The 54,685-nt window shown below is 63.6% G+C and carries 52 protein-coding genes, 1 other RNA gene, 9 pseudogenes and 1 riboswitch (2 of these 63 only partly in view); of the genes and pseudogenes, 22 read left to right on the forward strand and 40 right to left on the reverse strand.

All coding sequences use genetic code 11. The annotated features are described in order from the left end of the window. Positions 1-527, reverse strand: a pseudogene (locus HK436_RS26200) (YebC/PmpR family DNA-binding transcriptional regulator); it reaches 221 nt to the left of the window's first position. Positions 528-711: 184 nt separating this feature from the next. Here HK436_RS26200 and HK436_RS26205 point away from each other — a divergent pair. Both HK436_RS26205 and HK436_RS26210 read left to right on the forward strand, forming a co-directional pair. Continuing rightward, complete coding sequence (locus HK436_RS26205; protein ID WP_173194618.1) at positions 712-1,332, forward strand: hypothetical protein; 621 nt, start codon at positions 712-714, stop codon at positions 1,330-1,332. An 85-nt stretch (positions 1,333-1,417) separates the two neighbouring features. Further along, positions 1,418-2,233: an MBL fold metallo-hydrolase gene (locus HK436_RS26210; protein WP_173194619.1), complete on the forward strand. Its 816-nt coding sequence runs from the start codon at positions 1,418-1,420 to the stop codon at positions 2,231-2,233. A gap of 7 nt (positions 2,234-2,240) precedes the next feature. On the opposite strand, the gene HK436_RS26215 is transcribed toward HK436_RS26210, so the two are convergent. The 3 genes and pseudogenes from HK436_RS26215 to HK436_RS31910 form a co-directional block, all read right to left on the reverse strand. After that, positions 2,241-3,014, reverse strand: a complete 774-nt coding sequence (locus tag HK436_RS26215; RefSeq protein ID WP_173194620.1) for a TerC family protein — start codon at positions 3,012-3,014, stop codon at positions 2,241-2,243. Between the two features lie 119 nt (positions 3,015-3,133). Beyond that, positions 3,134-3,953: pseudogene (locus tag HK436_RS31905) on the reverse strand (TIGR00282 family metallophosphoesterase). A 13-nt stretch (positions 3,954-3,966) separates the two neighbouring features. Then, positions 3,967-4,593, reverse strand: a pseudogene (locus HK436_RS31910) (5-formyltetrahydrofolate cyclo-ligase); the annotation flags it as partial. A 68-nt stretch (positions 4,594-4,661) separates the two neighbouring features. Here HK436_RS31910 and HK436_RS26230 point away from each other — a divergent pair. Then, positions 4,662-5,141, forward strand: coding sequence for a GNAT family N-acetyltransferase (locus tag HK436_RS26230; protein ID WP_173194623.1), 480 nt, complete (start codon positions 4,662-4,664; stop codon positions 5,139-5,141). Position 5,142: 1 nt separating this feature from the next. Here the strand turns inward: HK436_RS26230 and ssrS are convergent. Next, positions 5,143-5,299, reverse strand: a non-coding RNA gene (gene ssrS, locus HK436_RS26235) — 6S RNA. A gap of 167 nt (positions 5,300-5,466) precedes the next feature. On the opposite strand from ssrS, the gene HK436_RS26240 reads away from it, so the two are divergent. From HK436_RS26240 to msrB, 5 genes are all read left to right on the forward strand, one after another. Continuing rightward, on the forward strand, positions 5,467-6,306 hold the full coding sequence (locus HK436_RS26240; RefSeq protein ID WP_173194624.1) for an AAA family ATPase: 840 nt from the start codon (positions 5,467-5,469) through the stop codon (positions 6,304-6,306). A gap of 92 nt (positions 6,307-6,398) precedes the next feature. Next, positions 6,399-6,881, forward strand: coding sequence for an imm11 family protein (locus tag HK436_RS26245; protein WP_173194625.1), 483 nt, complete (start codon positions 6,399-6,401; stop codon positions 6,879-6,881). 90 nt (positions 6,882-6,971) lie between these two features. Further along, the gene (locus HK436_RS26250) at positions 6,972-7,418 is read left to right on the forward strand and encodes a GNAT family N-acetyltransferase (protein ID WP_173194626.1); all 447 of its coding nucleotides are present in this window, start codon (positions 6,972-6,974) and stop codon (positions 7,416-7,418) included. Positions 7,419-7,423: 5 nt separating this feature from the next. After that, positions 7,424-8,614 (forward strand): vWA domain-containing protein, encoded by a 1,191-nt coding sequence (locus tag HK436_RS26255; RefSeq protein WP_173194627.1) that lies wholly within the window; start codon positions 7,424-7,426, stop codon positions 8,612-8,614. Between the two features lie 56 nt (positions 8,615-8,670). Beyond that, on the forward strand, positions 8,671-9,072 hold the full coding sequence (gene msrB, locus HK436_RS26260; protein ID WP_173194628.1) for a peptide-methionine (R)-S-oxide reductase MsrB: 402 nt from the start codon (positions 8,671-8,673) through the stop codon (positions 9,070-9,072). 197 nt (positions 9,073-9,269) lie between these two features. Here the strand turns inward: msrB and HK436_RS26265 are convergent, their stop codons facing one another. The 4 genes from HK436_RS26265 to HK436_RS26280 all read right to left on the reverse strand — a co-directional run bounded on the left by HK436_RS26265 (position 9,270) and on the right by HK436_RS26280 (position 11,976). Next, positions 9,270-10,430: a M20 aminoacylase family protein gene (locus HK436_RS26265; RefSeq protein ID WP_173194629.1), complete on the reverse strand. Its 1,161-nt coding sequence runs from the start codon at positions 10,428-10,430 to the stop codon at positions 9,270-9,272. A 75-nt stretch (positions 10,431-10,505) separates the two neighbouring features. Further along, complete coding sequence (locus HK436_RS26270; protein WP_173194630.1) at positions 10,506-10,769, reverse strand: DUF2312 domain-containing protein; 264 nt, start codon at positions 10,767-10,769, stop codon at positions 10,506-10,508. A gap of 79 nt (positions 10,770-10,848) precedes the next feature. Beyond that, the gene (locus HK436_RS26275) at positions 10,849-11,157 is read right to left on the reverse strand and encodes a DUF1244 domain-containing protein (RefSeq protein WP_173194631.1); all 309 of its coding nucleotides are present in this window, start codon (positions 11,155-11,157) and stop codon (positions 10,849-10,851) included. Positions 11,158-11,178: 21 nt separating this feature from the next. Continuing rightward, entirely contained in the window at positions 11,179-11,976 is a 798-nt protein-coding gene (locus tag HK436_RS26280) for an N-formylglutamate amidohydrolase (protein ID WP_173194632.1), read from the reverse strand. 224 nt (positions 11,977-12,200) lie between these two features. Here HK436_RS26280 and HK436_RS26285 point away from each other — a divergent pair, with 224 nt between their 5' ends. Together HK436_RS26285 and pyk are read left to right on the forward strand one after the other, a co-directional pair. Continuing rightward, on the forward strand, positions 12,201-12,686 hold the full coding sequence (locus tag HK436_RS26285) for a DUF1036 domain-containing protein (protein ID WP_173194833.1): 486 nt from the start codon (positions 12,201-12,203) through the stop codon (positions 12,684-12,686). Continuing rightward, complete coding sequence (gene pyk, locus HK436_RS26290) at positions 12,683-14,119, forward strand: pyruvate kinase (RefSeq protein ID WP_173194633.1); 1,437 nt, start codon at positions 12,683-12,685, stop codon at positions 14,117-14,119. The genes HK436_RS26285 and pyk overlap by 4 nt, the downstream gene beginning before the upstream one ends. A 7-nt stretch (positions 14,120-14,126) precedes the next feature. Here the strand turns inward: pyk and HK436_RS26295 are convergent, their stop codons facing one another. From HK436_RS26295 to HK436_RS26325, 7 genes are all read right to left on the reverse strand, one after another. Next, positions 14,127-15,188: an alpha/beta fold hydrolase gene (locus HK436_RS26295; RefSeq protein WP_173194634.1), complete on the reverse strand. Its 1,062-nt coding sequence runs from the start codon at positions 15,186-15,188 to the stop codon at positions 14,127-14,129. Positions 15,189-15,242: 54 nt separating this feature from the next. Then, complete coding sequence (locus HK436_RS26300; RefSeq protein WP_173194635.1) at positions 15,243-15,833, reverse strand: tetratricopeptide repeat protein; 591 nt, start codon at positions 15,831-15,833, stop codon at positions 15,243-15,245. A gap of 65 nt (positions 15,834-15,898) precedes the next feature. Then, the gene (gene ykgO / locus HK436_RS26305) at positions 15,899-16,024 is read right to left on the reverse strand and encodes a type B 50S ribosomal protein L36 (protein WP_148913503.1); all 126 of its coding nucleotides are present in this window, start codon (positions 16,022-16,024) and stop codon (positions 15,899-15,901) included. Between the two features lie 180 nt (positions 16,025-16,204). Next, positions 16,205-16,708, reverse strand: coding sequence for a BA14K family protein (locus HK436_RS26310; RefSeq protein ID WP_312860780.1), 504 nt, complete (start codon positions 16,706-16,708; stop codon positions 16,205-16,207). Positions 16,709-16,812: 104 nt separating this feature from the next. Continuing rightward, positions 16,813-17,889 carry a 5-(carboxyamino)imidazole ribonucleotide synthase gene (locus HK436_RS26315; RefSeq protein WP_173194637.1) on the reverse strand — a complete coding sequence of 359 codons (1,077 nt, stop codon included), beginning with the start codon at positions 17,887-17,889 and terminating at the stop codon, positions 16,813-16,815. After that, complete coding sequence (purE, locus tag HK436_RS26320) at positions 17,886-18,383, reverse strand: 5-(carboxyamino)imidazole ribonucleotide mutase (protein ID WP_173194638.1); 498 nt, start codon at positions 18,381-18,383, stop codon at positions 17,886-17,888. Before purE ends, HK436_RS26315 begins: the two co-directional genes overlap by 4 nt. A gap of 9 nt (positions 18,384-18,392) precedes the next feature. Next, complete coding sequence (locus HK436_RS26325; protein WP_173194639.1) at positions 18,393-18,596, reverse strand: YdcH family protein; 204 nt, start codon at positions 18,594-18,596, stop codon at positions 18,393-18,395. A 229-nt stretch (positions 18,597-18,825) separates the two neighbouring features. Here HK436_RS26325 and HK436_RS26330 point away from each other — a divergent pair, with 229 nt between their 5' ends. Then, positions 18,826-19,002 (forward strand): YdcH family protein, encoded by a 177-nt coding sequence (locus HK436_RS26330; protein WP_173194640.1) that lies wholly within the window; start codon positions 18,826-18,828, stop codon positions 19,000-19,002. Between the two features lie 176 nt (positions 19,003-19,178). Here HK436_RS26330 and HK436_RS26335 read toward each other — a convergent pair whose 3' ends face one another. From HK436_RS26335 to HK436_RS26345, 3 genes are all read right to left on the reverse strand, one after another. Then, on the reverse strand, positions 19,179-19,442 hold the full coding sequence (locus tag HK436_RS26335) for an ArsR/SmtB family transcription factor (RefSeq protein WP_173194641.1): 264 nt from the start codon (positions 19,440-19,442) through the stop codon (positions 19,179-19,181). A gap of 29 nt (positions 19,443-19,471) precedes the next feature. Continuing rightward, complete coding sequence (locus tag HK436_RS26340) at positions 19,472-20,767, reverse strand: MFS transporter (protein ID WP_173194642.1); 1,296 nt, start codon at positions 20,765-20,767, stop codon at positions 19,472-19,474. A gap of 100 nt (positions 20,768-20,867) precedes the next feature. Beyond that, positions 20,868-21,062: a DUF1192 domain-containing protein gene (locus HK436_RS26345; RefSeq protein ID WP_173194643.1), complete on the reverse strand. Its 195-nt coding sequence runs from the start codon at positions 21,060-21,062 to the stop codon at positions 20,868-20,870. Positions 21,063-21,168: 106 nt separating this feature from the next. Between HK436_RS26345 and HK436_RS26350 the strand changes: the two are divergent. From HK436_RS26350 to HK436_RS26360, 3 genes and pseudogenes are all read left to right on the forward strand, one after another. Next, positions 21,169-22,169: pseudogene (locus HK436_RS26350) on the forward strand (NAD(P)H-quinone oxidoreductase). Positions 22,170-22,196: 27 nt separating this feature from the next. Continuing rightward, on the forward strand, positions 22,197-22,628 hold the full coding sequence (locus HK436_RS26355; protein ID WP_173194834.1) for an SAM-dependent methyltransferase: 432 nt from the start codon (positions 22,197-22,199) through the stop codon (positions 22,626-22,628). Between the two features lie 142 nt (positions 22,629-22,770). After that, a pseudogene (locus HK436_RS26360) lies at positions 22,771-23,468 on the forward strand (DUF1013 domain-containing protein). Positions 23,469-23,528: 60 nt separating this feature from the next. On the opposite strand, the gene HK436_RS26365 reads toward HK436_RS26360, so the two are convergent. The 4 genes and pseudogenes from HK436_RS26365 to HK436_RS26380 all read right to left on the reverse strand — a co-directional run bounded on the left by HK436_RS26365 (position 23,529) and on the right by HK436_RS26380 (position 27,906). After that, positions 23,529-24,218 carry a helix-turn-helix transcriptional regulator gene (locus HK436_RS26365; RefSeq protein ID WP_173194644.1) on the reverse strand — a complete coding sequence of 230 codons (690 nt, stop codon included), beginning with the start codon at positions 24,216-24,218 and terminating at the stop codon, positions 23,529-23,531. 118 nt (positions 24,219-24,336) lie between these two features. After that, positions 24,337-24,519 (reverse strand): YjiS-like domain-containing protein, encoded by a 183-nt coding sequence (locus tag HK436_RS26370; RefSeq protein WP_244649457.1) that lies wholly within the window; start codon positions 24,517-24,519, stop codon positions 24,337-24,339. 87 nt (positions 24,520-24,606) lie between these two features. Then, positions 24,607-25,866 (reverse strand): Hsp70 family protein, encoded by a 1,260-nt coding sequence (locus tag HK436_RS26375; RefSeq protein WP_173194645.1) that lies wholly within the window; start codon positions 25,864-25,866, stop codon positions 24,607-24,609. A gap of 131 nt (positions 25,867-25,997) precedes the next feature. Beyond that, positions 25,998-27,906 (reverse strand): annotated as a pseudogene (locus HK436_RS26380) (propionyl-CoA synthetase). Positions 27,907-28,060: 154 nt separating this feature from the next. Here HK436_RS26380 and HK436_RS26385 point away from each other — a divergent pair. Further along, positions 28,061-28,222: a hypothetical protein gene (locus tag HK436_RS26385; protein WP_173194646.1), complete on the forward strand. Its 162-nt coding sequence runs from the start codon at positions 28,061-28,063 to the stop codon at positions 28,220-28,222. 8 nt (positions 28,223-28,230) lie between these two features. On the opposite strand, the gene HK436_RS26390 is transcribed toward HK436_RS26385, so the two are convergent. The 4 genes and pseudogenes from HK436_RS26390 to tkt form a co-directional block, all read right to left on the reverse strand. After that, a complete protein-coding gene (locus tag HK436_RS26390; protein ID WP_244649458.1) occupies positions 28,231-29,139 on the reverse strand; it encodes a fructose bisphosphate aldolase in 909 nt (302 codons plus the stop codon). Between the two features lie 330 nt (positions 29,140-29,469). Beyond that, positions 29,470-30,662 (reverse strand): annotated as a pseudogene (locus HK436_RS26395) (phosphoglycerate kinase). 20 nt (positions 30,663-30,682) lie between these two features. Then, entirely contained in the window at positions 30,683-31,690 is a 1,008-nt protein-coding gene (gene gap / locus HK436_RS26400; RefSeq protein ID WP_173194647.1) for a type I glyceraldehyde-3-phosphate dehydrogenase, read from the reverse strand. 159 nt (positions 31,691-31,849) lie between these two features. Next, positions 31,850-33,841, reverse strand: coding sequence for a transketolase (gene tkt, locus HK436_RS26405; protein ID WP_173194648.1), 1,992 nt, complete (start codon positions 33,839-33,841; stop codon positions 31,850-31,852). A gap of 268 nt (positions 33,842-34,109) precedes the next feature. Between tkt and HK436_RS26410 the strand changes: the two genes are divergently transcribed. Together HK436_RS26410 and HK436_RS26415 are read left to right on the forward strand one after the other, a co-directional pair. Next, positions 34,110-34,382, forward strand: coding sequence for a DUF4164 domain-containing protein (locus tag HK436_RS26410; protein WP_173194649.1), 273 nt, complete (start codon positions 34,110-34,112; stop codon positions 34,380-34,382). An 11-nt stretch (positions 34,383-34,393) separates the two neighbouring features. Further along, a complete protein-coding gene (locus tag HK436_RS26415; protein ID WP_173194650.1) occupies positions 34,394-34,765 on the forward strand; it encodes a cell division protein ZapA in 372 nt (123 codons plus the stop codon). A 72-nt stretch (positions 34,766-34,837) separates the two neighbouring features. Here HK436_RS26415 and HK436_RS26420 read toward each other — a convergent pair whose 3' ends face one another. From HK436_RS26420 to HK436_RS26435, 4 genes are read right to left on the reverse strand one after another with little or no spacing between them, the layout of a single operon-like run. After that, complete coding sequence (locus HK436_RS26420; RefSeq protein WP_173194651.1) at positions 34,838-35,140, reverse strand: CcdB family protein; 303 nt, start codon at positions 35,138-35,140, stop codon at positions 34,838-34,840. Further along, positions 35,140-35,376, reverse strand: coding sequence for a type II toxin-antitoxin system CcdA family antitoxin (locus tag HK436_RS26425; protein WP_173194652.1), 237 nt, complete (start codon positions 35,374-35,376; stop codon positions 35,140-35,142). The genes HK436_RS26420 and HK436_RS26425 overlap by 1 nt, the downstream gene beginning before the upstream one ends. 48 nt (positions 35,377-35,424) lie before the next feature. Further along, positions 35,425-37,233, reverse strand: a complete 1,809-nt coding sequence (locus HK436_RS26430) for an ABC-F family ATP-binding cassette domain-containing protein (protein ID WP_173194653.1) — start codon at positions 37,231-37,233, stop codon at positions 35,425-35,427. 2 nt (positions 37,234-37,235) lie between these two features. Further along, positions 37,236-37,883, reverse strand: coding sequence for a thiamine diphosphokinase (locus HK436_RS26435; RefSeq protein ID WP_173194654.1), 648 nt, complete (start codon positions 37,881-37,883; stop codon positions 37,236-37,238). 102 nt (positions 37,884-37,985) lie between these two features. Beyond that, a riboswitch (TPP riboswitch) is annotated at positions 37,986-38,110 on the forward strand. A gap of 41 nt (positions 38,111-38,151) precedes the next feature. On the opposite strand from HK436_RS26435, the gene thiB reads away from it, so the two are divergent. From thiB to HK436_RS26455, 4 genes and pseudogenes are all read left to right on the forward strand, one after another. After that, on the forward strand, positions 38,152-39,153 hold the full coding sequence (gene thiB / locus HK436_RS26440; protein ID WP_173194655.1) for a thiamine ABC transporter substrate binding subunit: 1,002 nt from the start codon (positions 38,152-38,154) through the stop codon (positions 39,151-39,153). Positions 39,154-39,160: 7 nt separating this feature from the next. Then, positions 39,161-40,764 (forward strand): annotated as a pseudogene (gene thiP, locus HK436_RS26445) (thiamine/thiamine pyrophosphate ABC transporter permease). 53 nt (positions 40,765-40,817) lie between these two features. Next, positions 40,818-41,471 carry a thiamine ABC transporter ATP-binding protein gene (thiQ, locus tag HK436_RS26450; protein WP_173194837.1) on the forward strand — a complete coding sequence of 218 codons (654 nt, stop codon included), beginning with the start codon at positions 40,818-40,820 and terminating at the stop codon, positions 41,469-41,471. 241 nt (positions 41,472-41,712) lie between these two features. After that, entirely contained in the window at positions 41,713-43,161 is a 1,449-nt protein-coding gene (locus HK436_RS26455; RefSeq protein WP_173194656.1) for a M48 family metalloprotease, read from the forward strand. Positions 43,162-43,176: 15 nt separating this feature from the next. Here HK436_RS26455 and HK436_RS26460 read toward each other — a convergent pair whose 3' ends face one another. From HK436_RS26460 to HK436_RS26490, 7 genes and pseudogenes are all read right to left on the reverse strand, one after another. Continuing rightward, entirely contained in the window at positions 43,177-44,040 is an 864-nt protein-coding gene (locus tag HK436_RS26460; RefSeq protein WP_173194657.1) for an RNA polymerase factor sigma-32, read from the reverse strand. A gap of 224 nt (positions 44,041-44,264) precedes the next feature. After that, complete coding sequence (locus HK436_RS26465) at positions 44,265-44,837, reverse strand: CarD family transcriptional regulator (RefSeq protein WP_173194658.1); 573 nt, start codon at positions 44,835-44,837, stop codon at positions 44,265-44,267. Positions 44,838-45,207: 370 nt separating this feature from the next. Beyond that, on the reverse strand, positions 45,208-45,546 hold the full coding sequence (gene fdxA, locus HK436_RS26470; protein WP_173194659.1) for a ferredoxin FdxA: 339 nt from the start codon (positions 45,544-45,546) through the stop codon (positions 45,208-45,210). A 127-nt stretch (positions 45,547-45,673) separates the two neighbouring features. After that, positions 45,674-46,060 carry an Hsp15 family ribosome-associated heat shock protein gene (hslR, locus tag HK436_RS26475; protein ID WP_173194660.1) on the reverse strand — a complete coding sequence of 129 codons (387 nt, stop codon included), beginning with the start codon at positions 46,058-46,060 and terminating at the stop codon, positions 45,674-45,676. After that, positions 46,061-49,170, reverse strand: a pseudogene (locus tag HK436_RS26480) (helicase-related protein). Between the two features lie 709 nt (positions 49,171-49,879). Then, positions 49,880-50,605, reverse strand: coding sequence for an acetoacetyl-CoA reductase (phbB, locus tag HK436_RS26485; protein WP_173194661.1), 726 nt, complete (start codon positions 50,603-50,605; stop codon positions 49,880-49,882). A gap of 122 nt (positions 50,606-50,727) precedes the next feature. Next, complete coding sequence (locus tag HK436_RS26490; protein WP_173194838.1) at positions 50,728-51,912, reverse strand: acetyl-CoA C-acetyltransferase; 1,185 nt, start codon at positions 51,910-51,912, stop codon at positions 50,728-50,730. Between the two features lie 207 nt (positions 51,913-52,119). Here HK436_RS26490 and phaR point away from each other — a divergent pair, with 207 nt between their 5' ends. Beyond that, positions 52,120-52,719, forward strand: a complete 600-nt coding sequence (gene phaR / locus HK436_RS26495) for a polyhydroxyalkanoate synthesis repressor PhaR (RefSeq protein WP_173194662.1) — start codon at positions 52,120-52,122, stop codon at positions 52,717-52,719. 18 nt (positions 52,720-52,737) lie between these two features. Here phaR and HK436_RS26500 read toward each other — a convergent pair whose 3' ends face one another. After that, positions 52,738-53,100, reverse strand: a complete 363-nt coding sequence (locus HK436_RS26500; RefSeq protein WP_173194663.1) for an ASCH domain-containing protein — start codon at positions 53,098-53,100, stop codon at positions 52,738-52,740. Positions 53,101-53,131: 31 nt separating this feature from the next. Continuing rightward, positions 53,132-54,685, reverse strand: partial view of a gamma-glutamyltransferase family protein gene (locus HK436_RS26505; protein ID WP_173194664.1) — the 3' portion only. Its footprint extends 33 nt past the window's final position; the window shows 1,554 of its 1,587 coding nt (coding positions 34-1,587); its start codon lies beyond the right edge, outside the window; the stop codon is at positions 53,132-53,134.

Genomic DNA, 54,685 nt, shown 5'->3' on the forward strand with positions numbered 1-54,685 from the left:
CGAAGGCGCAGATGATGACGTGGCCGTTCTCGTCGGACTGCACGTCGTCCGCACCGGCCTCGATCGCAGCTTCCATCACGGTGTCCGCATCGCCGGCAGCCGCGCCATAGACGATCTCACCGACCCGATCGAACATGAAGGAGACCGAGCCCGTCTCGCCCATCGCCCCGCCAGCCTTGGTGAAGGCGGCACGCACGTTGGATGCGGAACGATTGCGGTTGTCGGTCAGGGCTTCGACGATCACGGCAACGCCGCCGGGGCCGTAGCCCTCGTAGCGCACTTCGTCATAACTCTCCGCATCGCCGCCCGACGCCTTGTTGATGGCGCTGGATGTTGTCCTTCGGCATCGACTGAGCCTTGGCATTCTGCACGGCAAGGCGCAGTCGCGGGTTCATGTCGGGGTCGGGCGCGCCCATCTTGGCTGCGACGGTGATTTCGCGCGCGAGCTTGGAAAACATCTTCGAGCGGACCGCATCCTGCCGGCCCTTGCGATGCATGATGTTCTTGAACTGTGAATGACCTGCCATAACACCCCTATGCGGACTTCTTCGCAATGTCGTTGAATGGCGCGCCTTATAGTGAAAAGCCCGCCGAACGTCCAGAAAAAGCCGGCTGCCGGATAAGCGCAGCAACCGTATGTCGACGCAGATTCCCCTTGCCGCGCGCAGTTTCGAGCCCGAAACTGCTTGTCGGGGCACGTGGAGGCTTGTGATGACGACCGAGCAAGGGGACAGCTACTTCAATCCGGTGAACAACACGCGGCTCGTGTTCACGGAGCTGCCAAAGGACAATGGCGGCGTCAGGCTGGTCATGGACTGGTTTGCAGGCCCGGGAGAAACGCTGCCGAACACGCGCCATTATCACGCCGGTCCGGCGGACTTCGCTTCGGAACGCTTCGACCTAATTGCCGGCAGCGCCGTATACTGGATCGGCGATAGCAAACTCCGCGCCGACGCTCCCCACAGTTTCGATGTCCCTTGCAACACGATTCACGTTCATCCGCGCAATGTGGGGAGCGGCGAAATGCATGTGCGCCAGACGGTGACGACACCCCAGCCTGACCTTCACAATCTGCAGCGCGCACAGCATTTTTTCGAAACGCTGGTGGCGCTCGGGCAGCAGGGCAGGAGCGATCGAGAATGCAACTTCACCGACCGTCTGCAATCGGCGCTAACGATGAGGGAGACGCTGCTGGACCCGACCTGGCTTGCGGGGCAGTCGCAAGCCCTGCAGCGCGCGACGATTGGACTTGGCGCAACCCTTGCACTCACGCTCGGCTACAAGGCCCGCCACCAGCCGGTGAAGGAGCAGGCTGCGGCGCAGACCCCGTAGCGTAGCGGGCTCGCACAAACGTGAAGCCGGGGATCGGCAGTTTCGCTTAACCTGCCGGGCGACGCTCGAAGCCCGGAGAACCGCCATGAGCCTGGTCCGCCGCCTCGCCCTTGCCGCCACCATCCTTGCCACCGTTCCTGCGGGCGCCATGGCCCAGGATCAGGCGGAGCCACCGCCGAGCAGATGCGTCGCGATCGCAGAAACGCTCCCCCATGTCACCTACGCAAACTTTACACCTGCGCAGACCTTCGTCGATGGAGACTTGACGATCACTTATGCTGGCCACTCGACCTACGTGATCGAGACGCCGGGCGGCGTGCGCATCGCCACCGATTTCTCCGGTTACTACGGCGCCGAGCCTCTGCCGCGCATCGTCACGATGAACAAGGCACACCGCACCCATTTCACGGAAAGTCCGGATCCGGGCATCGAATACGTCCTGCGCGGCTGGAACCCGGAAGGCGGCCCGGCCCGCCACGCCGTCGTCGTGGACGATGTCTACATCCGCAACGTGCCAACCGACATACGCTCATGGGGCGGCATGGAGGAAGGTGGCAATTCGATCTTCATCTTCGAGGTTGCCGGGCTTTGCATCGGCCATCTCGGCCACCTGCACCACCGGCTGGAGGACGCACATTACGGCGCCATCGGGCGTCTCGATATTCTGATGGTACCGATCGACGGCGGCATGACGCTCTCGGTCGGAGCGATGAGCGAGATCGCCACCCGGCTTTTCTCCTCGCTCATCCTGCCGATGCACCGCCATGCAACGCCGATGGCCGAGTTCACCGGCCGCATGGGCGAAACCTTCGATGTCCGCTACGCCGAAGGGCCGTCCTTCAGCGTATCTCTGCGCACCCTGCCCTCGCGCCCCACCATTCTGGTGCTCAAGGGCGTTTGACGCGGCATCAATGTGCCGCGTCGATGCCCGCAGCCTTGTCTCGTGCACGCTTGCGCCGCGCCAGCATGTTCAGGCCCTCCACCAGCGCCGAGAAGCCCATGGCGGCGTAGATGTAGCCCTTCGGCACATGGAAGCCCATGCCGTCGGCGATCAGCGTCATGCCAATCATCAGCAGGAAGGCCAGCGCCAGCATCACGATGGTCGGATTCTTCTCGATGAACTGCGAAAGCGGATTGACGGCCACCAGCATAACCGTCACCGCGAAGATGACGGCGATGTACATGATGGCGATCTCGTCGGTCATGCCGACCGCGGTGATGATCGAGTCGATCGAGAACACAAGGTCCAGCAGCAGGATCTGGAAGATCGCGCCCGCGAGCGAGATCTGGATCGTCTGTCCGATCATGTTCTCCTTGCCGTCGTCGTGATCGACGGAATGATGGATTTCCTTGGTGGCCTTCCACACCAGGAACAGACCACCCGCGATCAGGATCAGGTCGCGCCAGGAGAACGGGTGATCGAACAGCACGAACAGCGGAGTGGTGAGCTGCACGATCCACGCAACGGTGGCGAGCAGCAGGAGCCGCATGATGAGCGCGCCGCCAATGCCGATCCGCCTTGCCCTTACCCGGTGTTCTTCCGGCAGCTTGTTGGTCAGGATCGAGATGAAAATCAGATTGTCGATGCCAAGAACGACCTCGAGCACGACCAGCGTGACCAGCGCAACCCAGGCTGTCGGGTCGGAAAGCCAGTCGAAATGTCCGGCGAAGAACTCGATCATTGGTGCCCCCGGCTGTGGATCGATGGGAAGATTAAGAGAATTAGGCGCCCCTGCGCCCCGGCGTCAACCGCCGCGGCGCCTGCCGGAAATCCGCGAGCGCCACTTTGGTTCCCGCTCACCTACCAGAACGCGGGCACCGTCTCTTCGAGCCGCGGGCCCAGCCGCAGCGGCGCGATCCGCTCTGCAAGGCCCGTCCGGTCGGAGATGTCGAGGCCGACGCCGCAGATCGTTGCCGGCCCGCTCGCCGCCTCGAAGCGGCCCTTCGGCACCTTGGAAAGGAAGCGGTTCAGCGGCTCTTCCTTGTCCATGCCGAGCGACGAATCGTAGTCGCCGCACATACCCGCATCCGTCAGGTAGCCCGTGCCGCCATTGAGGATCTGGTGGTCGGCCGTTGGCTGGTGCGTATGGGTCCCCACCACAAGGCTTGCACGACCGTCCACGAAATGTGCGAAGCACATCTTCCGAGGTCGCCTCCGCGTGGAAGTCGATCACCACCGCATCCGCCTGCTCGCCCAGCGGGCAGGCCGCGAGTTCGCGTTCGCCCGCCTGGAACGGATCGTCGAGTTCCGGATGCATGAAGACCCGGCCCATGATGTTGGTTACGAACACGCGCGCGCCATTGCGGGCCTCGTAGAGCCCGGTTCCCCTGCCGGGCGTGCCGATCGGAAAATTGGCCGGCCGCAGGAAGCGATCGGAGCGCGACGCGAATTCCAGTGCCTCGCGCTGGTCCCAGACATGGTTGCCGGTGGTCACCACGTCGGCGCCTGCTTCCAGCGTCGCCAGATAGATGTCCTCGGTGATGCCGAAGCCGCCGGCCGCGTTCTCGCCATTGACGATGACGAAGTCGAGCCGGAAATCGGAGATCAGGCCCGGAAGCCTTTCCCACACCGCCGTGCGGCCGGATCGCCCGACCATGTCGCCCAGAAAAAGAAGTCTCATGACAGGTGTCTATAAGGCTAGGGGGAAACCCGCGCAAGCCGCTTTCGGTGAGGATTTCTTCGAGCTGCACATCGTGGTCCTGGTTCGGCACCTCTGGAACGAGCTGGCAGTCGAAGGCGATGCCGATCAGCCGCGGCGTCAAATTCCTGCGATGCAGGCGGTCGATCGCCCGGTCGTAATAGCCCGCGCCATAGCCGATGCGGTGGCCACGCGCATCGAACGCCGCCAGCGGCATCAGCATCAGCGCAGGTTCGAGCACCTCCGCCTCCTCGCCCGGTCCGGCTGTCCCGAAGCCCATGTCGATCAACGGCGCACCCCGAACGAGCTCGCGAAACACGATGGTCGTTTTGTCGAGGATCGCGGGCAGGCAGAGCCGCGCGCCCTTTTCGCGCAGCGCGAACATCAGCGGCCGCACGTCGACCTCCGAACGCATCGGCCAGAAACCGGAAACGACCGTGCCCGGCTCGATGTCGATGATCGACGCCGTCTCGGTCATGGCAAGCGAGGCCTCGATCCGCCATACGGCGTCGAGCGCATCACGCCGGGCCAGCGCTTCCTCGCGCAACTGCTTCTTCAACTGGGCGTGCAAGGCCACCTCCACCGGTTTGCGCCGGGCGCGCGAGTTTCTCTCTCCGGTCATAGAACTTCGACGGACCCCGCTCTATCCTGAAATCGACGTCACGAAATTCGAGCGATTCTGATTAGGTCATGATCGAGGAAAATTCAGCGCGCCCTGCGCGGCCCGACGAGCAGCCGGCGCTTGAAGGCATCTTGCGCCGGGCGTCACTTGCAGAATCCAGATACCGCGAACAGCTTCTGGCGCATCCGGAGGTGCTGGAGCTGCCGGTCGAGCAGATCGTGGCAGGCCGCGTGTTCGTGTCAGACATGGATCGGAAGCCTGCCGGTTTCTGCGTGGTCGTGCCGGCATCGGCTGGTGAACACGAACTGGAAGGGCTTTTCGTCGATCCGCCTTTCTGGGGCCGCGGGATAGGCAGGCTCTTGGTGGGCCACGCGGCGGCTATCGCCGCGGGCATGGGTGCCAAGCGGATGAGCGTCATCGCCGGTCATGAGGCCAGGGGATTCTACGAGAAATGCGGATTCGCGGTGACAGGCGAAACGCACACGCAGTTCGCTCCGGCCCTTGTCATGCATCTGATGCTGGATGCCGCAGCCGGCGGACAGGAATAAGAGACGTTCCACGACGACCGATGGAGCGGTTGATCCCGGGAGCCTACAAAGTAGGTGGGCGCCGTATGTCCAAGCCCACGGGCCTGGCCAGGGACAGCTCCCTAAGGATCAATAAGGCCCCGGGGAATAGTTGCTCCTGTCGGGAAGCGCAGAACGCCAAAGCCAATATAGGGCTCACCGAACGGTCTCGCCAGCGAAATGAATGACTTCTGTTTCCATGCGGCTCTTTTTCGCGGCGGCGACGATTTCGCCGCCTGCCCCTGCGTCTTCTTGCCCTGTTCCGCGCCCACCTCTACTGTCCGCCCCGACGAACAGGAGAGCATGAATGCGTTTTGAAGGAACGGCGGCCTATGTCGCCGACAAGGACCTTATGGTGGCGGTCAATGCGGCGATCGCGCTGGAGCGGCCGTTGCTGGTCAAGGGTGAGCCCGGCACTGGCAAGACCGAGCTTGCCAAGCAGATCGCAGCCGCGCTCGGCCTCGACCTCATCGAATGGCACGTCAAGTCCACCACGCGCGCGCAGCAGGGTCTCTACGAATACGACGCCGTCTCGCGCCTGCGCGACAGCCAGCTCGGCGACGAACGCTTCAACGACATCCACAACTACATCCGCCACGGCAAGCTGTGGGAGGCCTTTGCCGCCGACCGCAAGGTGGTGCTGCTGATCGACGAGATCGACAAGGCCGACATCGAGTTCCCGAACGACCTGCTGCAGGAACTCGACAAGATGGAGTTCCATGTCTACGAGACCGGCGAGACCGTGCGCGCGCGGCAACGCCCGATCGTCATCATCACGTCCAACAACGAGAAGGAACTGCCGGACGCCTTCCTGCGCCGCTGTTTCTTCCACTATATCCGCTTCCCCGACATGGACACGCTCCAGCGCATCGTCGACGTGCACTATCCGGGCATCAAGCAGAACCTCGTGCGCGCGGCGCTTACCCAGTTCTACGAGGTGCGGGAGGTGCCAGGCCTGAAGAAGAAGCCCTCAACCTCGGAAGCGCTCGACTGGATCAGGTTGCTGGTCGCAGATGACGTCGACCCCGCCGACCTGCGCGCCGACCCGAAGAACGCCCTGCCCAAGCTGCACGGTGCGCTTTTGAAGAACGAGCAGGACGTGCACCTCTTCGAACGGCTGGCCTTCATGGCCCGGCGGCAGGGATAGCGCGAGCGCTCGCCCGCTATGGAAATCTTCGTCCCGATCCCACCTGAAGGCGGCGAATGGGTGGTGACCGACACCCCCGGGAACTGGAGAAGATGCTGGGCGCAGGCGCCAGCCGCATACCGTGGTGGAAACGGCCGATCAGGGCAGTCCACGTGGCACATGGCGACGAACCGCGCAGGCGGCCTTTGCGCAGCGTCGATGCACCGTGGATGGGAAGTCACGGACTGGTGGTGAAACCCGCTGCCCGCGCCCTGCTCGAACCGCTTTTCGGTTCTGCGGCACAGTATGTGCCGGTGCGGGGAACGCCCTACCCGAAGCTCGACTACGTCCATGTCCACAAACTCGCCGATGTGCTGGACGAGAATGCGTCGGACATTCACTATTTCACGCCGGGGCGCGATATTATGGATGTTGCCCGCTACATGTTCAGGCGGGAAGTTGCCAACGCCGGACCCGTCTTCAAGCTTGAGCGTATGCCGCGAGGCAGCATCTTCCTGCGCGACGACGCAGTGGACGCGATACATGCGTCCGGCCTCACCGGGTTCGCATTCGAAAAGGTCTGGAGCAGCACATGACGGCAGGGTTAACCTTCGGCGGTTTCGTGGCTCTTGCCCTCGCGTGGGCCGGCGGCAAATCTGGACCGATACTGAAACAGGGAGTGTAGCGTGTCCGACGTCACCATCCGCCCGCTGACCGAGGCCGATCACGCCGACTGGCGCAGGCTCTGGACCGAATATCTGAAATTCTACGAGGCGACGGTGCCCGAGGAGGTCTACGCCTCGACATGGGCGCGCCTCTTCGACGACGGCGAATACGAGCCGCGCGGCTTCATCGCCACCGTCGACGGCAAGGCGGTCGGCCTCGTCCACTATATCCTCCACCGCACCTGCTGGTCGGTGAAGAACAATTGCTACCTGCAGGACCTCTATGCCGACCCCGAAGTGCGCGGAAGTGGCATCGGGCGCGCGCTGATTGAGGCCGTCTATACCGAGGGCGAGCGGCTCGACACCAACGGCGTCTACTGGATGACCCAGCATTTCAACGAGACGGCGCGCAAGCTCTACGACCGCATCGGCACGCTGACGCCGTTCATCAAGTACCAGGGAGGCTGAGCCGGGTGTTCCTGCCATTTTTCCTCGAGCTGAAAGCGGCAAAAGTTCCCGTGTCGCTGCGGGAATATCTGACCCTGCTCGAAGGCATGGAGGCCGATCTCGTCACCTACGACGTGGAGGGGTTCTACTATCTCTCCCGCGCCGCGCTGGTGAAGGACGAGCGGCATATCGACCGCTTCGACCAGGTTTTCGGCCATGTCTTCAAGGGTGTCGAGGCGGTGTCGGGCGAAGGGGCGGTCGACGTTGCCAACCTGCCCGAGGAATGGCTGCGCCGGCTCGCTGAAAAGCACCTGAGCGAAGAGGAAAAGAAGCTGGTCGAGGCGCTTGGCGGCTTCGAGAAGCTGATGGAAACGCTGAAGCAGCGGCTGGAGGAACAGAAGGGCCGTCATCAGGGCGGCTCGAAATGGATCGGGACAGCCGGCACCTCGCCCTTCGGCGCCTATGGCTACAATCCCGAAGGCGTGCGCATCGGCCAGCACGAAAGCCGTCATCGCCGCGCGGTGAAGGTGTGGGACAAGCGCGAATTCAAGAATTTCGACGATTCCGTCGAGCTCGGCACGCGTAACATCAAGGTCGCACTCAAGCGCCTGCGCCGCTGGGTGCGCGAGGGTGCCGAAGAGGAGCTCGACCTGCCGGGCACCATCCACGCCACGGCAGAGCACGGCTATCTCGACGTGCAGACGCGGCCCGAGCGGCGCAACGCGGTGAAGCTGCTGATGTTCTTCGATGTCGGCGGGTCGATGGACGACCACATCCGCGTCGTCGAGGAGCTGTTTTCGGCTGCCCGCGTCGAGTTCAAGCACATGGAGTATTTCTACTTCCACAACTGCCTTTACGAAGGCGTGTGGAAGGACAATCGCCGCCGCCACGCCGAGGTCATCCCGACCATGGACGTGCTGCACAAATACGGCAGCGACTACAAGGTCATCTTTGTCGGCGACGCCTCGATGAGCCCGTACGAGATCGCCTATACCGGCGGTTCGGTCGAGCACTGGAACGAGGAACCGGGCCACGCCTGGCTGTCGCGCGTCACCGCGCAATGGCCCAACGCCGTCTGGCTCAACCCCGTCCGCGAGAAGCACTGGGGATACACCCATTCGATCGGCATGATCTCCGAACTCTTCTCGCAGCGCATGTACCCGTTGACGCTGACTGGGCTGGAGCAGGCGACGCGCGAGCTGTCGCGCAGGCATTGAGGCCGGGACGCGGCCGCATTACATATCTGGCGATCCACCTTTCAGGAGCCACCGCCATGGACGCCAAGACCTATCCCGTCACCCGCACCGACGCCGAGTGGCGCGCGCTGCTGACGCCCGAGCAGTATCAGGTCATGCGCCAGCACGGTACCGAAAGGCCGGGAAGCTGCGCCCTGCTGCACGAAAAGCGCGCCGGCACCTTCACATGCGCCGGCTGCGACCAGCCGCTGTTCGAATCGACGCTGAAGTTCGAGAGCGGCACCGGCTGGCCGAGTTTCAACGACCCCGTGCCCGGTTCAGTCGAGGTGACCGAGGACCGCAGCTACGGCATGGTGCGCACCGAGGTGCATTGCGCCAATTGCGGCAGCCATCTCGGCCATGTATTCCCTGACGGCCCGCCGCCAACCGGCCTGCGCTACTGCATCAACGGTGTGGCGCTGGAGTTCGAGCCGGCGTAAGGCCTGTTCGTGCGTCCTTCGAGGCTCGCTCCGCTCGCACCTCAGGATGAGGGAGGTGGGCGACTGGTCTCGCGAGATAGCAAGCTTGATGCATGTGCAACGATAGGACTTTCGAGCCCCGAGCCCGCGGGAGCGATGCACAACCGTCCTCATCCTGAGGTGAGAGCGGAGCGAGCCTCGAAGGACGCACCCAAACGCTATCGCGAAGCCAGCGCCGTTTCCACAAGTCTTACCCAATAGCTGACGCCGGCGGGGATCGCCTCGTCGTCGAAATCGTATGCAGGGTGGTGCAAACCGGCGGAATCGCCGTTGCCGATGAAGATGAACGCGCCCGGACGCACCGTCAGCATGTGCGAGAAATCCTCGCCGGCCATCACCGGCCGCACGGCGCGGTCGACCGTTCCGGCCACCTCTTGCGCGACCTGCGCCACGAAGTCCGCCTCCTCCGGGCGGTTGAACGTCACCGGATGCGCCTGGCTGTAGTCGATCTCGATCTCGGCCCCCGTCGCCTTGGCGATACCGGCGCAGACCTCCCCGATCCGGCGCTCGGCCATGGCGGCGTTGTCCATGTCGAGTGCGCGCGTGGTGCCCCAGATCTCGATCGTTTCGGGAATGATGTTGTAGGCCGTGCCCGCGATCACCCGCGTAATGGTGACCACCAGGGAAGCGACCGGATCGGCGTTGCGCGCCACGATCGACTGTAACGCATCGATGAGCTGCGTCCCGGTGACGATCGGATCGATCGTCGTGTGCGGTCGGGCCGCGTGCCCGCCCCGCCCCTTGATGCGGATGGTGAACTTGGCGACGGCGCCCATGATCGGCCCGGCGCAGACCGCGAACTGCCCGGTCGGGATTCCCGGCATGTTGTGCATGCCGTAGACGCGCTCGATGCCGAAACGCTCCATCAGCCCATCGTCGAGCATGGCCCTGGCGCCGCTGCCGATCTCCTCGGCCGGCTGGAAGATCAGCGCGACGGAACCCGCGAAATTGCGGGTCTCGGCCAGATATTGCGCCGCGCCGAGCAGCATCGTGGTGTGCCCGTCATGGCCGCAGGCATGCATATGGGCCGGCGACTTCGACGCATGAGGCTTGCCGGTCTCCTCGGCGATGGGCAGCGCGTCCATGTCGGCGCGCAACCCGATGACCGGTCCCTCGCCCAGCCTGCCGCGGATGACCGCGACAATACCCGTGCGGCCGACGCCGGTCACGACATCGTCGCAACCGAATGCGCGCAGCTTTTCGGCAACGAAAGCGGTGGTGTGGGGAAGGTCGAAGCCGATCTCGGGCTGCTCGTGCAGCAGCCGGCGCCAGCCGGCGGCATCCTGCTGCATCTCGCTCGCGCGGTTGAGGATCGGCATGTCGGCTCCTTCGGCGATTGTGCGTTGCCCAACCTTAGGAGCGGATTGCCGGAACCGCCAGAGCCAGCCTGCGAACTATTCCATGCCGAGCGCGGCCTTGTAGAGGTCGAGGATCGCCTCTTCCTCCTGGCGCTCGTTCGCGTCCTTCTTGCGAAGCCGAATGATAACGCGCATCGCCTTGGTGTCGAAGCCGGTACCCTTGGCCTCGGCGAAGACTTCCTTGATGTCGTCCGCGATGGTCTGCTTTTCCTCCTCGAGCCGCTCGACGCGCTCGATGAAGGCGCGGAGCTGGCCCGCGGCTACGGTCTGGGCGGATTCGGCTGTGATGTCATCGGCCATGCTTGGATCTCCGGATTGGTCGGGCCGCGACTCGGGCGGCAAAAGGTCGGCGTTTGGTTGCCCGACACGGAGCCAAGAATCAATGGTCTTTCGGCCTGTTTTCCTCGAATGCCGTCTGCTTTTCGGCCGGGGCCTCGGTCTGGTATTTCGTGCGCCACTCGGCATAGGGCATGCCGTAGACGATCTCCCGCGCCTCTTCCTTGTCGAGCGCGACGCCAGCCTCTCCGGCCGCGTCGCGATACCAGTTGGACAGGCAGTTGCGGCAGAATCCAGCGAGATTCATCAGGTCGATATTCTGCACATCGGTGCGCGTGCGCAAATGCTCCACGAGGGTGCGGAAGGCAGCCGCCTCGAAATCGCGCTTCTGGTCCTCGGTCAGGTCGGGCATGGTCATTGCTCCTTCGCCAGCTCAGATCGGCCCGGTCCGCGAGCCATGCTGCTGTACCTCGTGAATATCGGGCAGCGCGTTGATCGCTTCAAGGATGGGCACCAGCCGATCTGCCCATTCCTCCGCGTCTCGCGCCTCTGCGATCAGGTCCTGCCGCAACTCGATCAGCGCATGGGCGTAGCCATTGACGATGGCGTGGCGGAACATGGTGTCGCCGCGCAGCGCGCCGTCATAGGGCTCGTTGTCGCCCACCGTCAGTGCGGGATCGGCGGAAAGCATGTCGAGCAGCGGCCGCACCGCGCGAGCGTCGGAATCCCACAGCACCCCGACATGCCACGGCCGGGCGCGGCCCTGCATGGAAGGCGTGAACGAATGGATCGAGAAGATGAAGGGTGCAGCGCCGGTTGCCGACGCAACCGAGGCAACCATCGAACCGACGGCGTCGTGGTAGGGGCGATAATAGCGTTCCAGCCGCCGCTCCCGCTCCTCGTCGCTCATCGGATAATTCGCGGGCACGATCGTGCCGTCATAGAGCTGGCGGATCAGAGTCGGATCGTCCTCGCCGCGGTTGGGGTCGATCAGCAGGCGCGAAAAGCGCGCCATGACCGCCGGCACGCCGAGCCGCGCGGCCAGCCGGCGCGTCACGGTCTCGACGCCGATGTCGTAGGCTATGTGCCGGTCGAATTCCGCGGCAGGCAGGCCGAGATCGCCATACTCCTCGGGAAGCGCGCGCCCGGCATGGTCGGCGAGCAGGACCAGGCCCCGGGTCCGGTCGCCTTCGATGGCTTCGAAAGGAGCGAAAAGGGCGTCACGCGTCATCAAACGATCCGAAAGTTGAAAAGATGCAGCGGCCTGTGTTTCATGAACCGCCGAACCATGCAATGCCGCTGTTTCGACACGCTTTCGGGCAGGATCGGCGAGGATGCTCGTCGGCTGTCGAATCCGCAATCTAAATCGGTTCACCTGCCCGTCGGCATGCGTTGACACAGGCTTGCACTTCCCCGAAAAGGACTTGAGAGATGACGATTCCGGTGGCGAGGGTGATGAAGACGGCTTCGGCGAGAGCGACACGTTTCTGCCTCCTGGCAGGCCTGTCCGGCTTCGCCATAGCGGGTTCCGCGCTGGCGACCGCGACACCGGCGCTTGCCGATTTCCGCGTCTGCAACGCCACGCAAAGCCTCGTCGGCGTTTCCATCGGCTATCGCGCCAGCACCGGCTGGGTCACCGAGGGCTGGTGGCATATCGAAGGTTCGACCTGCAAGACGCTGATCGAGGGCGCGCTGTCCTCACGCTATTATTATCTCTATGCCGAAGACGCCGAGCGCGGCGGACGCTGGGACGGGCCGGTCAACATGTGCGTGGCCGAGCGCGAGTTCAAGATTGCCGGTGCCGGAGACTGCTTCGCGCGCGGCTTCCAGCGCGCTGGCTTCCAGGAATACGACACACGGGAACAGGCGAGCTGGATGGTCCAGCTCACCGACGAGCCGGCAAATGGCGGCGCTGCCGTCACGGGAACGGGTAATCAATGAGACGCAGCCGCAAGGTCAAGATACTCGCGACGCTCGGACCGGCATCTTCGGAAGAAGTTATGATCAGGCGGCTTTTCGAAGCCGGGGCGGACGTGTTCCGCATCAATATGAGCCACGCCGACCATCCGCTGATGCGCACGCTGGTCGAGCGCATCCGCAAGGTGGAAAAGGATGTCGGCCGTCCGATCGGCATTCTTGCGGATTTGCAGGGGCCGAAGCTCCGCGTAGGCAAGTTTGCCAGTGATTCCGTCGAATTGACGCCGGGCCAGACCTTTGTACTGGATGACGACCCCGCGCCCGGCGACGAGACGCGCGTGCAGCTTCCGCATCCGGAGATCCTGCAGTCGGTCGAACCGGGCCACAGGCTTCTGATCGATGACGGAAAGCTTCAGCTCAAGGCGGTCGAGACCGACGGGCACAAGATCGTCTGCACCGTCGTCGCCGGCACGAAAATATCCAATCGCAAGGGTGTAAGCCTGCCCGATACCGACCTGCCGATCGGCGCGCTGACGGACAAGGACCGCAAGGATCTCGAGGCGGTTCTTGCCACGGGCGTCGACTGGATCGCGCTGTCCTTCGTGCAGCGGCCTGAAGATCTGGCGGAAGTGCGCAAGGTTGCGCGCGGTCGCGCCGCGCTGATGTCCAAGATCGAGAAGCCGCAGGCAGTCACGCGGCTCGCCGAGATCATAGAACTGTCCGACGCGCTGATGGTGGCGCGCGGCGACCTCGGCGTGGAAATGCCGCTCGAGGCGGTGCCCGGCATCCAGAAGCAGATCACCCGCGCCGCCCGGCGCGCCGGCAAGCCCGTGGTGGTTGCCACCCAGATGCTTGAATCGATGATCACCGCGCCGGTTCCGACACGCGCCGAGGTTTCCGACGTCTCGATTGCCGTTTTCGAAGGTGCGGACGCGATCATGCTTTCAGCCGAATCGGCTGCCGGCGACTATCCGGTCGAGGCAGTAGCCACAATGGACGCGATTGCGACGCAGGTGGAGAAGGACCCGCTTTATCCCGGCATCATCAACGCCCAGCGCTCCGAACCCGAGGCGACCGGCGCCGACGCCATCTCGCTCGCCGCACGGCAGATCGGCGAGACGCTGAAGCTGTCGGCGATCGTGACCTACACCTCCTCCGGCACCACCGGCCTTCGTGCGGCCCGCGAGCGCCCGCAACTGCCGATCATCGCGCTGTCGCCCGTTGTCGAGACCGCACGACGGCTGTCGCTGGTGTGGGGCACCCATTGCGTCGTGACGCAGGACGCAAGCAACCTCGACGACATGGTCGATCGCGCCTGCCGCATCACCTACCAGGAAGATTTCGGCCAAGCCGGTGATCGCATCATCATCACCGCCGGCGTTCCGCTGGGCACGCCGGGCGCAACCAACATGCTGCGCATCGCCTATATCGGCTCTGACGGCATGAGCGGTCTCTGACAGGTCTTCAACCCGCCGGGGAGAGTTCGGGTTTCTCGTCGGGGCAGGCAGCGGCAGGGCCGAACGCGTCGTCTTCTATGCGGGCCTCAACCTGCCTTGCCGCCGCTTGAAGGTCGACGGCATTGCCTGACACCTTTTCGATCGCCGCGACCACCAGATCAGGCGCCACCCAGTCGGGTTTGTGGCCTAGATTATCCACCCAGACCATCTCGGCGCCCGGAATGTCGCGTGCCAGCCCAACCGAGTGGATTTCCTCGTAGACGACCGTATCGCGGTTGCCCGAGATGACGACGGTTGGCGCAGCGATCTCGCCGTAGCGTTTCGAATAGGCGGCGACGTGGTCATACAGGCCCGCGACATCGGTGGCGTTCCATCGGAAGGCGGAAGCGCGCAGCACCAGCGGTATTGCTGCGTCGGCGAGATAGCTCTCCGGCATGCGGTTCGGCGCGAACACGCAGGCAGAAGCAGCTCCCATCTGCAGCGTCCCGCCGGGCCATGCGAGCGCTTCCACGAAAAGACGCCCCAGCACGGGCATCGACGACAGTTTGTAATACCAGGATGTCGCCCCGCCGGGCCAAGGGTGCGTCGCAGCCGAAAGGAATACCAGCCCCTGGGTCTTGTCGGGATGCTCAACGGCAAATGCGGCAGCGACCGCACCACCGAAGGAATGGCCGACGATAACCGCCTTTTCCATGCCGTAATGATCCATAAGAGCCGCGATCGTATTCGCCTGCGCCACGGGATCGCCATTTCCGGAGCCGCGCTCCGACCATCCATGTCCGGGTCGGTCCGCAAACAGCATCTCGGCCCTGCCTTCCAGCAGCGGGCGTACCGGAACCATCTGGTCCAGCAGATTGCCGCTTGCGCCGTGGATGAACACCACCGGGGGCAGGTCAGCCGCCGAACCGGCCGGAATATGGACGTGATGGACTTTCGTACCTCCGACTTCCGCGAAGCTGCCGACAGGCGGATAGCGCCGTTCGATCAGCCATGCGCCGACGCGGCTGACCCCGACGAGCGCGAGGAAGAGGGCGAGCAGGCCGCAGATCGCGGCGGTAAGAAGATTCATGCGGATAATTACGAGGAAGTATGAGGATCAGTTTCGCCTGGCTTCAGCCAGCCGTCAAATGCCTTGGCCGGCAAGTTCGTCAGCCAGATTGCCGAGTTCCGTCTGGGCGCTGCGCATCATTGGATAAACGTTGAGCACACGCTCATAGGCGTGCATCGCTGCCTCCTTGTGACCGGTGTTCTTGAGGATCGTCGCCATGCCGCCAAGGGCGCCGAAATGGCGTGGCTCGAGGCGAAGCACACGGCCAATGTCAGCCATCGACTTCGAATAATTCTCCATCGTGAAATGCAGCGTGGCGCGCCGGTTCCAGCCCTCTGCATAGTCGGGTGCCAGCATCACCACCTGATCGAGGAAATCCATCGCGACCGCGTTGTCTTCCTTCTTCATGGCCTCCTGCGACCATTGCATCAGAAGATCGACGGAGGCGCTTCCCGAGCGCGCCCATTCGCTGCGTAGACGTGAAGCCACACGCTCTGCCGCCTGTTCGTTGCGCGCCCGCCTCAATTCATCGAATAGCCTGTCGACCCGCGCCTGCGGTTCTTCGGCAGCAATACCGGTGGACGACCGCCCGGTTGTCTGGGCGTGCGCCGCCGCAAGGGGCAATGCCACCAGAATCACCGTCAAAATGGCAAAAACGCTCCGCATGCGGGAGAAGGTACCCCCGCATCGCGGAACGTCAAACTGAAATTCGCGTGAGAAGCGCGCGGGCCTCAGCCTTGGCGAGCCTTGAAGCGCGGCGCGGTCTTGTTGATGATGTAGACGCGGCCCTTGCGGCGAACCATGCGGTTGTCGCGGTGACGGCTCTTGAGCGCCTTGAGCGAGTTCTTGATCTTCATCGGTCTAGCCCGTTTCCTGATGCCCTGGCGGGCCAACATAAAAGCGCGCCCGAGGCGCGCCGCAAATCTGCGATGGCTCATAGACGAGTTGACGGGGCCGTGTCAACCGCGCAGACGCCTTGTAGCGCTCTTGCAGAGGGTGCCCGGCCCGCTTGGCGGGGGCCGGGCATCCGTTCATTCTCAGCTATATGGCGATACGCACTGGCGGCGCGGACCGTTATATGGCTGATAGGTATTGTCGGAGGCCCGATACGACCGCCACCGATCGTAACACCACTGGACGTGAGCGGAGCCGCCACGCGATCTGGCCGCAGGCGCCTGGTTCATCGCTCCACCGATGATCGCACCGGCGATGAAGGCCGCCGGCGGGAACCAGAAACCATTATACTGCCGGTAGCCGGGACGACGATCCCTGTAGCCTCTGTGACCACGCCAGTAAGTGCTGTTTCCACGGCGTTCGAACCTGTCTCGGCCCCGATCCCTGCGGTTGTCGCGACGGTAGTCACGGTCTCGCCGATACTGCACATTCGTCACATCGGAAGATACGGCCGGCGCATTGGGCACGAAAACCGGCGCAGCGGCAGCGGGTACCGCCGTACCAACTGCAAATGAAAGCGCCAGCACATGGCAAAGCGCGGATGATAATTTGAACATTGAACAGCCTCCTGCATAAGTCCCTATCATTGAGGAAACGGCAGGGCCGGCCTTTAGTTTCGTTACATTATGGCAATGTTGGCGGGAGCGTCCGATGAAGCCGCACACCTGCCCCACGGCCGTCGCTCGGCGGATCACCGTGCGAGGCGCGTGAAGTGGCCCATCTTGCGTCCGGGTCGAGCCTCGGCCTTGCCATAGAGATGCAGCATCACGCCCGGTTCGGCGAGTAACGCTGGTGCCCGCTCGACATCGTCGCCGATCAGGTTCTCCATAACGCAGTCGCTGTGGCGAGCAGAGTCGCCAAGCGGCAGTCCGGCGACCGCGCGAATATGCTGCTCGAATTGCGAGACCAGGCATGCGGCCTCGGTCCAGTGCCCGGAATTGTGCACCCGCGGCGCAATCTCGTTGGCAAGCACGCTGCCATCCGCCATCACGAAAAACTCGACGCCTATGACGCCGACATAGCCGAGCCCATCGAGGATTGCCTTCGCCGCCTCCCGGGCCGCTGAAAGCGTAGCCGGCGATGCAATGGCCGGCACCGTCGACGTATGCAAGATGCCGGCGCGGTGGACGTTTTCAGCCGCATCGTAGACGGCGATGGCGCCATCTCGCCCGCGCGCCGCGATAACGGATATTTCTCGCTCGAACGGAACCAGCGCCTCGAGGATGAGCGGCACGCCACCCATCTCGTCATAGCAACTGGCAATCTCTGCCATACCGCCTGCCCGGAACACGCGCTGGCCCTTGCCGTCGTAGCCCATGCGCCGTGTCTTGAGCACACCTGCTCCACCAAAGGTGCTCAAAGCCTTGTCGAGATCTGCATCGCTGTCCACGGCAACGAAGCGCGCTGTGGATATGCCCATCTCGTTCAGCGCAGTCTTCTCGACGAGACGATCCTGGGCAACCTCAAGCGCACGCGGCGGCGGGGAGACAGTCACGTCGGCAGCCAGCATTTCGGCTGCATGGACAGGCACGTTCTCGAATTCGTAGGTCACCACAGCGCATTCCCGCGCCAGTTCGGCCAGCGCATGTGCATCGTCATAGGCGGCAATAATCTGGCGGCTGGCGACCTGCGCGGCGGGACAATCGGCCTGCGGCTCGAGCACGATGATGCGATAGCCGAGCCGGGCCGCGGCCATCGCCAGCATGCGGCCGAGCTGGCCGCCCCCGATGATGCCGATACAGGCGCCGGGCTGAAGCGGGAAGGTCATGTGTCGTCGGAGGGCTGTTCGGCCACGGCGGCGGTGCGCGCCGCGCGCCACCCATCGAGGCGCGCCGCCAGCGCCTCGTCTCCAAGAGCGAGAACTGCGGCGGCCAGGAGCGCCGCGTTCGTCGCACCCGCCTTGCCAATGGCAAGCGTGCCGACGGGAATGCCGGCCGGCATCTGCACGATCGACAGGAGGGAATCCTGCCCCGAAAGCGCCTTCGATTCGACGGGCACGCCGAATACCGGCAACGGCGTCATCGCAGCGGTCATGCCGGGCAGGTGCGCTGCACCGCCGGCGCCGGCGATAATCACCTTGAAGCCGGCAGGCTTGGCACCAGTCGCGAAATCGTAGAGGCGCTGCGGAGTGCGGTGTGCCGACACGATGCGGCATTCATGCGAAATGCCAAGTTCGCCAAGCGTATCTGCGGCGTGCCGCATGGTCGCCCAATCCGACTGGCTGCCCATGATGATGGCGACGTCAGCGCTGTGGCCGGTCATGTCCGTCCCTCACGCGATTATGTCGGGAATGATACGATCTTCCAGCTGCTGCATGCGGTCCTTCAGGGTCAGTTTCTTCTTCTTCATGCGCTGGATCTGCAGTGGATCGCAGCCCACCGCGATCATCGCATTGATCGCGGCATCGAAGTCCGTGTGTTCCTGTTTGACCTTTGCAAACTCGAGACGAATCTCGGCCTGTTCCTGTTCCGACATGCTCAACCGTCTGAAGATTGTGAGGCGGGAATCGCCTGCGCGGGCGGGTTCCGGAGCTTCCGCGACCGGCGAGCGCCTCATAACACATTTCGACCTGTCAGGAAATGCTACTACGCTCCATTCGACACGATTGTCGTTCGATGGCAAAGTGTCATGGCGCTGTCACGAAGCGACCTGCGGTGGACGCTCGGGATGGCGCGATCGAGGAACGATGAAGGGAGAATCTATCATGTCTCTTGCATCCCATCTTGCAGAGCTGCAACGGAAGCATGGCGATATCGAACGCGAGATCGACGAGGCTTTGACGCACCCGTCGTGCGATACCCTCGAAATCGCCAGGCTCAAGCGGCGCAAGCTGGCCCTCAAGGACGAGATAGAAAAACTGAGGTCGCCGACGCGACATTAATCGGCACATAGGCACCGAAACGGTGCTGCACCTGTAGCAAAGCCGATGGCGCCCGCGCCATCGGCCTTAGGGGCTTTTTCCGCCCGCAAATGCGCATGCGGGCCTACGCCGCATCGAGCCGCAAATGCGCATGCGGGCCTACGCCGCATCGAGGATGTGCCGGCGCCGCGGCGGCGCTATTCTTCCCAGAACTGATCCAGCCAGATGTTAAGCTTCAGAAACCCCTGGTTGCTGATCGCATAGATACGCCGCGTTCCCTGCGAGCGGGCGCTGACCAGTCCGGTATCCAGCAAGACCTTGAGATGTTGTGAAACGGCGGGCCGCGAGACTGGCAACCCCAAGGCGAGTTCGTTGACGGTCTTCGGCCCGCGCCTCAACTCTTCGAGTAGATGACGGCGATTGGTGTCCGCAATGGCCATGAACGCGTCTGGCTGGGTCATGGTTATTTGTAACCCGCCCGCAGCGAAGTTCAATTGGCTTGTGGCTGGGGCTCGCTTGTGCCGATCGTGTCGTCGGAAGCCGCATGGGCCTCCTGATCGGCGCGCGGATCGAGCAGGCCTGCCTGTGGCGTGACCGCACGCTCGGAAGGCAGTGTCTTGAAGGCCTCGCGATCTTCAAGCGGCACCGGTGCCCGGCGCGTCGTGCGCAGCATCGCATAACCACCGAGCGACAAGTGCGCCAGCGCGGTGGCCAGGAACAGGCTTTCGGGCCGCATCTGCGCCATCAGGAAAGCACCGACCAGCGGGCCGATCATCGTGCCAAAGCCGTAAAGCAGCAGCAGGCCACCCGAAACCTTGACGAAATCCTCCGTGCTTGCGTGATCGTTGGCATGCGCAACGGCGATCGAATAGAGCGTATAGGCGAGCGCGCCATAGGCAGCCGTCAGGACCAGTATGGCCACGCTGGAACGCGGCGCCAGTGCAAAAACCAGAAGCGCGAAGAGGGCCGAACCGAAAGCTGCCGCCGCCAGCACGTAGCGGCGGTCGGTGCGATCCGAGGCGCGGCCGACGGGAAGCTGCGTCACCGCGCCTGCCACGACCACGAGGCTCATCATCAGCGCGATTTCGGCCGTCGATATGCCGACGCGGGCACCGTAGACCGCGCCCAGCGTGCCCCATGCGCCATTGGCCACGCCTACCAGCACGCAGCCCACGGCCGCGACAGGCGAGTTGCTGTAGAGCCCCTTGAGATCGAGCTTCACATCGGCAAGCGGTTCCGGCGTCGCAGCAGAGGAGATCGCGGTCGGGATGAGGGATGCGCAGAAGAAGATGCCAGCCACCATGAACAAAGCCGCGCTGACGATTTCGCCTGCGGCCACGATCATCTGGCCGCCCATGATGGAGGCGTATGTGACCATCATGTAGAGACCGAAGACCGTGCCGCGATTGTCGTTGGTCGCTTTCTCGTTCAGCCAGCTCTCGATGATCATGAACGCGCCGGCCATGGTGAAGCCGGTCCCCGCACGCAGCGCGATCCAGGCGTATTCGTCAACCCACAGCCCCGTCAGAAGCGCTATGATGGCGCCGGAAGCGGCAAACACGCCGAATGACCGCACGTGGCCGACCTTGCGCACCAGCCGCGGCGCAAAATAGCAGCCGGCGACGAACCCGCCCGCCCATGCGGTACCGAAGAGCCCCAGGGAAGCGGTCGAAAAACCCTCCGCCTGGCCGCGCAGCGGCAGGAGCAGACCATGGAGGCCCGACGCGGCAAGAAGAAAGGCTGTTCCGCAGAGCAGCGAAAAAATCGGGCGGTATGTCGCGAGCATGTCTCGTCGGCGGCCTTCTTGCTGTGGGGCTTTGATTCGAAACTAGAAATGAATCAGGCGATTACGTGCCGATATCCGACAGATCGCGAACGATCCACACCTATTCGCGACGAAACAGTGCTTCGGCAGCGAGCCTTGTCGAGCCCTTTGCCTGAAGCTCGGCTTCAAGGCGCGCGATTTCGCCCCTGAGCTGGCCGATCCTTTCCTCAAGCTCGCCGACCGAGAGCAACGACAGGTCCTGTCCGATCTCGTGGACGCGTTTTGGCTTCACCGGTTCGTCGTCGAACAACGCCATCCTGCTTGTCCTCCCACTTTGCCTTGTGGCCGACAAGTCTACATAAGGGAGGCGGGTCGAGGCAAACGCCCCGGCCACGAATTGACCAGACGCAGGCGAGGCACGCATGGACAAGATTCCGGAAAAAATGACGGCGATAGCGATCGTCGAGCCGGGTGGGCCGCTGGTCCTCAAACCCGAGCGACGTGATGTCCCCAAGCCGGGCAATGGCGAAATCCTGATCCGCGTGCGCGCGGCCGGCGTGAACAGGCCCGACGTCGCCCAGCGCAAGGGCACCTACCCGCCCCCACCAGGCGCATCCGACCTGCCCGGGCTTGAGGCAGCCGGCGAGGTTGTCGCGGTGGGCTCCGGAGCGAAGCGCTGGCGATCGGGGACGCCGTCACCGCGCTGACGCCGGGTGGCGGATATGCTGAATATGTCGCGGTGCACGAAAGTAATGCCCTGCCGGTCCCGCACGGTTTCACTTTCACCGAAGCAGCCGCTTTGCCGGAGACCTTCTTCACCGTCTGGCACAATGTCTTCCAACGCGGCGGCCTGCAGCCGGGTGAAAGCCTGCTGGTGCATGGCGGCTCTTCGGGTATCGGCACCACGGCCATCCAGCTCGCATCGAGCTTCGGGTCCACTGTATTCACCACGGCCGGCTCTGCCGATAAATGCGGGGCATGCGAGAAACTCGGCGCCAGCCGCGCGATCAATTACCGCGAGGAGGACTTCGTCGCCGTCATCAAGGAGGTGACCGAGGGCAAGGGCGTCAATGTCATCCTCGACATGGTGGGCGGCGACTATGTCGACCGCAATTACGAGGCCGCTGCCCTCGATGGCCGCATTGTCCAGATCGCCACGCTGGGCGGCCCCAAGGCGCCCGCGAATTTCGCGCGGCTCATGGTCAAGCGCCTGTCTCATACCGGTTCCACGCTGCGCCCGCGCGATGTCGCCTTCAAGGGACAGATCGCCGCCGAACTGGAGGCGAAAGTCTGGCCGCTGCTGGCCGACCGGCGGATCGCGCCCGTCATGGACATGATCTTCCCGTTGAAAGAAGCTTGGCGTGCGCATGAGCGGATGGAGGAAGGCGACCATATCGGCAAGATCGTGCTGGATGTAGCATAGCCCGCCAAACTCGATGAGGCCACGAATCTGACGGATCGCCTGTCCCCGCGTCTTCTCGCCATCGTCGAGGCACTGCCTCTGCGTTCCGGCATCCGTGTGCTTGAAATAGGCTGCGGACCGGGTGCCGCAGCTCGCGAGGTCGCGCGCAGGATCGGCAGCGGCCACGTGCTCGCCATCGATCGCTCGCGCAAGGCTATCGAACAGGCCGAAGCCGCCTGCCGCGACGAAATCGCCGCCGGAATCATCTCACTGCGACAGGTCACGGCGGAGGATTTCGAGCTTCTTCCCCGTGAAGAAAAGTTCGATCTCGCCTTCGCAGTACGTGTCGGCGCGTTCGATGGGCGTCACCCTGCTGCCGGCGAAAAGGCCCTGCCCCGCATTGCCGCGGCATTGAAGCCAAGCGGCCGGCTCTTGATCGATGGCGGCGATCCACTGCGCGAGCTGCCATTGCAGCGGTGAGATGCAGCTGTCCTGTGCCTAAGACATCGGCTCGCATTGCGAAGGACGCCGAATAACGTTATATGCGGGGTGATTTCCCAAATTTGGTGGCTTCGCCCACCGCCCGCGACAGGGACGCGGGCGAACGAGAAGGATTTTATCCATGGCCAACACGCTTCTGATGCCCAAGGCGACAGCCGTCTGGCTCGTCGACAACACCGCGCTGTCGTTCGACCAGATCGCGCAGTTCTGCAAACTCCACCCGCTTGAGGTCAAGGCGATCGCCGATGGCGAGGCCGCGCAGGGCATCAAGGGTCTCGACCCCGTGATGACCGGCCAGCTTTCGCGCGACGAGATCGCGAAGGGCGAGGCGGATGCCGAACATCGTCTCAAGCTCTCCGAGCCGAAGGTGCGCGTGCCCGAATCCAAGCGCCGCACTCCGCGCTACACGCCGCTTTCAAGCGCCAGGACCGCCCGAACGCGATTCTGTGGCTGGTCAAGAATCACCCGGAACTGAAGGATGCGCAGATCTCGCGCCTCGTCGGCACCACCAAGTCGACCATCGAGCAGATCCGCAACCGCACCCACTGGAACTCGAACAACCTCGTGCCGATGGACCCGGTGACGCTGGGCCTGTGCTCGCAAATCGATCTCGACCTCGAAGTGCAGCGCGCTTCGCGCGGCCAGCCTGCGGCGGCGCCTGCCGGCGACACCCTGCTGCCTGCCTCCATGACCGAGTCGCTGGAGGTTGGCGCGGATCGTTCGGCAAAGGACGAGAGCGAAGACGAACTCGACGCGGATGCTGTTTTCGCCAAGCTGTCTTCGCTCAAGTCGACGTCGCAGGACGAAGACGAGGAATAGCCCACAAGAAGATCAGTAGCCGGACAATCGCTTAGGTCGATGTCCGGCTCGCGAGCCTGGTTACGACTGCCCGCGCATCTCAAGAGTGCGGTAGAAATCGGCGAGCTGCTTGCCGCGCTCCGGCCGGAAGGTGCGTCCGGACGGCGTTATCTGCGCAATGCGGTCGATGCGGAAGGCGCGGAAATCGTCGCGCAGTTCGCACCACGCCACCAGCGTCCAGACCTTGCCCCAGAACCACAGGCCTAACGGCCGTATGTCGCGCTGGGACGCCCGCCCGGCTTCGTCGCTGTAATCAATGTTCAGAACGCTGCGCCCGTCCACGGCGCGTTCCAGCAGGTCGATCGACTTGCGCTCGGCCTCGCCCACGACCCAGTCGGGCATGTGGATTTCGGTGCGCGCGATGCGCGCCTTTTCCTGGTCGGGCAGCACGGCGCCGATCTTGACCAGCGCTTCCTCGGCCGCCCGCGCCATGTCGGCACCGCCGAAGGCGCGCACCATGCGCGCGCCGGCAACCAACGCGACGATTTCGTCACGCGTGAACATCAGCGGCGGAAGGTCGAAACCTTCCCTCATCAGATAGCCGACGCCGGCTTCTCCATCGATCGGCACACCGGTCGACTGCAGGTCGGCTATATCGCGGTAGATCGTGCGCTCCGAGACTTCCAGCCGCTCCCCGAGCATGCGCGCGGTCACGAGCCTTCCGCCCCGCAAATGCTGGACGATCTGAAACAAGCGGTCTGCACGGCGCATGGAAAGAAGCCCTCGAACGGATGAATCCGGGAGGCGGACTATGCCAGCAGCCTCCTGACAACATAGTGTCAGGAGGTTGTCGGGAGGGAAAGCCGCCGGATCGCATCGTCCGAAACCGTCAGCCGTTGCGGCCAGCCGGCACGCGCTGCCGGTCAGGCAGACCGTCCGGCCAGCCGATGTCCTTGCGCAGATGCGCCGAAAGACCGTCGATGGCGCGGCGCGTGCGTCGGCGTTCGTTGAAGCTGCGGAACTGGGTGACGGCGTCCTCCATGAGGGACAGCAACAGGGGCGTGCGGGGCATGACATAGTCTCCTTTCACCTTGGAAAGAGACAATGACACACCCCTGCGGACAGCCTTGCGTCAGGAGCCTCCGCGACCAGAATGCTGTCAGGCGAAGCGCCTCGCCGCATCCACCGCAAGCCCCAGGCCGACGGCTCCGAAACGGTCGATCTGGGCGATGCGCGCATGCGGAAAACGGACAACCACCGCATCGCGAACCGCAGGCACCTGCGCGCCGCCGCCGGTCATCACCACCGTATCGATGGCTTCCGCAACGACACCCGCATCCACGAGCGCGGCATCGATGGCAATGCCGATTCTGGAAACCAGCTCGCCGGTCGCCTGCGTGAATTCGGTGCGCGAAACAGGCACCTCCAGCGACAGGCCGGGCTCGCGCAACGTGATGACGGCATCCTCGGCATCCGTCAGCTCGATCTTGGCCTTCTCGACCTGCGCGGCCAGCCGATGGCCCGAGCGGTGCGCCAGCAGGTGCTGGTAGACCTCAAGTTTCTCTGGCTCTGCCGCCTCGCGCTTCAGCGACTGGATGTCCCGCATCGTTGCCGCCGTATAGAGCTGGTTGATCTTGTGCCAGGTCGCCATGTCGTTGAAGTACCAGACCGGCAGATGGCGCTTGCCGTCGCGCGTGCGCGTGCCAAGACCCATGCGCGGCATCACGCGTGAAATGCTCAACTGGCGGTCGAAATCGGTGCCGCCGACATGAACGCCAGACGTCGAGAGGATGTCGTCGCGTCGGTCGGCCGCGCGGCTGCGCTCCGGCGACAGGCGCAGCACGGAAAAGTCGGACGTGCCGCCCCCGATGTCGACGACGAGCGCGAGCACCTCGGCATTCAGGTCACGTTCGAAGCCCATGGCTGCGGCCACAGGCTCGAACTGGAACTCGATGTGTCGGAAGCCTTCGGCCCGCGCGGCCGCTTCGAGCTGATCCTGCGCGGTTCGGTCGGCCTCCGGATTGCCGTCAACGAAAAAGACCGGTCGGCCAAGCACGATATGATCGGGCACGTCGCCGGCCTGAGCCTCGATCCGCGCACGCAGGTGGCGCAGGAAACGGCCGATCAGCCCCTGAAACGTCATGCGGTCTCGTCCGACCTGCGTGGTTTCCTTCATCAGGCTCGAGCCGAGAACCGACTTGAGCGCGCGCATGAAGCGGCCTTCAGCGCCGTCCATATATTCATGCACCGCCGAGCGGCCGAAATGAACGCTGCCGTCTTCGAGGCTGAAGAACAGCGCCGAAGGAATCGTCACCTGCGCGTCTTCGACGGGGATCAGGAACGGATCGCCGCCGGCCGCGCAAAGGCCGACAGTGGAATTGGTGGTGCCGAAATCGACGCCACAATAATGGGGAGACATCGCAAAACGCCCGCAATGCTTCGCCGAGGGCGACGAAACGCCAGGGCGAAGGGATGACCGGAAAGGGCGGCCTCTCTACCGCATCACGGCAAGGATGAGAACCCCTCTTCCGCTGCGAACATGCGCTTCGGTCAGACCCCGATGCCCCTGCCCTTCAGCGCGGCCTCGATCTCGTCGAGGATCGCCGGGTCGTCGATCGTTGCCGGCATGGTCCAGCCTTCCTTGTCGGCGATCTTCTGCATCGTTCCGCGCAGGATCTTGCCGGACCGCGTCTTTGGAAGCCGCTTGACCGTTACCACCGACTTGAACGCCGCGACCGGACCGATGCGCTCGCGCACCAGGGCGACGATCTCCTTTTCGATCTCCGGCCCCTCCCGCGCCACACCCGCGTTGAGCACGACGAAGCCGCATGGAACCTGGCCCTTCATCGGGTCGGCGATGCCGACAACGGCGCATTCGGCGACATCCGGATGCTCGGCAACCACCTCCTCCATGCCGCCTGTCGACAGGCGGTGCCCGGCGACATTGATGATGTCGTCGGTGCGGGCCATGATGAAGAGGTAGCCGTCCTCGTCGATCAGCCCTGCATCGGCCGTCTTGTAGTAGCCGGGAAACTCGGAAAGGTAGGCGCTGCGGAAGCGATCGTCCGCATTCCACAGCGTCGGCAGGCAGCCGGGCGGCAGTGGCAGCTTGACGACCACGTTGCCCAGTGTCCCGGTTGGCACCGCGTGCCCCGCATCATCAAGCACCTGAACGTCGAACCCAGGCATCGGCACGGCGGGCGAGCCGTATTTGACCGGCAGAAGCCCGAGCCCGACCGGGTTCTGGCTGATCGGGTGGCCGGTCTCGGTCTGCCACCAATGGTCGATCACCGGCACGCCCAGTTGCGCTTCCGCCCATTTGATGGTTTCCGGATCGGCACGTTCGCCGGCGAGGAACAGGGTCCTGAACCCGGAGAGATCATTATTTCCCGACGAACTCGCCCTTCGGATCCTGCCCCTTGATCGCCCGGAATGCCGTGGGCGCCGTGAACATCGCGGCGACGCCGTGTTCGGCGATCACGCGCCAGAAGGTGCCGGCGTCGGGCGTGCCGACCGGCTTACCCTCGAACAGGATCGTCGTGCAGCCGTGAAGCAGGGGCGCATAGACGATGTAGGAATGGCCCACCACCCAGCCGACATCGGAAGCCGCCCAGAAAACCTCGCCCGGCTTGACGCCGAATTCGTTCCACATCGACCATTCGAGCGCGACCATGTGGCCGCCATTGTCGCGCACCACGCCCTTGGGCTGGCCGGTGGTGCCGGACGTGTAGAGCACGTAGAGCGGGTCGGTCGCCGCCACCGGCTCGCAGTCGACCCAGGCGCCGGTCTTCTTTGCCGCAGCCGTCACTTCGGCCATGTCGAGATCGCGGTTAGGCACGAGATCGCAGGGCTGCTGCTCGCGCTGCAGCACCACGCAATGTTCAACTTTATGCTTGGCCATGACGATGGCGCCGTCGAGCAGCGGCTTGTAGGCAACGATGCGGCCGGGCTCGACACCGCAGGATGCAGAGACGATCAGCTTCGGCTGCGCATCGTCGATCCGTGTTGCCAGTTCCTTTGCCGCGAAACCGCCGAAGACGACAGAGTGGACGGCCCCGAGCCGCGCGCAGGCGAGCATCGCGAACACGGCTTCAGGCACCATCGGCATGTAGATGATGACCCGGTCGCCCTTGGCCACACCCTGCTCACGCAGGACGGCAGCAAGCGCAACGACCTCGTCGCGCAACTGCGCATAGGTGAAGCTCTTCTTCGCTCCGGTGATCGGGCTGTCATAGATTAGGGCCGTCTGGCCGGCGCGCCCGCCGTCGACATGACGGTCGAGGACGTTGAAGCAGGTGTTGCAGGTTGCGCCGGTGAACCAGCGGCCATAGACGCCCTGCTCGGCATCAAAGATGCGCTCGGGCGGCGTGAACCAGTCGATCGCCTTGGCTGCTTCCGCCCAGAACGCTTCGGGATCGCTTTTCCAGCCGGCATAAACCTCGTGATAGCGCGACGACATGCTTCCTCCCCTGGCAGTGCTTGTCGGGCTGTTCTATCCGCCACGGCCTCCTGCCGTCCATCTGACTAAGGAAGCATAGCTGCCCGCACTTTGACAGACGTCAAGGATGCTGCTCAAACGGGCGCGGCGCAATCGCAACGCAACCCGGAACGGCATGAGCAAAATCCTATCGATGGTGATCGTCGGCCTGATGATCGTGCAGATCATCAGGCCGCTGGGTCTGCCTGGGCTGAAGCACCGCGCCGACTTCTGGAAGCTGGCGGTCGTTGCGCTCGGCCTGATCGTCGTGACAGCGGGGCTAAGCCACGGCGGCTGACCGGACGGTCAGCCTGCGCGGGATGCCTCGAATATGCTGTCGATCGCCGAGCCAAGTGCCGCGTCGAACTCGGCATCGCTCTGCTGGGCCGAAAGCCCTTCGGTCAGTGCTCGCGAGAAACTAGCGATCATGCCCGCATTCTGCTTCAGCTTGGCGTTCGCGTCGTCGCGCGAATACCCGCCCGAAAGGGCTACCACCCGCATGACGCGCGGATCGTCGATCAGCGGCTTGTAGAGGTTTGCCTTCGTGGGCAGCGTCAGCTTAAGCATCACTTGCTTGCCGGCCGGCACGCTGTCCAGATGCTTCTGGATTTCCGCAAGCAGCATGTCCTCGGCTTCGGCCTTGTCGGCGATCGAGATAGTCACTTCCGGCTCGATGATCGGTACGAGCCCGTGACCCAGGATCTGCCGGCCGACCTCGAACTGCTGGGCAACGACCGCAGCGATCCCTTTCGGATTTGCCGCGTCGATCACCGAGCGCATCTTGGTGCCGAAGACGCCGTTTGCGACGGCACGCTCCAGCAGCGCATCGAGATCCGGCATGGGCTTCATCAGCTTGACGCCGTCGGCCTCGTCGGCGAGGCCCTTGTCGACCTTCAGGAACGGCACGACGCCACGCTTCTCCCAGAGGTATTTCGCTGTCGGCGTGCCGTCGATGTCGCGATCCATCGTCTGTTCGAACAGGATCGCGCCCATCACCTTGTCGCCAGTGAACGCAGGCGACTTGATGATCCGCGCCCGCATCTGGTGGATGAGATCGAACATCTCATCATCGTTCGACCATGCGCCCTGCTCGACACCGTAGAGCTTCAGCGCCTTCGGCGTGGACCCGCCCGACTGGTCGAGCGCTGCAATGAAGCCGTCCTTGTTTGCGGCCTGATCCGTCATCGCCGCGCCGTTTTCAAGACGTTCGCTCATTCTTGTGCCTCCAGATTGTCCTTTCAGGCCGCTTACCAGATGCGGTCCGAAAGCGGAATGGAGCCGGGCAGGTCGAATCGATTGAAAGCGATTTCAAATGTTTAAGAGGGTAAACGGCGAAGTGGGCGTTCTCCGTTAAGCGTCATCCCGCCCAAGGGAGCGCAGCGACCGCAGAGCCGGGACCCATTGAGCAGCGTGGCCGGGCCGCGGGTTCGCGCAGCATCGGTCGTATGCGCCAGCGCCGGAACCGGGCCGTGCTCCACGATACTCCGACCAATGGGTCCCGGCTCTGCGGTCGCTGGCTCCCTTGGCCGGGATGACGTGATTAGCTTATCTCGCCAATGCCACCACGCCCGGCAGTTCCTTGCCTTCCATCCATTCAAGGAAGGCGCCACCGGCGGTTGAGACGTAGCTGAAGTCATCGGCAACCCCGGCATGGTTCAGAGCCGACACCGTATCGCCGCCGCCAGCGACCGAGACCAGCTTGCCAGCCCTGGTCCGGTCGGCCGCGAACTTCGCCGCAGCCACGGTCGCCGCGTCGAACGGCTCGATCTCGAAGGCGCCGAGCGGGCCGTTCCAGACCAGCGTCTGCGCTTTTTCGATCCACTGGTTGACCACTTCGACAGTCTTCGGCCCGACATCGAGGATCATCGCATCGGCCGGAACGGCCTCCACGGAAATGGTTTCGTTCGCGGCATTCGCCTTGAATTCCCTGGCCACGACGGCGTCGGTCGGCAGAACGATCGCGCATCCGCGGTCGCGGCCTCGATCATGATCTGCTTGGCCGTCGGGGCGAGATCGTGTTCGCACAGCGACTTGCCGACGTCGGTGCCGCGCGCGGCGAGGAACGTGTTGGCCATGCCGCCGCCGATGACCAGTGCGTCAACCCGTTTGACGAGGTTCATCAGCAGGTCGATCTTGGTCGACACCTTGGCACCGCCGACGATCGCGACTACCGGCTTCACCGGCTTGCCAAGGCCTTTTTCAAGTGCCTCCAGCTCAGCCTGCATGGTGCGTCCGGCATAGGCCGGCAGCAGGTGCGCGAGGCCCTCGGTCGAGGCATGCGCGCGATGGGCGGCGGAAAAGGCGTCGTTGACGTAGAGGTCGCCGTTGGCGGCGAGCGCCTTGACGAAATCGGGATCGTTCTTTTCCTCGCCCTTGTGGAAGCGGGTGTTTTCCAGAAGCAGGATGTCGCCATCGGCAAGGGCCGCAATTGCCTCAGCAGCCCGTTCGCCGATGCAATCGGCCGCGAAAGCCACCTTTCGGCCGAGCACGCCGGCTGTCGCCGCGGCAATAGGCTCAAGCGACATTTCCGGGTTCGGCTCGCCTTTCGGGCGACCGAAATGGGCGAGAAGGATGACCTTCGCGCCCTTGTCTGCGAGTTCGGTGATCGTTGGCGCGACCCGCTCGATGCGGGTCGCGTCGGTTACCTGTCCGTCCTTGACGGGTACGTTGAGGTCGACGCGGACGAGTACCCGCTTGCCCGAAACCTCTGCCTCGTCGAGCGTGCGAAAGCCTGTCATCGTCGTTCCCCGTACCGCGATCAGATGGTCTTCGCCAGCGCGACAGCCGTATCGGCCATGCGGTTCGAGAAGCCCCACTCATTGTCGTACCACGACATCACGCGCACGAGGTCGCCTTCGATGACCTTGGTCTGGTCGAGCGCGAAAGTGGACGATGCCGGGTTGTGGTTGAGGTCGATCGAAACCAGCGGCTCGTCGGTGTAGGCGAGGATCCCCTTGAGCGGGCCGTCCGCCGCCGCCACCAGCGCCGCGTTCACCTCTTCGACGGTGACCTTGCGCTTCGGCACGAACTTGAAGTCGATGACCGAGACGTTCGGGGTCGGCACGCGGATCGACACGCCGTCGAGCTTGCCCTTGAGTTCCGGCAGAACGAGGCCGACGGCCTTGGCGGCACCGGTCGAGGTCGGGATCATCGACACCGCTGCCGCGCGGGCGCGGTAGAGGTCCTTGTGCATCGTGTCGAGCGTCGGCTGGTCGCCCGTGTAGGCGTGAACCGTCGTCATGAAGCCCTTTTCGATGCCGAAGGCATCGTTGAGGACCTTGGCGACCGGCGCGAGGCAATTGGTGGTGCAGGAAGCGTTGGAGATCACGACATGCTCGTTCGTGAGCTTGTCGTGGTTCACGCCGTAGACCACCGTCAGGTCGGCGCCGTCGGCAGGCGCCGAGACGATGACGCGCTTGGCGCCGGCGGTCAGGTGCGCGGACGCCTTCTCCTTGGAGGTGAAGATGCCCGTGCACTCAAGCACGATATCCACATCCAGTTCGCCCCACGGCAGCTTGGAGGGGTCGCGCTCGGCGAACACCTTGAAGGAGTCGGAGCCAACGGAGATCGTGTCGCCATCGACCTTCACCTCGGAGGGGAACTTGCCGTGCACGCTGTCGTAGCGCAACAGGTGTGCGTTGGTCTCCACCGGCCCGAGATCGTTGATGGCAACGACGTCGATGTCCTTGCGGCCGCTCTCATAGATGGCGCGGACGATGTTCCGGCCGATGCGGCCAAATCCGTTAACTGCGACTTTTACGGTCATGAGGCGGTCTCCCAGGAGGCTTCGAAAGCGTGTTTCGGCGGCATGGCGCAAGGCCCGCCGCCAAGGCAGCGCTTCCATAGCGGCGCGGCGCGGAAGAATCCAGCGTCAGCCGGGATAAAACCGATTAGCACAGAACAGGCGCGGTGCGCCTGCCCCGGCTCAGGCGCTCGCGAGCCGCTTTTCGACGGCCTCGACCGCGGCCTCGGCAGTAATGCCGAAGTGCTTGTAGAGATCCTCGATCTTGCCGCTGGCGCCGAAGCCGCTCATGCCGACAAAAAGTCCGTCGGAACCGATGATCGCGTCCCAGCTCTGCCGCACGCCGGCCTCGATCGCGATCTTGACCGACGCATTGCCAATCAAACCGGCCCGATACTCGTCGCTCTGCGCAGCAAAGATTTCCATGCACGGCACGGAAACGACCCGTGTCCGGTGACCACGCTTCTCGAGTTCGGCGCGAGCGGCGAGCGCGATCTCGACTTCCGAGCCGGTCGCAAAGATCGTCACGGCTGCATCGCCATTGGTTCCGGCGAGTTCGTAGGCGCCGCGAGCAGAAAGGTTTTCGACCGCATGCTCGGTGCGCACGGTCGGCAGGTTCTGCCGGGTCAGCGTAAGCGTGGACGGCGTCTTGGTGGATTCGAGCGCGATCTGCCAGCATTCGGCAGCCTCGACCGCGTCTGCCGGACGCATGACGTAATGGTTCGGGATCGCGCGCAGCGCCGCCAGATGCTCGACCGGCTGGTGGGTCGGCCCGTCTTCGCCAAGACCGATGGAATCGTGGGTCATTACGAATATCGAGCGGATGCCCATCAGCGATGCCAGACGCATCGCCGGCCGCGCGTAATCCGAGAAGGTAAGGAAGGTGCCGCCGTAAGGGATGACCCCGCCGTGCAGAGTCATGCCATTCATAGCGGCCGCCATGCCATGCTCGCGAATGCCGTAATAGACGTAACGACCGGAATAGTCGTCCGGCTTGATCGGTCCGGTCTGGCTGGTCTTGGTGTTGTTGGAGCCGGTCAGGTCCGCCGAGCCACCGATAGTTTCGGTGACCAGGGCGTTGATGACTTCAAGCGCCATTTCTGACGACTTGCGGGTCGCGACCTTGGGTTTGTCTTCGACCAGCTTCTTCTTGTAGTCGACGATGAGCTGGTCAAAACCCTGCGGCAGGTCGCCGCGCATGCGCCGTTCGAACTCGGCGCGCGTGGATGCGTCGGCGGCGCAAAGCCGCTTTTCCCATTCCTTGCGCTCCTTGGCAGCGCGCAGCCCGGCAACACGCCAGGCATCCAGAACATCGGATGGCACCACGAAGGGCTCCGCATCCCAGCCCAGCGCCTTGCGCGCGCCGGCAATCTCTTCCGCACCCAGCGGCGAACCGTGCGCCTTGTTGGTGCCGGCGCGCGTCGGCGCGCCATAGCCGATCGTCGTCTTGGCGGCGATCAGCGTCGGCCGGTCCGACTTGCGGGCCGCCTCGATCGCGGCGGCGATCGCATCCGGGTTGTGGCCGTCTACGCGCGTCGTGTTCCAGCCGGAGGCTTCGAAACGCTTGCACTGATCGGTAGAGTCGGACAGCGAGATCGCGCCATCGATGGAGATGTTGTTGTCGTCCCAGATGACGATCAGCTTGTTCAGCTTCAGATGGCCCGCAAGCGAGATTGCCTCCTGGCTGATACCTTCCATCAGGCAGCCGTCGCCGGCCAGCACATAGGTGTAGTGATCGACTAGGTCGTCGCCGAAGCGCGCATTCATGATGCGCTCCGCAAGCGCCATTCCCACAGAGTTGGCAAGGCCCTGGCCGAGCGGCCCCGTGGTGGTCTCGATGCCGGCGGCATGGCCCCATTCCGGATGGCCGGCGGTGCGCCAGCCGAGCTGGCGGAAATGCTTGATCTGCTCGAGGTCGATGTCCTCGTAGCCGGTCAGGTAGAGCAGCGAATAGAGAAGCATCGAACCGTGGCCGGCCGACAGCACGAAGCGGTCGCGATCGGCCCAGTCAGGCTTCTGCGGATCGTAGGACAGATAGCGGGAAAACAGCACGGTCGCGATATCGGCCGCGCCCATGGGCAGACCGGGGTGGCCCGAATTGGCCTTCTCGACTGCATCCATGGAAAGGAAACGGATCGCATTGGCCATGCGGTCGTGCATTTCGCGTGTGGTCATGATCGCTCGCTTGTCGTCCCGCGCAAGAAAAGGGCCGGATACGGCCCGGAAAGCGAGGGGACACATAGCAGGCGCGCGCCCCGAGTCAACGTTGACACGGCTTCTGTCCGCAGGCTTGCAGCGCTTTCCCGTTCCTTGCGAGTGCGTTTAAAGGGGATAGTCGCGAGCGCCGCGTTGACGCCCGCTTCGCACGCTGCCTAATGTTTCACGGCTAACGCGCTGGGAAAGCGCGCGATTCGGCACCATCTCAGGGGCTGGAACGGATACCATGACCGGGGAAGCGACCCTCAAGGAAGTAATTGCCCGCCTCGGGAAGGCGATCGAGACGCTCGAAGATGCGGTTTCCGCACGATTCGAGCGTGAGCAGGAATATGGCGATGCCGAAGCGGAAGTGCAGCGCATGAACGCCGACCGAGCCCGCCTCGCTCAGGAACTCGATAGTTCTGAAGCCCGCGCCGAACGGCTGGAAGAAGCCAACAAGGAGGTCTCGCGCCGGCTCGTGGCGGCGATGGAGACTATCCGCGCGGTACTCGACAGGTAAAGGACAGGCCCATGGCGCAGGTGACGGTGACGATCGACGGCAAGTCATACCGCATGGCCTGCGATGAAGGGCAGGAAGAACACCTGACCGATCTGGCGACGCGCTTCGACCGCTATGTCTCACATCTGAAGGGATCTTTCGGAGAGATCGGCGACCAGCGCCTGACCGTGATGGCCGGCATCATGGTGATGGACGAACTTGCCGAGTTGCAGAAGCGTATGAAAGGCATGGAGAGCGAGATCGCCACGCTGCGCAAGACGCGCGACGACGCGCTGACCAAGGCTGACAAGAACGATGCGGCACTCACCGGCGCGCTCGCCAATCTGGCCGAGCGCATGGAAGGCCTTGCCGCAAAGCTGAACGCCGACGGCCTGCCCGCCTGACCCGCCTCGGGTCAGTCAGTCGAAAGGTCGACCCGCAGGCATTGCGCGGATAGCCCCTCATGGCCGCCGATCTCAGAACCCCTGGAAGAGCATATCGAGCGCGGCGGTGATTTCATCACGCCGGTCGCTTACATTGGCAATGCGGTCACGGAGCGCAGACACGGGAACTGCAAGCATGTGTTGCGTATAGAGAGCGTAGTGTTTCCCGTCGACGACGAAGATCGGATTGAGCTTCTTCAACGGTGTTCGGTGTGGGTGTTCGGGCAGTAGCGGAATGGCCATCCTGGTGTCGAGGCCGTCGAAAATATCTGCCTGGATGCTCACAAGCAGGTTTTCGCTGCCCCGAGGATCGCGATAGACATCATACCGCGCCATCAGAAACCGCGATATTCCGAGAACGGGAGACCGTGTTCCTCGAAATATCTGTTGTTCTCTTCAATTGCCTCGCGATTCTCCTGCAGCCAGAGCTCGGCTTTGCGCTTGCTTATAGCTTCGGCGATACCGGCGTCAGCGGCACGCGAGACGTTCACATTCAAAGCCTTGGCTTCGGCCAGAATGTCGACGTCGATCGAAAGGTTGACGGATTTGCGTTTCGGAGACTTGGTTAGCATGAGCACACTCCATGTGCATGTTATATGCGCATGGAGTGTGCTCGGCAACTAGCCCTCGATCTCCTCCCGCAGCATCTCCAGCTCCAGCCATTCCTCTTCCATGGTGGAGAGGCCGGCCCGCAGGCCTTCGAGCTGTCCCGCAACCTTCGAAAAGCCGTCAGGGTCCTTTGTGTAGAAGGCTGGATCCGACATTTTGCCTTCGAGAACAGCTATCTTGCCCTCGGTTTCCGCAATCTGCTTCGGCAAATTGTCGAGCGCGAATTTCTGCTTGTAGGAAAGCTTGCGCGCAGATGCCCGAGGCTCGTTCGCGACTGGTTCCTTCTTCTCCCGAGGCTCCTTCTTCGCGGCACGCGCGCGGTCCTGCAGTGCCTGCCCGCCGCGCTGCGCCAGCATGTCGGAATATCCGCCGGCATATTCGATCCAGCGCCCCTCACCGTCGGGGGCAATCACGCTCGTAACAGTTCGGTCCAGGAAGTCGCGGTCGTGGCTGACGAGAAGCACGGTTCCCGGATAGCCGGAAACCAGCTCCTGCAGCAGATCGAGCGTTTCCATGTCGAGGTCGTTGGTCGGCTCGTCAAGCACCAGCAGGTTGGCAGGCCGCGCCAGGATGCGCGCCAGCACCAGCCGCGCCCGCTCCCCGCCCGAAAGCTCGCGCACGGGTGTCCGCGCCTGCTCCGGCTTGAACAGGAAGTCCTTCATGTAGGAAACGACGTGCTTTTCCTCGCCATTGACCACGAGGCTGTCACCCCGGCCGTCGGTGAGATAGTGAGCCAGCGTTTCCGATGGGTCGAGTTCGCGCTTCTGGTCGAGAGCGGCGATCTCCAGATTGGCCCCAAGCCGCACGCTGCCGCCATCCGGCTCCAGCGTACCGATCAGCATCTTCAGGAGTGTGGTCTTGCCGGCTCCATTTGGTCCGACGAGGCCTACCCTGTCGCCTCGCTGGATACGCGTCGAGAAATCCTGCACGACAGCGCGATACCCAAAACTCTTGGCGATATTGCGGGCTTCGATGACCAGCTTGCCGGACTCCGCACCCTCGGCTGCCGACATCGAGGCGACACCCTCGGGCCCACGCGTTCCACGAAATCGCTCGCGCATCGAATGGAGCTCGCCAAGCCGGCGCATGTTGCGCTTGCGCCGTGCGGTCACGCCATAACGCAGCCAGTGTTCCTCGCGCTCGATCTGGCGGCCGAGCTTGTGCTGCTCCAGTTCTTCCTCCTCCAGGAGCCGGTCGCGCCATTCCTCGAAATGCGCGAACCCCTTGTCGAGCCGCCGCGTGGTACCGCGATCCAGCCACACTGTCGCCCGCGACACGCGTTCCAGAAACCGCCTGTCATGCGAAATCATGATGAGCGCCGACTTCGTGCGCTGCAGTTCGCCTTCCAGCCATTCGATGGTGGCCAGGTCGAGGTGGTTGGTCGGTTCGTCGAGCAGCAGAATGTCGGGTTCCGGCGCCATGACGCGGGCGAGCGCGGCACGCCGCGCCTCGCCGCCGGAAAGCGTGCCCGGCCGCTCGTCGCCCGAAAGCCCGAGGCTTTCGATCAGATAGGTGGCGCGATACGGATCGTCTGCCGGCCCCAGGCCGGCCTCGACATAGGCAAGCACACTCGCGTAGCCGTCCATATCGGGCTCCTGCGGCAGATAGCGCACAGTCGCTGTCGGCTGCCGGAAAATCTCGCCGTCCTGCGGCTCGACCATGCCGGCCGCGATCTTGAGCAGCGTCGATTTGCCCGATCCGTTGCGACCCACAAGCGCGATCTTCTCGCCGGAAGATGCCGAGAGCGAAGCGCCGTCGAGCAGCGGAGTGCCGCCGAAGGTCAGCCGAATGCCGTCAAGGGTAAGAAGCGGTGGAGCCATCGTCACATGCGGAAATAGGAAACAGGATGGGCGATCAGAAGGGCGCGACCGGACTGGAGCTTCACGCTCAGGTCGCCCCGCACTTCATTCGAGAGCGTCAACGACGAGCCGAAAGGCACAGACCGGTCGGAAAGCGGCCATTTCGCACCGGATAGCGTAAGCCCTTCGAGGTCGGAGAACGGCAACACACTGAACAGCGTCCCGTTCTCGTAATCGAAGCTCCTTGCGGTGCCAGGCAGAAGCGGCGTTCCCTCCTGCTGGCCGCTGGTCAACAGGCACCGTGTGCCCCCTTCGGACAGCCGCAAAGCGGCCGCAAGATGCAGGAAGGCGTGGTCGGCACGCGCGCCGCCGAACGCCCCGACGAGGATAAGCTCGTCAGCGCCACGGGCCAGCGCGGCATCGATGGCGAGTTCGCCGTCGGTCTTGTCCTTGTCGGCAGAGAATATCTCGGTCGGCACGTCGCCATGCGTCTGCCTCAGCGTGTCGTCGACGGAATCGAAATCGCCCGTCCACAATTCCGGAACGATGCCAAGCACGCTTGCGTGGCGGATGCCGGAATCGGCAGCAATCACCCGGGCATGTTCGAGTTGGCCGGCAAGCCGGGGCGTGGCGACGAGGTCGCCGCCAAGAAGGATGGCGAAGCGGGTCATGCGCGTCGCCTCTATCACGCGAGCCCGATGAAGCGAAAGCGCCTTGCATCGCGTCCGCCAAACAATCGCTTGCCTAGCCTCGCGCGCAGCCCTATTTCTGGAACCGCTCTAACGGGGTGCCGGACGCGACCAATGCGGACCGGCTGAGAGGCATGATGGGGCAACCCTGCCAACCCGCTGAACCTGATCCGGCTCATACCGGCGGAGGGATTAGACGCTGCAGCCAAAGCGCCTGATTTCCCTTGAAACACAAACCAAGGAGGCGCCGATGCGCGACCGTTTTCTCATCATCCTCACCGCTTCGCTGGGTCTCGCCGCTGTGCCGGCCGCAGCTCAGGAGAAGCTGACCGTCTACACCTATGAAAGCTTTACCGCCTCATGGGGCCCCGGCCCGGTCGTCGAGAAGGCATTCGAGGCCGAATGCGGCTGCGACCTGGAATTCGTTGCGGTGGCCGACGGCGTGGCGCTGCTGAACCGCCTCAAGCTCGAAGGCAGCGGCACGCAGGCCGACATCGTTCTGGGGCTGGACACCAACCTCACCTATGAGGCGCGTGAGACAGGTCTGTTCGCGCCACACGGTATTTCGCTCGAACGCGTGGATGTGCCGGGCGGCTGGAACGACGACATGTTCGTGCCGTTCGACTATGGCTACTTCGCCTTCGTCTACGACACCGAGGCGATCGCGACGCCCCCGGCAAGCCTGAAGGAACTGGTCGAAGGCGACCCTGAGGAGAAGATCGTCATCCAGGACCCGCGCACCTCGACGCCCGGGCTCGGCCTGCTTTTGTGGGTGAAAGCTGTCTACGGCGACGACGCGCAGGCCGCCTGGGAGAAACTCGGCCAGCGCGTGCTGACGGTAACGCCCGGCTGGAGCGAGGCCTACGGCCTGTTCACTAGCGGCGAGGCAGGCATGGTCCTCTCCTATACTACCTCGCCCGCCTATCACGAGATTGCGGAGGACAGCCAGCGCTACAAGGCCGCAAGTTTCGAGGAGGGACACTACCTGCAGGTCGAGGTTGCCGGCGCGACGCTCAAGGGCGCGGAGAACCCGTTGACCGCCCAGTTCCTCGAATTCATGACCGGACCTGGTTTCCAGGATGCGATCCCCGAGACCAACTGGATGTTCCCGGCCGGCGAAACCTCAGGACCGCTCAACCCGGTCTTCGACACGCTCGTCGAGCCTTCCAAAACGCTCGCGTTCACGCCCGAGCAGGTCGCCCAGAACCGACAGCGCTGGGTCGACGAGTGGCTTGCCGTGATGAGCCGCTGAACCCTCAATGACAGTCGACCGCCGCATTCTGGCAGGCATTTCCGCTCTAACGGCGATCGCGGTGCTGATCGGCGGGGCCTTTGCGGGCCTCGCGTGGGAAGCGCTTTCCGACTGGTCGGGCGCGCTTTCCGCGTTCAATGCCTACCTCCTGCGGATCGTTCGTTTCACCTTGTGGCAGGCGGTTCTTTCGACGGTTCTTTCCGTCGTGCCGGCGATGCTGGTTGCGCGAGCGCTTGCGCGCCACCCCGCCTTTCCCGGTCGCGGCCTCGTCCTGCGGCTGTTCGCGCTGCCGCTGGCGCTGCCCGCCATCGTCGCAGCACTCGGCGTTCTGGCGCTGCTCGGCCGCGCGGGGCTTTTCGCCGATGTCCTTACCGCCGCGACCGGTTCGCGCTGGCAGGGCATTTACGGACTTTCGGGAATTCTGGTTGCCCATGTCTTCTTCAACCTGCCGCTGGCGGCGCGGCTGTTCCTGCAGGCGCTCGAAACCATTCCCGCCGACCAGTGGCGACTTGCGGCTCAACTGGACATCGGCGCCCGAACCGGCTTCCGGCTCATAGAATGGCCGGTGCTGCGCGCTGCGTTGCCGGGGGTCGCGGGCCTTGTCTTCATGCTCTGCGTAACCTCCTTCACCATCGTGCTGACGCTGGGCGGCGGCCCGCGCGCGACGACGCTGGAGGTCGCGATCTACCAGGCACTGCGCTTCGATTTCGACCCCGCTCGTGCGGTGACATTGACGGCGCTGCAGATCGTCCTCACGGCGGCAGTCGTAGCGGTACTGATCCGGCTCGGGGCAAACATGACGGGCGACGCAAACCTTCCGGTCGCCCCCGCCGACCCGTCGTGACTGGAAAGTTCGAGCAGGTCGCCAATGGCGCGCTCATCCTTGCGGCCCTGCTCTTCGTTGCCGGGCCGCTTGCCGCGACGGTCATCGCAGGCCTGCGCGCAGACCTTGCGCGGCTGGCAGCAGACCCGGCAGTGCACGCGGCCACCATGACCAGCCTAGTGCTGGCGCTTATCGCGGCCTTGCTTTCCGTTGCGCTCTCGCTGGCGCTCACCATGGCCCGGCGTGCGGTGGAATTGCGCAGATCGTCGTCAGCATCACCGTCCCTGCTTGAGCGCCTGCTGGACACCGGCGCCGGCTTCGTGCTCGTCGTGCCGCCTATAGTCGTCGGTGCCGGCTGGTTCATCCTGCTTCGCCAGAGCGGCAATGTCTTTGCGGTCGCCCCCATCATGGTGATAACCGTCAACGCCGTAATGGCGATGCCTTTTGCAATCCGGGCGATCAGACCCGCCTACGACGCGGCCAGCGCACGCCACGAAAGGCTGTGCGCCTCGCTCGGCATTTCGGGCGTCAACCGCTTCCGCCTGGTGGATTGGCCGTCCATCCGCCGCCCGATGTTGATGGCGCTCGCCTTCGCGATGGCGCTGTCGCTTGGCGATCTCGGGGTGATTGCCCTGTTCGGCTCCGATTCGGTGCAGACCCTGCCCTATCTGCTGCTGGCGCGCATGGGCAGCTATAGAACCGAGGACGCCGCAGGGCTTGCGCTCTTTCTCGGCGTCCTTTGCCTGTTGCTGATGATGCTTGTCGACAACGCGAGGAGAAGCCGGTGAGTGGTGCCGCAGTCCGGCTCGATGACGTCACCTTCAGCTATGGCGATACCTCGATGACCTTCGACCTCGCTGTCGGGACGGGCTCCATCGTCGCTGTGATGGGGCCGAGCGGTTCGGGAAAATCGACGCTGCTCAACCTTGTAGCGGGCTTCGAGATGCCGGCCTCCGGCCATGTGCTGATAGGCGATCTCGATGCAACGACCATGCCGCCGGCCAGACGTCCCGTTTCCATGATCTTCCAGGAGAACAATCTCTTTGCCCATCTGGACGTGGCCAGCAATGTCGGTCTCGGACGATCGGCGTCACTCCGCCTGTCGCGCAGGGATCGCGAGGACGTCGCTGCCGCTCTTGCTCGCACGGGGCTCACCGGCAAGGAACGGCGCCTACCCGCCGAACTGTCTGGCGGAGAACGCCAGCGCGTGGCGCTTTCGCGCGTGCTGGTGCGCGACCGCCCGGTGCTGCTGCTCGACGAACCATTTGCCTCGCTCGGGCCCGCCTTGCGCCGCGAGATGCTGGAACTGGTGCGCGAGCTGCACGCAGAACGGGGCATGACGATCATGATGGTTACCCACCACCCTGACGACGCCGAAGCGCTCGCCGACCAAGTCGCTTTCATTGAAGACGGAAGAATCGCTGCCTACGCAGCAGCGGAAAAGATGTTCTCGGACAATGCGCCTGCTGCGTTCAGGGCTTACATCGGAGCCTGACGGCCAGCTTCCCGATATCCCTGCCCGGAAGCCGACACAATTCCCGGTCAAATCCAGCAAACCGAAGCGCGTGGCTTGTTTCCGTAGCGGGACTCTGGCTTAGCTCGTTTGCAACCCTTTTGCCTTTATACCGTTTCTGAACCATCGAATTCGATGAAAGGACAACGAGCTGTCCACGCCAATGCAGGATAAGTTGAAGCTCCGGTCCCAAACCGGACCGGGCTGCGCTCTGCGGCGCGGAATGATCCTGCTCGGCCTGATTTCTTCGCTTGCAGGCTGCCAGGTGCTCGAAGGCGCGACTGGCAATAGCGACGCGTTCCAGCCCTCTGCCAATCCAGTTACCGTCGATACGGTCACCCGCAACGACCGCATGGCGGCGATCGCGCGCGAGCAGCATCCGCGCATTCTCGCGACATACGGCGGTGAATATTCCGATCGAAAGTTGGAGCGTATGGTCGCCAGGGTCGTCGGCACGCTGACGCTCGACCCCGAAAACCCGAACCAGACCTACCAGATCACCATACTGAATTCGCCCAACATCAACGCCTTCGCATTGCCGGGCGGCTATCTCTACGTGACGCGTGGACTGCTGGCGCTCGCCAACGATTCGGCCGAGCTTGCCGCCGTGCTGGCGCACGAAATGGCGCATGTGACCGCAAATCACGGCATCCAGCGCCAACAGAAGGAAGCCGAAGAGGTTTTGGCCTCGCAGGTGGTCAACGACGTTCTTGGCAGCGATCCCGCCGCACGGGTGGCGCTCGTGCGCGGCAAGCTGCGGCTTGCGCAATTCTCCCGCAATCAGGAGCTGGAAGCAGACGCGATCGGCATCCGTGCAATCGCGCGCGCCGGCTACGATCCGTTTGCCTCGGCACGTTTCCTGCAGTCGATGGCGTCCTACAGCGCATCGCGCAACGTGACGGGTGCCGTCGACGAGAACCTCGACTTTCTGGCAAGTCACCCGACTGCGCCGCAGCGCATAGAGCTCGCGCTTCGCCACGCCCGTCAGTACGGAGCCCCGGGTACGGGCACGCGCGACCGCGACCAGTTCCTGGAAGGCCTTGACGGCATGCTGTTCGGCGACACGCCGGAAGAAGGCTTCGTGCGTGGGCTGACCTTCATGCACCCGAAACTTGGCGTGGCATTTTCGGTGCCCGAGGGCTTCGTGATCGACAACACGGCGGCAGCCGTGACCGCCGCCGGGCCGGGCGATGTGGCCATTCGCTTCGATGGCGTGTCGATCGACCGGCGCGTTTCGCTCGCCGACTATGTACGCAGCGGCTGGGTCGCGGGCCTCGACACATCGAGCATCCGGCAGACCACAATCAACGGCAACGAGGCTGTTTCCGCCCGCGCAAGCGCCGAAGGCTGGCAGTTCGACGTGACCGTGATCCGTGCCGCAGGTGAGGTCTATCGCCTGCTGACCGCAGCGCCGGCAGCCAGCACCGCCCTCGATGCTATAGCGAGCCAGGTCGGCAGCAGCTTCCGCACGCTGACCGCAGCCGAAAAAGCATCGCTGCGTCCGCTTCGAGTCCGGGTGGTAACGGTCCGCGCAGGACAGACCGTGGCTACCCTTGCCGCCCAGATGCAGGGTGTCGACCGGAAGATGGACATGTTCCGGCTCATCAACGCCATGAGTTCCGGCGCGACGGTGTCGGCCGGCAGCAAGGTGAAGATCATCACCGACAGGTAAGGCTTATATCAGGTCTCAGGCTGCGCTGCGAACCACTGCGGGATCGATATTCACCAGTGCCGTACGCAGCTTTTCAAGCGCGCGGCCTTCGATCTGGCGCACACGCTCCTTGGAGATGCCGAGCTTCTCCCCCAGCGCCTCCAGCGTTGCACCCTCATCGCGCAGCCTGCGCTCACGGATGATACGCAGTTCGCGCGGATTGAGCGTTGCCAGAGCCTGGCTCAGCCATTGCGCACGCCGCTCCTCATCAATGCGAGAACCCACGACTTCGTCGGGGAGCGGCTGGTCGGAAACGAGAAAATCCATCCGTTCGGAACCGGTATCTCCGTCAGCCGCAACGGGTGCGTTCAGCGAAGTATCGGGACCGGACAAACGTGCATCCATCGTCGCGACGTCGGCCGCCGCGATGCCAAGTGCTGCCGAAATCTCGTTGTAGAGCGCGTCGTTCGACAGCATTCGCGAATCCTGCGCAAGACGCGCACGAAGACGACGCAGATTGAAGAATAAAGCCTTTTGGGCCGATGACGTGCCGCCACGGACGATCGACCAGTTGCGCAGGATGAAGTCCTGCATCGAAGCGCGGATCCACCACGTCGCATAGGTCGAGAAGCGCACTTCCCGCTCCGGCTCGAAACGGGCCGCCGCTTCCAGCAGGCCGACATGACCTTCCTGAATGAGGTCGTTCATCGACAGGCCGAAATGGCGAAATTTTGAAGCCATGGAAATCACGAGCCTCATATGGGCTACCGCTATGCGGTGAAGCGCCTGTTGATCGCCCTTCTCCTTCCAGCGCAGGGCGAGCTCATGCTCCTCCTCGCGCGCCAGATAGGGCGCTCGCATCGCCTCCCGGATCATGCTTCGCTTTGCTGGATCGTCCATGTCACGCTCCCGAACAAGGAATACGCGTCAACGGCCGTAAAAGTTCCATCCAGCTATGATAGAAGTTGCCTCCCGTCGCCGCCAGCCATAGGCGACGCCTTCCGGCGCACAAAGACGTGAGCGGCAGCAGCACGTGCGTCCCGGCCAGCGGGCATTCACAAACGAAAAAAACCCGGCTGCCGAAGCAGCCGGGTTCTGTCAGGTCAAATCTGCGGAAATGCGTCTTATGCCGCTTCTTCCTGCTCGGTTTCCTCGTTGTCGGCCTTGGCGCCGCGACGCGGACCCTTGTTGAGGTTGGTCTCGATGAGACGCACCGCCTCGGTGTCAGACATCTTGTTCACGGCCGCGATCTCGCGCGCCATGCGGTCCAGCGCCGCCTCGTAGAGCTGGCGCTCCGAGTAGGACTGCTCGGGCTGGTTTTCGGCGCGATAGAGGTCGCGCACCACTTCCGAGATCGAGATCAGGTCGCCGGAATTGATCTTTGCGTCATATTCCTGCGCACGGCGCGACCACATGGTGCGCTTGACGCGCGCGCGGCCCTGCACGACTTTCAGCGCGCGATCGACATAGTCGGTTTCAGACAACTTGCGCATGCCGATGGACGTCGCCTTGGCGACCGGCACCTTAAGACGCATCTTGTCCTTCTGGAAGTCGATGACGAAAAGTTCCAGCTTGTGGCCCGCGACTTCCTGCTCCTCGATCGTGACGATCTGTCCGACGCCGTGCGCCGGGTAGACGATATACTCGCCGGTCTTGAAGCCCTGTCTTGTCGCGGATTTCTTCTGCTGGGTTGCCATACGCCCTGTACTCCTTTTTATGTCCTTGAGGCGCGAACTGGAAGATTCGTGCCCAGACCATGGCCGATGAGCCGGCCAGCCAACTGCCAGAGACAAGACGAGCAAAGCATTCCGAAAGAAGCCCTTGGCCCGGACCCGGTGTCAAAACACCTGCCCGGCCCAGCTTGACTGTTCCGGAAACGCTTCAGCCTTTCAATGATTAGAGCGCTTGCGCCATAAATCGACGTCTGTCATCGGCATGTTGATTGTTTGTAACATAAAAAGTCGAAAGAATCAACAATTTGCCGCATGCGCGAACAACCCCGCCACGGCAAGTAGCGCGATACGGTAACGGCAGGACGATTGTGACGTTACGTCAATTCCCGCTCGATCAGTCCCCCTCGCCAGGCTCCGGCGAGAAGTATTTTTCGAACTTGCCCTCGACGCCGTCGAACTCTTTCGCGTCGGCCGGCGCGTCCTTCTTGGCCGTGATGTTGGGCCATTTGGAGGCATATTCGGTGTTGATCTCGAGCCACTTTTCAAGGCCCGGTTCGGTGTCCGGCTTGATGGCATCTGCAGGGCATTCAGGCTCGCAAACGCCACAGTCGATGCACTCGTCCGGGTGAATGACGAGCATGTTGTCGCCTTCGTAGAAACAGTCGACCGGGCACACCTCGATGCAATCCATATACTTGCACTTGATGCAGTTGTCGGTGACGACATAAGTCATGAAACGGCTCCGGCCGGCAGCATTCTTGTACGATCGGCGGTGAGGTAACGCCTTTGCGGCAACCGCGCAAGGGTGGCGTATGCGCGCAATCGACTGCTTGGGAAATGAAATTCCACCACGGCCGAATTCACTCGTCGTCCCGCAGCGCGTCCATGCGGCGACGATCTTTCTTCGTCGGTCGGCCGCTGCCCTGCGGGCGAACCGGCGCGATCGCGTCAGGCACGGCCTCACCGCCGCCCGCGGGCGGCGGTGTCAGGTCTTCGTAGAGCGTACGCGCTTCCTCGGCAGGGCCGCGCCGCGTGCCCGGCTCGAGCACGCGGTAGACGATCACCCGGCGTTCGAGCGTGATCGTGAGCACGTCGCCGGGTTTGACCTGCTGGGACGGCAGGTCGATCTTGGCGCGGTTTAGCCGTACCCGGCCGGACTGGACGACCTTCGCCGCAAGCGATCGCGATTTGACGACGCGTGCGAAGAACAGCCACTTGTCGATGCGCTGGCGACCCTCGCCCGACATTTACTTCTTGAGCTGCTCACGCAGTGCGGCGAGCTTGGCGAAGGGCGAATCCGGATCGATCCTCGCCGGCGGCTCTTCGCGCGGTTTGCCGCCGGGACGGTCATTGCCGCGGCGCTCGTCGCGCCGGCCGTCACCCTTGCCCTTGAATTTCTTGCCGCGCTCCCGCTCACGATCGCGCCCGTCGCCGCCACGACCCTGACGCTCGCCACCCTCACGCCGCTGTTCGCCCTTGCCCTGATTGGGGCCGTGATTGGGCGCGCCTCGCCCACGTCCATGGCGCTGGCGGCCATCGTGACGAACCGGCCGCCACAGAAGGATCGGCTTCGGTTCCTCGACCACGGCCTCATCCTCCGCGGGTACGGGGGCAGATGCGTTCGAAACCGCTTCGGCGGGCTGATCTTCGGCGGTTGCCGCCGGCGTCGCTTCCGTAGTGGATTCCCTGGGCGCGGCAGGCTCGATGGGCGCCTCACTGGTGGCGGGCTCGCCCTCGGCCTCACCAGCGGCCACGGGTTCCGTGGCGGGTTCGTCCGCAGGCGCTTCGGCCGGCGTTTCGACAGCTACCTGCTTGGCTGCATCGGCAGCCGCCTGCGCCGCCGCGACGCGCTCACGCTCCGCAGTGTCGAAGGCATCGAGCCTCGCCTGGACCTCGGCTGCCGGCTTCGCCTCTGCGCGGTAGCCAAGGCCCTTGAGGATTTCTTCCATGTCGTCGGCGGTCGCGCCCAGGATCGACATCATCGCCGGGGTGACGGTGAAGGCTGCGCCGTCGAAAGCGCCTTCGGGGCGGGGTCCGGTGCCTGCCCGCCACGCAAGCGCGGGACGGATCAGATCGGCCAGACGCTCCAGAATATCGACACGCACCGCACGGCGTCCAAGCGTGCGATAGCCGGCCAATTGGTAGAATGTCGGCTCGTAGGAAGGTTCGACCACGAGCGAGGTGCGGCCAGATGCCAGCGCATTGACCACGTCGCCAAAGCCGGGCTTGTCCTTGCCGTCATTGCCCAGCGACCAGAGCAGCGTCACCAGACCGGCCGGGCCGGGCTTCAGCAGCGCGGGCACGAAGATGTGGAACGCGCCGAAACGCACACCCAACCGCCGCAGCGCTGCGCGCGCTTCCTGGTCGAGCGCCTTGACGTCGTCGGCGACATCGCGCCGGTTGAGCAGGCCGAAATTCTCCGTCAGCCGGAAAGCGATACCGCGCGCGATGCCGGTGAGCTGTTCGGCATTCCGGAGATCAAAGAGCGGCTTGAGCAACGTCTCGATCTGGTAGCGCACGAAACGCTCGGCCCGTGCCGCGACCTTGTCGCGGGCCGGACCCGTGAGTTGCTCGTCGGCCAGCAGGATCACGCGCGGGGTCAGCGGATCTTCTCCAGCCGTCAGCGTCGCCACCGGCGCTCCGATCCAGCGCAGCAGTCCGTCGGATGCGAGCGCGAAATCGCCATTGCTGGCAACGGCAAAGCGCTCAGCCCGCGTGTCGAACTCCTGCGCCAGCGCCTTCTGCGCGGCTGCCTTGACAGCCTTGGCATCCTCGCCATCGGCCGCCTGATCGGCCGAGAACCGGAACCCTTGCAACGCGCCGACGTGATGTCCTTCGACGACGACGTCACCCGACGGGTTTATTTCTGCTTCAAGCATTGCGTTTTCTCTCAGGCGCCTCATGAGGACGGAAGTCCTGCGGTCTACGAACCGTTTCGTCAATCTTTCGTGGAGCGCATCGGACAGCTTGTCCTCTATCTCGCGCGTTTTTTCCTGCCAGTGTGCCGGATCGGCCAGCCAGCCGGGCCGATGGGAGACGAAGGTCCAGGTGCGGATCTGCGCAATCCGATGCGACAGCGTGTCGATGTCGCCATCGGTCGTGTCGGCGCGGTGCACCTGTTCAGCCATGTAATTTTCATCGACATGTCCCTTGCGGGCTAGGTCCAGATAGATGCTGCCGATGATGTCTGCGTGCTGCGCGGGCGCAATGCGACGATAGTCCGGCAGAGCACACGCTTCCCACAGCAGCTCGACGCGACGGGCGTCAGTGGCAAGCCGGCGCACATCCTCGTCCTGCGACAGATGATCGAGCGCGCGTGCGTCGACCGCCGGCAGCGCCCGCGTCAGGCCCTCCACCTGCGGGATGCGCTCGATCGAACGCTTGAGGCTGTCGATGCTCGAGAAGTCGAAGGATGCCGTACGCCATTGCAGCACCTTTACCGACTCGAAACTGTGCGATTCGATGCGCTCAACCAGCTCGTCGTCCAGGGGTGCCACCTGCCCCGTGACGCCGAAAGTGCCGTCACGAAGATGGCGACCGGCGCGGCCGGCGATCTGGCCAAGTTCCGCCGCGCTGAGATCGCGGTACTGATAACCGTCGAACTTGCGGTTCTGCGCAAACGCGACGTGGTCCACGTCCAGGTTGAGGCCCATGCCGATGGCATCCGTCGCGACCAGATAGTCGACGTCGCCCGACTGGTAGAGTTCGACCTGCGCATTGCGGGTGCGAGGGCTGAGCGCACCGAGCACAACGCGGCGGCGCCGCGCTGACGGCGGATCAGTTCGGCGATGCCGTAAACTTCGTCGGCCGAAAAGGCAACGATGGCGCTACGGCGCGGCAACCGCGTCAGCTTCTTCTGGCCGGCATAGGCAAGATGCGACATACGCGGCCGTGTGACGACAGACACGCCCCGCAGGAGCTTTTCCAGAATGCCGCGCATCGTGGCCGAGCCCAGGAGCAGGGTCTCCTGCCGACCGCGCAGGTGCAGGATGCGGTCGGTGAAAATATGCCCGCGCTCGAGGTCGGCCGCCAGTTGCACCTCGTCGATCGCCACGAAGGCGGCGTCCGTCTCGCGCGGCATCGCCTCGACCGTGCACACCGAATAGCGCGCGCCGGGCGGCACGATCTTCTCTTCGCCGGTGATCAGCGCGACCTTCTCGGCCCCTACCTTCTCGCACACGCGCGCATAGACCTCGCGCGCAAGCAGCCGCAACGGCAGCCCGATAACCCCGCTCTCATGCGCGACCATCCGCTCGATGGCCAGATGGGTCTTGCCGGTGTTGGTCGGTCCGAGCACGGCGGTGACATCCCGTCCGGAAAGGACGAGCGGCGCGTCTGTTCTGGTCTGGATGTTCATCGTACGAGGTCGGCCTCTTGCCGCGCCGCAAAGCGGTGGACGCTTCCGTTAGCATGTCTGCACGGTGCAACGGAAGATGCCGGCGCGCCTTCTAGATAGGTCGTAAGGCTCGCCAAGCCAACGCAGCAACCAGCGTTTTTAACGGTTGGAACGAGTCTGGAACGAACCGGCTACGAATCACTGACTTTCGCATGTTCCTGCTTTGATCACCGCAACATATAGAGGTATGCCACACATTAGTCACCACATGCGGAATCTGCGCACGAACCATTTTCCCCGGCGGGACCAAACCCGTTAACTTCTTGCGGCAGCAGCTGCTGAATTGGCACTCTAGCATCGTCAACAGCGCCGCAAGCTTCAGAATTCGTTAGTGAATTTTTTACGCACTGTTAACCCTGTGGCTGCGTCGGCGCATTGCCCATTAACGTTCCGGCCAAACACGGAACGAACCGGCGACGAATCACTGACTTATGCATTTTCCTGTTTTGTTCACCGCAAGATGTTGTGTCATGCACCGCTTTTCCACCGTAATTCCACAGGCTGTGCACTGCATTTCCACAGGAGCAGCAGTCAGGCGTTAACCACTTACGCTCGGAACCAGTCTGTTCTTGCGCACTCGCAGCTGGGTTGTTGCATGCGTCGGGTCAGCAGCTTCGCCCAAAGAGACGGCCCCGTGGGGGCCGCTTCTTTCCATAAGCAGAAACGTGGCTCAGACGAAGAACTGCCCACCATTGGCTGAAATGGTCGAGCCGGTGATGAAGCCCGCATCATCCGACGCCAGGAAGGCGACGATCCGTGCAATCTCCTCCGGCTCGCCCAGCCGGCCGACCGGAATCTGAGGGATGATGCGCTCGTTGAGCACTTTCTCGTCGATCGCCTTGACCATTTCGGTTGCGATATAGCCCGGGCAGATCGCGTTCACCGTGATGCCGGCGCGCGCGCCTTCCTGCGCCAGCGCCTTGGTGAACCCGAGATCCCCGGCCTTTGCCGCCGAATAATTGGCCTGTCCGGCCTGCCCCTTCTGGCCGTTGATGGACGAGATCGTGATGACGCGGCCGAACTTGCGGTCGCGCATGCCGGACCAGAGCGGATGCGTCATGTTGAAGACGCCGTTGAGATTGGTGTCGATGACCTCGCGCCACTGCTGCGGCGTCATCTTGTGAAACATTCCGTCGCGGGTGATGCCGGCATTGTTGACCAGAATGTCTACGGGGCCGAGATCGGCCTCGACCTGCTTGATCCCCTCGACGCAGGCGTCGTAGTCGGCGACCGACCATTTATAGACCGGAATACCCGTCTCTTCCTTGAACTTCGCAGCCGCTTCGTCGTTGCCGGCATAGTTCGCGGCCACCTTGTAGCCTGCCTCCTTCAACCCTGCCGATATGGCCGCGCCGATGCCGCGCGAGCCCCCGGTGACAATTGCCGTCCTGGTCATGTGGTTCCTCCTCCCAATTTAGCGAGTAAGGAAATAGGGGACCAAGGCAGTAGGGATGGCGCTTCTGGTCGCTCTTTCCCTCTACGGCCCTACTCGCCTTATTGCCTTACCGACCTATTCGCTCAGTTCATCGCTTCAACGCACATCGCGACGCCCATGCCACCGCCGATGCAGAGCGTTGCCAGGCCCTTCTTCGCGCCGCGCCGCTTCATCTCGTAGACCAGCGTGTTGAAGATGCGCGCACCAGATGCCCCGATCGGGTGACCGATGGCGATCGCGCCGCCGTTCACGTTCACGATGTCCGGGTTCCAGCCCATGTCCTTGTTGACCGCACAGGCCTGCGCGGCAAAAGCCTCGTTGGCTTCGACCAGATCGAGGTCCTCGACCTTCCAGCCAGCCTTTTCGAGCGCCTTGCGCGATGCCGGGATCGGGCCGGTGCCCATGATTTTCGGATCGACGCCTGCCGTCGCCCAGGAAACGACGCGCGCCAGCGGCGTGATGCCACGACGTTGAGCCTCGTCTTCCGTCATCAGGACGACCGCGGCGGCGCCGTCGTTGATGCCGGACGCGTTACCGGCGGTCACCGTGCCCTCCTTGTCGAAGGCGGGCCGCAATTTCTGCATGGCTTCCAGGGTCGCGCCGTGCCGGATGTACTCGTCGTCGCCAACCACAACCTCGCCCTTGCGCGTCTTGATCGTCACCGGAACGATTTCATCCTTGAAACGCCCGGCCTTCTGCGCGGCCTCCGCCTTGTTCTGCGAGGCGACCGCGAATGCGTCCTGCTCGTCCCGCGTGAGCTGCCACTGCCGGGCAACGTTCTCGGCCGTATTGCCCATGTGGTAGCCGTTAAACGCATCCCACAGCCCGTCGCGGATCATCGTGTCGATCATCGAGTAATCGCCCATCTTCACGCCCGCGCGCAGATGCGCGCAATGGGTGGATAGCGACATCGATTCCTGCCCGCCGGCCACGATGATGCCTGCATCCCCGCTGGCGATCTGCTGCATGCCGATGGCGATTGTGCGAAGGCCCGAGCCACAGACCTGGTTCAGCCCCCAGGCGGACGCTTCCTTCGGAACGCCGGCGGCGATCGCGGCCTGGCGCGCTGGGTTCTGCCCCTGGCCCGCGGTCAGCACCTGACCAAGAATGACCTCGTCCACTTCTGCCGCATCGACGCCGGCACGCGCAAGCGCCTCGCGGATTGCCACGGCGCCAAGCTCGTGCGCCGGGGTTGCTGCAAATGCGCCGTTGAAGGAGCCGACGGGCGTGCGCGCGGCACTGGCGATGACGATGGCGGGAGCGGACATGGCGGTTTCCTCGAACTCGTTGGCATGTTGGCCTCTACTCATGTTTCTTGCCCGATCACGGGCACGAGTCAAACCGGAATGTGAGGCCGGCGGTCTTGCACTGCACAAAGCGCTTTCATTTGCCGGTCATTTGCGCATATCCTGCCGGTCAGGGTCGCAGATGGGCCTTGTACGACGTCTGTGTAGCCGCATTCCGGGAGGTCATGAATGCCCGCAAAAGACGATCCGGTGGTGATAAAAAAATACGCCAACCGCCGCCTCTACAACACGGGCACCAGCACCTATGTGACGCTGGAAGATCTGGCGGAAATGGTGAAGAAGGGCGAGGAATTCACCGTCCAGGACGCCAAGAGCGGCGAGGATATCACTCATCCGGTACTCACCCAGATCATCTTCGAGCTGGAGAACAAGGACGGGCAGAACATGCTGCCGATCCCGTTCCTGCGCCAGCTCATAGCCTTCTACGGCGACCAGATGCAGATGGTCGTGCCAAGCTTCCTCGAGCAGTCGATGATGGCGTTCGCCAAGGAGCAGGAACGCTTTCGCGAGCAGATGAAGGACGCCATCGGCAAGTCGCCGATGGAGATGATGAAGATCACGACCCCGATGAAGGCGATCGAGGAACAGACGCGCCGCAACGTCGAGCTCTTCCAGAACGCCATGCGCATGTTCACGCCATTTCCTCCGCAGACGACGCAGGACACGACTGAGGAAGACGCTACCGGCGACAAGCCTGACGACCTTCAGGACCTGAAGGATCAGATCGCGGCCATGCAGCGCAAACTCGACCAGATGGGGCGTGGATAGGCTCTGCCCGGTCGCTGATCAGGCGCCTGTTGGTTTGTCTTGATCACTCGCCTCGCGCAGCGCGCTTGTTTCCGCCGGCGACAGGTGCTCGACGACCTGCACGATGCTCGTCAGCTCGATCTCAGGATAGTGCTCGCGCATGCCTTCGAGCATCACGGCGTCGGGCCATTCCTCCTGCCGCCCGAGGAAGGTAGCCGCTTCGCTGAGCGGCATGTCCGTGCATTTCGTGACCCGCACGACGGCAGACCTGCAATCATCGCCTTCGCAGACATAGGTCATCAGGCCTGGCTCGATGCGATGCTCGCGCCAGCGGATGGTGGAAGTCTTTTCGCCGCTTTCCACCAGCGGGAACAGTCGGGCGACCACCTTCAGGGTTTGCATCGGTATCTCCAGAAATAGATGTCAGGCAGCGTTACCAGCCCAGCGCGCAACCGTCCTTGCGCGGATCGGACCCGCCGACGAGGAACCCGTTCTCATCGTCGATGACGATCATCTGCCCGCCCCCATGCGGTGCGCCGGCGTCGCGCACCTGATGTCCCCGCGCAACCAGATCGCTGCGGATCTGCGCCGGAATCCCGCCTTCCGCGTCGAGAATACCGTCATCGCCCCAGAACAGCCGAGGGTGATCGAGCGCTTCCTGAGCGTCCATGCCGCGGTCGACCAGGTTGGAAAAGACGTGGGCGTGCCCCATAGGCTGGTAGTCGCCGCCCATCACACCGAAAGAGACTGCAGCACGCCTATTCTTCATAGCCATCGCGGGAATGATCGTGTGCATCGGTCGCTTCCCGCCACCGAGTTCGTTTGGGTGTCCCTCTTCGAGCGTAAAACAGCCGCCCCGGTTTTGAAGCGCGATCCCGGAACGCGGCGTGACCACTTTGGAGCCGAAAGCGCTATAGACCGAATTGATGAAAGAGACGGCGCGCCGGTCGCGATCGACCACCGTCAGATAGACCGTGTCCGACCGCGCCATTTCCGGCAGGACAACGGACGGATTGCGTCGCTCCATGCTCAGTTGTGCGCCAAGCGAATGTATAAAACTGTAGGAAAGCAGCTCCTCCGGTGTCCGCGTCATCGTGGCGGGGTCGGCAACCAGATGATCGCGCACGGAATAAGCGAGGCGTGCCGCCTCGATCTCCATGTGATAGCGCTCCGCGCTGCCCGTGGGGAGCTTGCCGATACCGTGCGCCTCCATCAGCCGCAGCAGGATAAGCGCCGTCACGCCCTGCCCGCTGGGCGGGATTTCGAGCACGTCATACCCGCCGTAGGAAACGGAGAGCGGCGTCACCCAGTCAGCAGCGACGGCGGCAAGGTCCTCTTCGCTGAGAAAGCCGCCCTGTCCGCGAACGGTCGCTGCCATCTCGGCCGCGATCTCGCCTTCGTAGAATGCCCTTGCACCGTCCTTGGCGATGGCCCGCAAAGTCGCGCCAAGCGCCGGAAAGCGAAACCGGATGCCGGCCGCCGGTGCATCCCCGTCACGTAGACAGTGGATCGCCGCGCCGCGATCGCCACGCAGCGCCGGGACATGCAACGCCCAGTCGCGAGCAACCCGCGCATGAACCGCAAAGCCCTCCTCGGCGTAGCGGATCGCATCGGCAAACAGCCGGTCGAACCCCATGGTGCCGAAGCGTGCACTCAGGCGAGACCAGGCGTCCACCGCGCCGGGCGCCGTCACTGCATGAACGCCCGTTTGCGGCATTGAGGCAAAACCATTGTCGCGATACCAGGCCGGATCGGAGGCGGCTGGCGCGCGGCCCGAACCGTTGAGCCCATGAACGGTTCCGTCGGGCTCGGCGAGAATGACGAAGCAGTCGCCGCCGATGCCGGTCATATGCGGCTCGACAACGCAAAGTGTCGCGGAAGCAGCGATCGCGGCATCGACCGCATTGCCGCCTTCCTTCAGTACGGCAAGCGCTGTTGCCGTAGCCAGCGGGTGCGACGTTGCCGCCATGCCGTTTTCCGCGATGAC

This window comes from Neoaquamicrobium sediminum (genome assembly GCF_013240295.1).
GTDB lineage: Bacteria > Pseudomonadota > Alphaproteobacteria > Rhizobiales > Rhizobiaceae > Aerobium > Aerobium sediminum.

Excerpts from the sequence above, each read along its gene's own strand:
- HK436_RS26205 (WP_173194618.1), top strand. The coding sequence starts at position 712 with ATGACGACCGAGCAAGGGGACAGCTACTTCAATCCGGTGAACAACACG.
- HK436_RS26210 (WP_173194619.1), top strand. The coding sequence starts at position 1,418 with ATGAGCCTGGTCCGCCGCCTCGCCCTTGCCGCCACCATCCTTGCCACC.
- HK436_RS26215 (WP_173194620.1), bottom strand. The coding sequence starts at position 3,014 with ATGATCGAGTTCTTCGCCGGACATTTCGACTGGCTTTCCGACCCGACA.
- HK436_RS26230 (WP_173194623.1), top strand. The coding sequence starts at position 4,662 with ATGATCGAGGAAAATTCAGCGCGCCCTGCGCGGCCCGACGAGCAGCCG.
- HK436_RS26240 (WP_173194624.1), top strand. The coding sequence starts at position 5,467 with ATGCGTTTTGAAGGAACGGCGGCCTATGTCGCCGACAAGGACCTTATG.
- HK436_RS26245 (WP_173194625.1), top strand. The coding sequence starts at position 6,399 with ATGCTGGGCGCAGGCGCCAGCCGCATACCGTGGTGGAAACGGCCGATC.
- msrB (WP_173194628.1), top strand. The coding sequence starts at position 8,671 with ATGGACGCCAAGACCTATCCCGTCACCCGCACCGACGCCGAGTGGCGC.
- HK436_RS26265 (WP_173194629.1), bottom strand. The coding sequence starts at position 10,430 with ATGCCGATCCTCAACCGCGCGAGCGAGATGCAGCAGGATGCCGCCGGC.
- HK436_RS26270 (WP_173194630.1), bottom strand. The coding sequence starts at position 10,769 with ATGGCCGATGACATCACAGCCGAATCCGCCCAGACCGTAGCCGCGGGC.
- HK436_RS26275 (WP_173194631.1), bottom strand. The coding sequence starts at position 11,157 with ATGCCCGACCTGACCGAGGACCAGAAGCGCGATTTCGAGGCGGCTGCC.
- HK436_RS26280 (WP_173194632.1), bottom strand. The coding sequence starts at position 11,976 with ATGACGCGTGACGCCCTTTTCGCTCCTTTCGAAGCCATCGAAGGCGAC.
- HK436_RS26285 (WP_173194833.1), top strand. The coding sequence starts at position 12,201 with ATGAAGACGGCTTCGGCGAGAGCGACACGTTTCTGCCTCCTGGCAGGC.
- pyk (WP_173194633.1), top strand. The coding sequence starts at position 12,683 with ATGAGACGCAGCCGCAAGGTCAAGATACTCGCGACGCTCGGACCGGCA.
- HK436_RS26295 (WP_173194634.1), bottom strand. The coding sequence starts at position 15,188 with ATGAATCTTCTTACCGCCGCGATCTGCGGCCTGCTCGCCCTCTTCCTC.
- HK436_RS26300 (WP_173194635.1), bottom strand. The coding sequence starts at position 15,833 with ATGCGGAGCGTTTTTGCCATTTTGACGGTGATTCTGGTGGCATTGCCC.
- ykgO (WP_148913503.1), bottom strand. The coding sequence starts at position 16,024 with ATGAAGATCAAGAACTCGCTCAAGGCGCTCAAGAGCCGTCACCGCGAC.
- HK436_RS26310 (WP_312860780.1), bottom strand. The coding sequence starts at position 16,708 with ATGATAGGGACTTATGCAGGAGGCTGTTCAATGTTCAAATTATCATCC.
- HK436_RS26315 (WP_173194637.1), bottom strand. The coding sequence starts at position 17,889 with ATGACCTTCCCGCTTCAGCCCGGCGCCTGTATCGGCATCATCGGGGGC.
- purE (WP_173194638.1), bottom strand. The coding sequence starts at position 18,383 with ATGACCGGCCACAGCGCTGACGTCGCCATCATCATGGGCAGCCAGTCG.
- HK436_RS26325 (WP_173194639.1), bottom strand. The coding sequence starts at position 18,596 with ATGTCGGAACAGGAACAGGCCGAGATTCGTCTCGAGTTTGCAAAGGTC.
- HK436_RS26330 (WP_173194640.1), top strand. The coding sequence starts at position 18,826 with ATGTCTCTTGCATCCCATCTTGCAGAGCTGCAACGGAAGCATGGCGAT.
- HK436_RS26335 (WP_173194641.1), bottom strand. The coding sequence starts at position 19,442 with ATGACCCAGCCAGACGCGTTCATGGCCATTGCGGACACCAATCGCCGT.
- HK436_RS26340 (WP_173194642.1), bottom strand. The coding sequence starts at position 20,767 with ATGCTCGCGACATACCGCCCGATTTTTTCGCTGCTCTGCGGAACAGCC.
- HK436_RS26345 (WP_173194643.1), bottom strand. The coding sequence starts at position 21,062 with ATGGCGTTGTTCGACGACGAACCGGTGAAGCCAAAACGCGTCCACGAG.
- HK436_RS26365 (WP_173194644.1), bottom strand. The coding sequence starts at position 24,218 with ATGCGCCGTGCAGACCGCTTGTTTCAGATCGTCCAGCATTTGCGGGGC.
- HK436_RS26370 (WP_244649457.1), bottom strand. The coding sequence starts at position 24,519 with ATGCCCCGCACGCCCCTGTTGCTGTCCCTCATGGAGGACGCCGTCACC.
- HK436_RS26375 (WP_173194645.1), bottom strand. The coding sequence starts at position 25,866 with ATGTCTCCCCATTATTGTGGCGTCGATTTCGGCACCACCAATTCCACT.
- HK436_RS26385 (WP_173194646.1), top strand. The coding sequence starts at position 28,061 with ATGAGCAAAATCCTATCGATGGTGATCGTCGGCCTGATGATCGTGCAG.
- HK436_RS26390 (WP_244649458.1), bottom strand. The coding sequence starts at position 29,139 with ATGAGCGAACGTCTTGAAAACGGCGCGGCGATGACGGATCAGGCCGCA.
- gap (WP_173194647.1), bottom strand. The coding sequence starts at position 31,690 with ATGACCGTAAAAGTCGCAGTTAACGGATTTGGCCGCATCGGCCGGAAC.
- tkt (WP_173194648.1), bottom strand. The coding sequence starts at position 33,841 with ATGACCACACGCGAAATGCACGACCGCATGGCCAATGCGATCCGTTTC.
- HK436_RS26410 (WP_173194649.1), top strand. The coding sequence starts at position 34,110 with ATGACCGGGGAAGCGACCCTCAAGGAAGTAATTGCCCGCCTCGGGAAG.
- HK436_RS26415 (WP_173194650.1), top strand. The coding sequence starts at position 34,394 with ATGGCGCAGGTGACGGTGACGATCGACGGCAAGTCATACCGCATGGCC.
- HK436_RS26420 (WP_173194651.1), bottom strand. The coding sequence starts at position 35,140 with ATGGCGCGGTATGATGTCTATCGCGATCCTCGGGGCAGCGAAAACCTG.
- HK436_RS26425 (WP_173194652.1), bottom strand. The coding sequence starts at position 35,376 with ATGCTAACCAAGTCTCCGAAACGCAAATCCGTCAACCTTTCGATCGAC.
- HK436_RS26430 (WP_173194653.1), bottom strand. The coding sequence starts at position 37,233 with ATGGCTCCACCGCTTCTTACCCTTGACGGCATTCGGCTGACCTTCGGC.
- HK436_RS26435 (WP_173194654.1), bottom strand. The coding sequence starts at position 37,883 with ATGACCCGCTTCGCCATCCTTCTTGGCGGCGACCTCGTCGCCACGCCC.
- thiB (WP_173194655.1), top strand. The coding sequence starts at position 38,152 with ATGCGCGACCGTTTTCTCATCATCCTCACCGCTTCGCTGGGTCTCGCC.
- thiQ (WP_173194837.1), top strand. The coding sequence starts at position 40,818 with ATGACCTTCGACCTCGCTGTCGGGACGGGCTCCATCGTCGCTGTGATG.
- HK436_RS26455 (WP_173194656.1), top strand. The coding sequence starts at position 41,713 with ATGATCCTGCTCGGCCTGATTTCTTCGCTTGCAGGCTGCCAGGTGCTC.
- HK436_RS26460 (WP_173194657.1), bottom strand. The coding sequence starts at position 44,040 with ATGGACGATCCAGCAAAGCGAAGCATGATCCGGGAGGCGATGCGAGCG.
- HK436_RS26465 (WP_173194658.1), bottom strand. The coding sequence starts at position 44,837 with ATGGCAACCCAGCAGAAGAAATCCGCGACAAGACAGGGCTTCAAGACC.
- fdxA (WP_173194659.1), bottom strand. The coding sequence starts at position 45,546 with ATGACTTATGTCGTCACCGACAACTGCATCAAGTGCAAGTATATGGAT.
- hslR (WP_173194660.1), bottom strand. The coding sequence starts at position 46,060 with ATGTCGGGCGAGGGTCGCCAGCGCATCGACAAGTGGCTGTTCTTCGCA.
- phbB (WP_173194661.1), bottom strand. The coding sequence starts at position 50,605 with ATGACCAGGACGGCAATTGTCACCGGGGGCTCGCGCGGCATCGGCGCG.
- HK436_RS26490 (WP_173194838.1), bottom strand. The coding sequence starts at position 51,912 with ATGTCCGCTCCCGCCATCGTCATCGCCAGTGCCGCGCGCACGCCCGTC.
- phaR (WP_173194662.1), top strand. The coding sequence starts at position 52,120 with ATGCCCGCAAAAGACGATCCGGTGGTGATAAAAAAATACGCCAACCGC.
- HK436_RS26500 (WP_173194663.1), bottom strand. The coding sequence starts at position 53,100 with ATGCAAACCCTGAAGGTGGTCGCCCGACTGTTCCCGCTGGTGGAAAGC.